Raw genomic sequence first — 56,340 nt, 5'->3', positions numbered from 1 at the left:
GCTTGCCTGTGGAGGGAGGGTGCAGTCAGACCGCCCGTCGAAGCAGGAACCCGCCGAGGTGATTCAGACATCAGTCTGAACGCAGTAGGGACCCACGTCCTTTAGGGCGTGGAGGATGTCAATTATACGTAATTGGCGTTGGCTTAGCTAACATAATTTCTGTCTTAGCCGGCTCGGTTTGTGCAATCACTTTACCGTGACGAATAGAGTAACGTACAGGGACTTGACGACGTAAAGCATCAAAACCATTTTCAGCAGGAAGAATAATAAAGTTAGCACTATTACCGACCTCCACACCATAATCCGTTAATGCCAATGTTTTTGCACTATTATGACTGATAAGTTGTAATCCATTATCAATTTGCCCATAGCCCATTAACTGACAAACATGTAACCCCATATGCAGCACTTGTAGCATATTTGCTGTACCTAATGGATACCATGGATCAAAGACATCGTCATAACCAAAGCAAACATTAATACCACTCGCTAACATCTCTTTGACACGGGTGATCCCCCGACGTTTTGGATAACTATCAAAACGCCCTTGCAAATGGATATTCACTAATGGATTGGCTACAAAATTAATGCCTGACATTTTTAATAAACGAAATAAACGCGAAGTATAAGCGCCATTATAAGAGTGCATAGCGGTTGTATGACTTGCTGTTACCCGTGAGCCGATATTTTCTTTATGTGCTAATGCAGCAACGGTTTCAACAAAACGCGATTGTTCATCATCAATTTCATCACAATGCACATCAATAAGTCGATCGTATTTCAGCGCTAATGCGAAGGTTTTATGTAGTGACTCCACGCCATACTCACGGGTAAATTCAAAGTGCGGGATTGCCCCCACAACATCCGCACCTAATTTCAAGGCCTCTTCTAATAATGCTTCGCCATTAGGGTAAGATAATATCCCTTCTTGGGGAAATGCCACAATTTGTAAATCAACCCAAGGTTTGACTTCTTGTTTGACTTCTAACATGGCTTTTAAAGCCGTTAACGATGCATCAGAAACATCAACATGGGTTCTTACATGCTGAATACCATTGGCGATTTGCCATTGTAATGTTTGCCACGCCCGTTGTTTAACATCATCATGGGTGAGTAATGCTTTTCTTTCTGCCCAACGCTCAATACCTTCAAATAAGGTTCCTGATTGATTCCAGTTTGGCTGTCCTGCTGTCTGCGTGGTGTCTAAATGAATATGAGGTTCAACAAAAGGAGCGTGAACCAATCCACCTTGTGCATCTAACCCTTGGGGATGAAAATCGCTTTGCGGTTGTGGCTCAATGGCTGCAATCTGGTTATTTTTAACTGTAATGCGCCATAAACCTTCTTTTCCAGCTAAACGAGCATGATTAATTTGTTCTATATTTTTACCCAGCATGACTTATCTCCGCTTGTCGAGCTGTACGACGATTTAATATTGGATTTAATACCGCGTAACTGATTGCGCCACCTAATACGGCATTAACAGGTACGATCCCTGGTAACCAGTGACCGGCAGCAATACCGATGGCCACAGCAAGTAAGGCTACCCAGTTCACATTTTGCATTTTGTCAGCATTGAATTGATTATACCGCGCTCTATTCATCAGATAATCTGCAATAATAACGCCACCTACAGGGGGGATCGCCGCGGATAGAAAGGTTAACCAACCAACAAAATTATTATAAAGCCATAGCGCACACAATGTGCCGATAATGCCATTAACCACAGATAATTTTTTACTGGATAACCCTGTGATATTGGCAAAACCTAACCCTGATGCATATAACGCATTATCATTGGTCGTCCAGATATTTAAACCTAATACAATGATCGCCGGCAGTAATAAACCTTGCGCTATCATCACATCGGAAATATCCGCCATGCCTAATGATGCCGCTCCCGCAGCACCAAAGACAAACATCAAAGTATTTCCTAAGAAAAAAGCCACAATAGCGACAATCACGGCAATTTTAGGGTTACGTCCAAAACGAACAAAATCCGCCGTTAATGTACCGGCACTGATAAAAGAGCCTACCACCATGGCAAGGGCTAAATTAAAATCAAGTTGTTCGGCAGGCTTCACAGCCATTAGTGTATTAAGCCCTCCCATATCATGTACCGCAAGATATACCGAGTAACTTCCTAGGATAGCAATAGCAGGAACCGCAATAATGGAGAGAATAGTTAATGCAGAGATACCAAAAAACACGGTGATAGTCATTAAAATTCCTGATATTGCAATCAGGAGATTAATATCAATCCCCGTGGCTTTACCAACGGGAATAGCAAACATCGCAACACCGACACCAAACCAACCGACTTGTGTACCACCGAGTAAAAATGAGGGAAGCCAAGAGCCTTTAATACCAAAAGAGTAACGAGCAAGAAGATGAGTGGTGAGACCTGTTTTAGAACCAATAAAACCAAGAAATGCGGTGTAAATACCAAGGAGAAGATTACCGATAAGAACTGCGAGGAAGAAATCATTAAAGGAGAGACCAGTACCAAGAGCGCCGCCAGTCCACATACTGGCTGAAAAAAACGTTAATCCCAACATCACAAAGGTTAACGCTAATCCACCCTTTCTTGCGGATATGGGCACCGGGCCCTGACTATAATTGTTGTCCTGAGACACTTTAACCCCCTATTCATTTCACCAGGCCAAAAAATCTGACGCATTCTATCGGCATAAAAATTTTATGCAAACGTTTTCGTACTCTGTTTATGATAATTAATGGGATCGGTGATAGAAAAAAAATTGATATATCTCACATCAATCCTGATGTTATGGTTGTTTTACTTGAGTCACTCGACTTATTTAAAATGATTGTAAAAAGGAGATTGCTTTAGAAATATTTATGATAACAATGGAAAGTTCATAATCATTTAATTATGAAAAAATACATAAATAATATTTAATAAAACTTAAAAAAATAAAATAATAACGAAAAAAGAAGCTTTACTTTCAGTCACAAAAAAGAGGAATTTTCATTCCTCTTGACTATTGTTTTGATAAGTTAATTAATTTCTTCTGGCAGGTGAATGTCCAGCAACATAGTAATCTGCTTGGCTTGCTGGCAATGGTTTAATGCCTTTAATTTTGTCTGCCATTTTTTCAGCAATCATAATGGTTGTCGCATTTAAATTGCCAGTAATTATATTGGGCATAATGGAAGCATCAATAACTCTTAAGCTTTCTATACCATGAACGCGTCCGGCACCATCTACGACGGCCATTTCATCATTTCCCATTTTACAACTACCACAAGGGTGAAATGCTGTTTCTGCCCGTTCACGTACAAAAGCATCCAGCTGTTCATCCGTTTGAATATCTTTCCCCGGACTAATTTCTTCACCGCGATAGGGATCTAATGCAGGTTGCGCCATAATTTCTCTCGTGATACGAATAGCAGCCCTAAACTCTTGCCAATCTTGCTCTGTTGACATGTAATTAAACAAGATGCTTGGATGCTGATGTGGATCTCGTGAGGTTATTTTTATACGTCCGCGACTGGGTGAACGCATCGACCCCACATGAGCTTGAAAACCATGCACTTCCACTGCATTACTGCCATTATAATTAATCGCCACTGGTAAAAAGTGAAACTGAATATTTGGCCAAGCAAACTTTTCACTTGAGCGAATAAAACCCCCTGCTTCAAATTGATTGCTCGCCCCAATACCCGTTCCTTTAAATAACCACTCGGCACCAATTTTAGGTTGGTTATACCATTTTAACGCCGGATAAAGTGAAACGGGTTGTTTGCATTCATATTGCAGATACATCTCTAGATGATCTTGCAAATTCTGCCCCACGCCCGGTAAAACATGTACTGGCGAAATATCAAACTCGTTGAGAACATCTTCAGGGCCGACACCTGAGCGTTGTAAGATTTGTGGTGATGCAATCGCCCCGGCACAAAGCAGTATTTCTTTACGTGCTTTCACATGCTGTGGCGTGGTATTCGTTCCTTTAAAATAGCGCACACCACTTGCTTTTTTACCCTCAAATTCAATAATATCGGTTGTAGCATGTGTCTCAATAGTTAAGTTTTTGCGCGATTTAGCTTGGTCAAGATAACCCCGTGCCGTACTGGCTCGACGCCCATGGGGGGGTTACCGTTCTATCCATAGGGCCAAATCCTTCTTGCTGATAACCATTGAGATCATCAGTTCTAGGATATCCAGCTTGTACACCGGCTTCGACCATCGCATGGAATAAAACATTATTCCCCTTTTTCGGTGTAGTCACACTAACAGGCCCACTATCACCATGATAATCATTAGCCCCAATATCTCGGGTTTCTGCTTTACGAAAATAGGGTAAGCAATTTAAATAATTCCAATCTTCAAGGCCGGGTAATTTGGCCCACTCATCAAAATCCATCGCGTTACCACGAATGTAACACATACCATTAATGAGTGATGATCCTCCTAATCCTTTACCTCGACCGCACTCCATGCGGCGGTTATTCATATGTGGCTCAGGCTCTGTTTCATAAGCCCAATTATAGCGTCTACCCTGTAACGGATAAGCTAATGCTGCTGGCATTTGTGTGCGAAAATCGAACCTGTAGTCCGGTCCTCCAGCTTCAAGGAGCAGCACAGTAACATCAGGATCTTCTGTCAAGCGGGTAGCAAGAACGTTACCGGCTGAACCAGCACCGATAATAATGTAGTCATAGACCATTGTTATCTCCTCTGTTTCAGTCATTAAAATTAAAAATAGAATGGATTAAAAAACGGATGAAAACTCCCCAAGTTCAACTTGAATAGATTTGATTTGAGTGTAATTTTGTAGTGTGACAAGCCCATTTTCACGGCCAACACCGGAATGTTTATAACCACCAACAGGCATTTCTGCTGCAGATTCACCCCAAGTATTGATCCAGCAAATTCCGGCTTCTAATTGATGTATAACGCGATGTGCCGTTGTCAGATCTCGAGTCACCAAGCCTGCGGCTAATCCATAGACACTATTATTGGCGCGTAAAATAACTTCATCTTCTGTTTGATAACTTAAAATGCTCATTACAGGGCCGAAGATTTCGTCCTGCGTGATTTTCATATCATCAGTACAATCGGTAAATACCGTTGGCGCCACATAAGCCCCTTTCGCCAATGCACCAGCGAATAAACGTTCACCACCACAAAGTAGTTTTGCACCTTGAGCTTTACCTAACTCGATATAGCTTAAAACTTTTTCAAGATGAGGGAAGCTGACTAATGGTCCAAAGTTGGTATCCATTTCCAGTGGTGAACCAACGCGAATACGAGAGACACGCTCAATGATTTTAGCTTCAAAAGCTTGTTTTAACTTTTCTGGCACAAATACGCGTGTTCCATTGGTACATACTTGTCCTGAACTATAGAAATTAGCCATCATGGCGATATCGGCTGCGGTATCAAGATCGGCATCATCAAAAATAATTAACGGTGACTTACCACCTAGCTCCATAGTGACATCTTTTAAGCTTGATGAAGAAGCGCTCGCCATCACTTTTTTCCCAGTATCGATCCCCCCCGTAAATGAGACCTTAGCGATATCAGGGTGCTGCGTTAGCCATTGCCCTACAGTGGCATCACCCGTGACCACATTAAATACCCCTTGAGGCAAACCCGCTTCAGTATATATTTCAGCCAATTTTAATGCCGTTAATGATGTCATTTCACTCGGTTTAAAAATCATCGCATTACCTGCTGCTAATGCAGGTGCTGATTTCCATAACGCAATTTGAATTGGATAATTCCATGCACCAATGCCGGCAACAACACCTAATGGCTCACGACGGGTGTAAACAAAAGCGCTGTCACGTAGTGGGATCTGCTCCCCTTCTAGGGCAGGAATAAGACCCGCATAGTATTCCAATACATCAGCACCGGTGACAATATCGACATAACGTGTTTCAGACAGGGGTTTACCGGTGTCTAACGTTTCTAAATGCGCTAACTCATCATTACGTTCACGTAAAATATCCACGGCACGTCGAAGAATACGGGAGCGCGCCATCGCAGGCATGGCAGCCCATATTTTTTGTCCTTGCTTTGCACTTTCTACCGCCCAATTAATATCTTCTTCACAGGCTGATTGTAAATGTGCAATCACCTCACCTGTAGCAGGATTAATTGCGGCAAATTGTTCACATTCAGGTTGTGCGCAATCAACATATCCACCATGAATATAAAGCTTGTGTAACGGTGGGTTTTGCATATTTTCTCCTTTATAGTGAGTAAGTTAAGTCTGTTTATCCTGGCAAAGATTAAGTTGCATATCGATATACTCATCAGTAATTTTTTTTGCTTCTGCTAACGAAAATGGCTCCTCGCTAAGGGCACTACGTAGCCATAAACCATCGATTAAAGCGGCCAAGCCTTTGGCGGCTAAGCGTGCTTTATCTTTTGTTAACGCACGTCCAAATTCATAACAGAGATTAGAGTACAAACGTCTATCATTAACCTTTTGTAAACGATGCAAATTAGGCTGATGCATGCTACTTGCCCAAAAAGCCAGCCAAGTTTTCATTGCGGTTTCACTGGTTTGTGACGTATCAAAGTTACCATCGACAATAGCTTGAATACGCAATTTAGGCTCAGCATCGCTTAAAATACGTAATCGCATTGCGACGGCAAAACCTAACTGATATTGGATATGGCGCATTGCCGCTTCCAATAAACCATTTTTATCACGGAAGTAGTGGCTTATAATGCCATTAGATACCCCGGCCTTTCGTGCAATTAATGCAATGCTGGCATCTTGCATTCCGACCTCATTAATCACCGCTAATGTCGCCTGAATTAATTGCTGTTTACGTATCGACTGCATCCCTATCTTCGGCATGTTTTCAAGACCTAAAAAATACATTGAACACTTTTATTAAACGTTTTTTTAATTGAACATTCAATCAATATTAACTATTGTTTATCACAATTAATTCACAAATGACATAAGGAGCAGATCGTGAAAATTTGAATCTTTGCATATAAATCAATTAATTAGCAAAGAATGCAACTTTTAACTTTTAGATGAATAAATTTTTGGAATTTCTGATGACAACTCTTAATAGCTCAAAAAAACCACAGAAAGACAAGCTCAATTCTGTTGTTTTTTTCGCTTCCGCAACGCTGATTTTAGCGTTCTCTTTTTTCACTATTTTAATGACAGATACCGCCAATGCGTGGATCATTAAAACACTAGGTTGGGTATCAAAAACCTTTGGTTGGTACTATTTATTAGCGGCAACTTTGTACATTGTTTTCGTTATTTTCGTTGCCACATCTCGCTTTGGTAATATTAAATTAGGCCCAGAACAGTCAAAGCCTGAATTTAGTGTATTAAGCTGGTCTGCTATGTTGTTTGCCGCGGGGATCGGGATTGACTTAATGTTTTTCTCAGTCGCTGAGCCTATTACCCAATATATGCTACCGCCTACTGGCGAAGGTGAAACAATAGAAGCAGCCCGTCAGTCGATGGTGTGGACATTATTCCACTATGGCCTGACGGGCTGGTCTATGTATGCACTGATTGGTATTGCACTCGGGTATTTTAGTTATCGCTATAATTTACCCTTGACCATCCGCTCTGCACTTTATCCTATCTTTGGTAATCGTATTTATGGCCCCATCGGTCATACGGTCGATATTGCTGCCGTATTGGGTACTATTTTTGGTATTGCCACCACCTTAGGTATTGGCGTAGTACAACTTAATTATGGGTTGAAAGTTCTCTTCGATTTACCGCAAGGGTTAGGTGTACAAGGTGGTTTAATTCTACTTTCCGTAATTATGGCGGTGATCTCAGCCACATCAGGCGTCAATAAAGGCATACGTATTCTTTCAGAATTAAATGTATTACTCGCTTTAGGGTTAATTTTATTTATCCTATTTGCTGGTGATACTGAATTTTTATTAAATGCGTTAGTACTTAATGTCGGTGATTATGTAAATCGATTCTTAGGAATGACACTAAATAGCTTTGCTTTTGATAGACCGACGGATTGGATGAATAGCTGGACACTTTTCTTCTGGGCTTGGTGGGTTGCTTGGTCACCTTTTGTGGGCTTATTTTTAGCACGTATCTCAAGGGGGAGAACTATCCGTCAATTCGTTATAGGCACCTTGATCATCCCTTTTGTATTCACGCTATTATGGTTGTCTATCTTTGGTAATAGTGCACTTTATGAAGTGATCCACGGTAATCAAACCTTTGCTGAAACAGTATTAGCCTCACCAGAAAAAGGCTTTTATTCTCTACTTGAACTCTATCCGGGATTTGGTTTAACCGCTTCCGTAGCGACTATTACAGGATTACTTTTCTATGTAACCTCGGCAGACTCCGGTTCATTAGTTTTAGGTAATTTCACTTCTCAACTGAGTGATATAAATAATGATGCCCCAAATTGGCTGCGCATATTCTGGTCTATCGCTATTGGTCTATTAACATTAGGTATGTTAATGGCAGACGGGGTTTCTGCTTTGCAAAATACCACGGTTATTATGGGATTACCTTTTAGCTTTGTTATTTTCTTTATTATGGCAGGACTATATAAGTCATTAAAAGTAGAAGATTTTAGACGCGTCAGTTCATTAAACACCAATGCGCCAGCACCTCTTTATGGTAACACCACCATGAACTGGAAACAGCGTCTAGGTCGAGTGATGAATTTCCCAGGTACTACCTATACCCAACGGATGTTAGATTTAGTTTGTACCCCAGCGATGCAAGATGTGGCTAATGAGCTGTCATTACGTGGTGCAAATGTCTCGTTTAATCTTTACCCGCAGGAAGAAGAGCCTCGTTTAAACCATTTAGAATTAGTGGTTGATTTAGGCCAAGAGCAGCATTTTATTTATCAAATATGGCCACAAAAATATTCAGTACCTGCATTTACTTATCGTGCTCGTCGAGGAAAATCTCATTATTACCGGCTAGAAACCTATTTATGGGAAGGTTCACAGGGTAACGATTTAATGGACTACACCAAGGAGCAAGTGATCAGTGATATTCTCGACCAATATGAAAAACACTTAAACTTTATTCACTTAAGTCGTGAAGCGCCCGGTGCAACATTAACATTTCCAGAATCAAATTAATTAGCGACTGAGCTATCTTATCTCTCAAGGGAACCCGTTATCGGTTCCCTTTTTTATTAGCCTGCATCACACACCTTATGCAATACATCGCTATTTTCTGACTTTATTTCATGTTGACATGCTTAAGCTAATTCCTAAAAACTGACCCAACAGTGAATAAATAATCAAAATTAAAACATGTTTATTTACTTATTGTGTTTTTTTAGTAATCTACATAAACAATAAAAATGTAGAATAATTTACTTGGGAAACATCACATGAATCGTCGTTCATTTTTAACATCATCAAGCTTAGTGATCGGGGGACTTTCATTAAGTTCGTTTGTTAGCGCTGCCTATGCCGCAGAAACTTCAAACCCTAAACAGCTATTTAATGCAGAAAATCCTTTACTGTTAAACTTTAATGAAAACTCGCTAGGCATGTCATCCAATGCCAAACAGGCGATTATTGATGCACTTCCCCATGCTTTTCGCTATCCAGATGATGCGCGAAGCGCACTGATCAGTGCATTAGGTGAAGAATTTAAGCTATCAGACAAACACATCACTCTAGGTAATGGCTCCTCTGAAACCATACAAGCAGCCGTACAATATGTGGCTAATAAAGCGCAAAAAGCAGGTAAAACAGTACAACTGATTGTGCCTGATCCAACGTTTAATTATGCCGAACTTTATGCTGAACCTTTAGGTGTTAATATCGTAAAAGTGCCGGTTGATAACACATTGGCTTTTGATTTAACCGCCATGCAGAAAAAAGCACAAGCATTTGATGGTATTAGCATGGTATATCTGTGCAATCCTAATAACCCAACCGCAATGCTGACACCAACAGCGGCATTAACAAATTGGATCACCTCAGCAAAAGAAAATGTCTTTTTTATTATTGATGAAGCTTACGCTGAATTTGTGACAACACCTGAATTTACCAGTGCGATAGCATTAGTTGCTCAAGGTTATAAAAACTTGATTGTTACCCGTACATTTTCAAAAATTTATGCATTAGCTGGATTAAGGGTAGGCTATGGTGTGGCAGCCCCTGAGGTAATTAGTGAAGTAGATAGTTTCGTTTCTATTGATAATACCAATACTGCCGGTGCTGTTAGCGCATTAGCCTCGTTAAAAGATCACGCTTTTGTGGCATATAGTCGCAAGTCAATTGATGTATCACGACAAATGGTGGTTGATACTTTAAACGCCTTAAATATCGAGTATGCACCTTCTCACGCCAACTTTATTTTTCATAAAGTCAAAGGTGATGTGAAAACTTATCAAGAGAGAATGAAAGCGGCAAATATTATGGTAGGACGTGAGTTTCCTCCCGCATTAGGTTGGAGCCGTTTGACCTTAGGAACCCCTGAGGAGATGAGTTATTTTGTCGCGACATTAAAAGAATTTAGAACTAAAGGATGGATATAATCCTCTACAACCAATAGTTATAAATGTATTTAAAAGGGAACGACACAGTTCCCTTGTTATTTACAGATATTCTAAAGAAAATAATACTTCACCATTTGCACTTCCCCCAACTACGTCCTTATTAGTTGCGATATATTGCGCATAAAAATCGAGAGAAATATTATTAGTTGTCTCTACAGGGTAAATCATACTACTTTTTCCCGGTAATATTTTATTCTGATTTTTATCTAAAATAGCAATACCTATATTTTGAGCCGCATTTTTTTCTGCCAACTTAAACAAGGTACTATCCTTACTGTCAGTATCACCACTAAACATTACTTTTACACCGCTAGTAACAATACTGCAATCAGTTAAGTTAAGTGTAAACTTTACTGGCTCTGTTGTATTTTTTTGCTGAAAATCTTTTGTTCCCCAAACCCCTAAGTCAACAAATTTATTTAGCGAATCAGGGCTGACTCTACAAGTATTTGCCACAATGTTCGCTTTTATAACAATATTTGTATTAGCTAATTCTGCTGCTGCATCTTTAGTAAAAAATACTGTATATCCGCTAAAAAGTAGCATTCCCCATAATAGAAAGCGCATTATTTTTCTAGTATGTAATAACTCATTCATGATATTAGCCTATTAAAATTAAGGGAAATCAACTCTTAGAAAGCCACTTGATGTGACAGCGCCTTCAGTTGGTGTTTTTCCATCAATACTTACGGGATAAACATTAATCGTGACATTAGCATCAGCATTTTGGTTGAGTCTGAAAGGAATAAAACTTGATAAATCATTAGGTGTTAATTCAGATCCACTTGAATTAGCAACCACAAAGCCAACACTTTTATTATTAGAAACAATAGCATTACCTTGAACTGAATCTGCTTGTAATCGCATTGTTAAATCAGCACTGGCATCTATATTGTCACATTGAATACTTAAGTTTCTAGAAACCGTATTAACTCCTTCGGCTTTTTTCCCTGCTACTTTAAAACTTGATGCAGGAATATTGTCAAAATCAATATTCAACACTTGCCCTGAATTAATAACGCAAGATTGTGGAACTGTCATTGAAAGATTTAAAAATAGCTTTGTAATGATAGTTTGTTTAGTCGCACAATTCTGTGGTTGGCAAAAACCAAATTCGCCTACAAAAATATTTTTTACATAGGTACCAGAAATAATAGCCTTGTCAATTTTTATTCTGGTTTGATACTTTCTTACAGAAACGACGCTTTCTTCGTTTTCAGTATAAGTACGGGCACCACAAGTAGAGCTTAGCGTAGGTACATTATAAGGGACATAAATTGTTCTACAATTATTAGTCATTCTTAACGCAACAGAAATATAGTCATCTATCTTAGAATAAATCCAGTCATTATTGCTGGTATTTGCACTAGGAATATTACCATTGGAATATGTCGCCCATGTTTGCGCTTGCCCCGCATTCCATCTTAATGTAATTCGATTGGACAAAGTAATATCAGAAGCATCTTTAGTAACACCGACTTTATTTTCCGTCTTTGATAGTTGTCCACTAAGCGTGGAATATTCATTCGCATTACAACCACTGACACAGCTCACAGCGACTGCATTATTTGAAATAATGGCTATTATTGTAAACAATACTATTCTAATCATAATAAAATCCGTAAATATGCTTGTTTTTAATATTGGCATGTGGAAGAAATAAAATAGATACCTTTTTCTTTTGATGACTTCTCATTAATTTGGTAATCAAATATACATTGTTGATCAGCCATTTTTCCCCATTTTGCTTTTAGCCTACCAACAGGTGCTAAACCAGAGATAAAAACATTCCCATTATCGCCAACAATACCACTTACGGAACGCTCTTCATCAACAACCATCGCACCGAAAGGTATAATAGCGCCATCTTTTTTGCTTAATGTAACCATTGCTCGATAGCCAATATTCGTTTTAAAATTAGCTTCAACCAATGCCCCTTTAGTAGGAACTACATTAATAATCGTATTTTCTAATTCAATATTTTCTTCTAATGAATTAACATCTAATGAAACTCGATTATTTTTATATGTTGAAGCAAACGGTAAGACAGCATAACCTTTATTATCAGTTAATATACCATTTGCATTTTCTACTTTAACATTATTAGCATCATTTGCTTTAATAAGAATATTGGTATCCCCTAAAGGTTGAGTTAAAGTAATACCTCCTGCATGAGCAACAACACCACCATTTAAACTATAATTAAACTCATGCCAATCATTACTATAATTATATCCGCTACCTATATTAGCATATTTACCTTTATAATTAGCATAAACCATTCCTGAATAACCAGAACCATTATGCGTATATCCTTGTTGAATATTATAATTTAAATTATTGTCTTCAAGGAGAGTTCCTGTTAGTCCCACTTGATTGACCCAAACATTGTCATCGCTTCTATTCATTGAGTAAACAGCATACATACTATTTCTACTTGAATGTAAGTCACTTACAGTTTGTTGGTTAAATACATCATTAAGAGGAATTGATATATTAAAAGCTACATTTTTATTATCACCACGCATACCCGGTGATTTTAATTTCGATAAACTAAGACTATAATTTATCCTATCAATATTAGCATTATAACCCAGTTGCCATAACTGTTCAGTTTCAGTTGTGCGCCAATAGTTTTGGTAAGAGCCTAAAATATACAAAGAACTATTATTGGTAATTTGCTGATTTATATTAAGTTGAAACCTCCCTTTTTTAGAATAATTTAAATTATAGTAGTTAGATAAGTTATCCTCATCTCTTATTATTCCATTATCTGTTACTATTTCACGCCCTGCCATTTTTTTATAACTAACTTCATTTAGGGTATAATAGCCTTGCGTTGAATATCGATACCCCATTATTTGAAAGTTAGTGCCTGTGCTATTAATCGATTTAGCATAAAGTAATCGGAATGACTGCCCTTTTTTATGCTCATCGTTTGGCAATATACTATTCGCCTGTATTACATCTGCTGATATCGCCCCAAAGGTGCCTAGATTACCACCTAAACCAATCGCATAGGCTTGATAATTATTTGAAAATTGGCTTCCTCCATATAACGTCATATTATAAGGTAAGCCATATACTAAACTTAATTGACCAAAATTAGGTTTATCTTGATAATCTGCTCCGCTACGAAATTCCCCTCCAATCAATTCGTATTTTAAGCGTCCTTCACGTTGTAAAATAGGCACATTTGAATAAGGTACAACAAATTGTGTAATTTTACCGTTATTCTCTTTGATTGTGACATCTAAATTACCGCTACTTGATGTGGCATAGAGATCTTTTATTTCAAATGCACCTGGAGGTACAGAAATTTGATAAATAACAAAACCATTCTGCTTGACTGTAACAATAGCATTGCTATTCGCAATACCCTTTATCGTAGGTGCAAATCCTCTCATGCTATCAGGCAACATATTATCATCAGATTCTAGCTTAATCCCTCTAAAACCAAGACTATCAAAAATGGTTCCATTAGAAAAAGAGTCACCAAGGGTTAATTCAGCACGTAATGGAATAATAGGTTTTTGTACATATGTTCTTATATTCCTCCATTTATTTTGCTTACTTTCACCACTGGCATAGTTCCATGAACTTTCATTTCTAAATCGCCATGAACCAAGATTAATACCAGGATTTAAGTTTAAAAAATAATTATTATTATCAACGTTATCCTTAAAGTTCTTACTATTTCTTCCTGTGAAATTATAATTTAGTAAAAACGCATTAATCCCATTATCCCATTTTTCAGGTGGGATAAAGCCACGAACATTATTTTTAAACATTATTTGTGGAATACTTAAAAATAATTTTTGTCCTTCAAAATCGAATTTAACACTTGAGTTTTCTATTTTATCTAAAATATTCTCACAAGCACTATCTTTACTTTCTACCTCTTCTGATTTCTTTTTGCTATTTTCAGTTAAAGTTATTCCAAAATTTGTCAAAGTTTTATTATCTATACAAGGTAATAAACCTGTATCATCGGATGATGCATCGCTTTCATAAAATATTAAATTTTTTGTTTCAACATATTCATCGTTTACATAAATTTCTACTGAATACATTCCTTCAGGTTGGCCTTCACCTTTATCAAATCGAGATAAATCTGCTACTTCATTATCAATATTTGAAATTAAGTTAGGATTAAAAAAACTATCCGCATACACCACACCAGAAAAGCATGTACCTAAAAAGATATATAAATTAAAACATATAGTTTTAGATTTTAGCATAATAAAGCCTTATCATTAATGAATGTTATAGCATTACTTACCAATCTGTTTCGTTACTTTGGGTGTACTAGCACCATAATCATTAATAGTTTGATAAGATATTTGACTATAGTTAGGCTTGCTGACTTTAATCATTACTGTTCCCATAGGAGGAACCATAATACTATTTAGCTGTTCATTATCAGCTTCTAAATTAATTAATGTCGCGTAATAAGGTGAAGGATTATTTACTATTATGTTTCCTTGTGATTTTTTAAACTCAAGACTATTAGGTACATCCTCTATGTTAAAATTTAATCCTTGAGGTCTAATAAAAATTTTTATTCTAGATAATACTGCTAGCTGTAATATATTTTTATCTTTTATTTCTTCTCGCTCAATTTCAGGGATTGCTTTTGTATTTAACCAGAACAAACTTTCTCTATCATTTGGTAATGCCTTACCAGCATAAATTATTCTTAGCTTGTTTTCACTTTCTGGTTTGCTGACAAACAGTGGTGGTGTAACAATAAATTCATTACTTTTTTGATCTTGGCTATCATCAATCCATGATTGCACTAAAAAACGTAATCTTTTATCTGTATTATTAAGAGTAATTGACGTCTGTTTTGCATCCATAGGATAGACTATGCGTGTTGCAGCTAATGCAACACCTCCCGCATATGATAGCGATGAAAAACTGAAGAGAAAAAATAACGCAATAAAGTGTTTAGATATTAAATGCATATTAACCTCAAATGATAGGTTTATTTATTGATAATTGAAAACAAACCAAACTACGCTGTCAGCTTTTCCACCGATAACGTTTTCTTTCGTTGCCAGATAACTTGCTTTAAATTTTAGTTTTAATTCATTCTCTTCAATAAATTTATACTTATTGAATTTATTAGGAATAATTATTTCACCTTCATCATTAAATAATGCAACACCTAATCCTGAAGCTGAATTTTGTTGATCGGTGATGCTAAATAATCGTTTATCATTATTGTTTACATCACCTATAATAATTATACTGACTTTATCCGTAATACTTTTATTACATCCCATTAATTTAATAAAAAATGGAATTTTTATAGAGTGACTTCCTACTCCATGAAATTGGTTACTACTAATAACACCAAGATCAACAATTTGATATTCACTTTCAGAAGATACTGTACAAGCAGGCTCTACAATTCCCCCTTTAAAAGTCACAATACCATCGTCTAAAGAGATATTTTCCCTGTCATTAGAATAGGCTGTAAATGAAAGAGTAAAAAATAGGACAATAGAATATATTAAACTATATTTCATATTTCCCTCGATATAAAAGTATGACCTTTATCAGGTCATACTTTAAGTTAATCCAATTTATTTATTCATATTGCATTTTGAAAGTTACATCAGCATCAGCATGACCAGGGGTAACGGTATCTAATGTAGATTTATAACGTGCAACAAAGTTAAGTGTATTTGATCCATCAATTAACTGTTTTGCTGTAGAAAAAACAGAGCCGTCTGGTGGTAACACTTTTCCTGTATGGTCTGTAATTTCAATACCAACGCCCGTCGCAGCACCCGCACCACCTGTTGTAATATTGCTTACAGCTAATACTGTTTTATCATTTGAATCACTTACACCTGAAAATGAAACTGAGGCATTCTGTGCGACAGTCGTATCACAAGCTTCTAAATTGATATAAAAATCAGTATTACCAACTGTTTTCCCTACACTATCAAATTGTGCGGTACGATATTGTCCAATATTAACAGTTTGATCTATTGATTTTGTACTAACAACACATGCAGCATTAACAATTTCTCCAGTAAAATTAATTTTACCACCATTAACAATAGTCGCTGCAGAAGCAACACCGCTCAGTGATAAAACAGATACTGTAAATAGAGCTTTAACTAACATCTTTTTTTTAAGCATTGACTTTTCCTTTTACATTACAGGTAAATATACACAACAACTTCACTTATAAATTAAAATAGTAAATCTATATTAGATAACAATATTTGAATCCATATACTAATTATATGATAAAGAGTTAACTGCCTTAATAAGGGTGATTTAATAAATATTAAATAAATAGGATTTTAATTTTAAATAAAATCCCTATTAATTAATTCATTGATATACTTAATATACTTGCCACTAATAATATTATTTATCTTACATTTAAATAATATTCTCAAAGAATGGAATATTATTATCAGAATCATATTTTATTTTATATTTTAATGTGATAACTCTTTTGGAAACCTTTTCAAAGAAATCACTTATTGAAATATCAAATATATTTAGTATGTGAAAAAGTATATCAATAGGTATTTTATTTATTCCTCGTTCATAACGAGAAATTTGTTGTTGAGAAATATTCAATAATTTTCCTAACTCAGCCCCCGTCATAGAATTACGTTGCCTTAAAAGAAAAAGTTCATATCCAATCGAATGACAAAATATTTTTCTTTCTGAAATATATTCAAAATTCAATGAGAAATTATTTATTTCCAAAATTCACTTCCTCAACTGTATTTGCATTTAATTTACTTTATGAGATTAATAAAATCAATTATTCAAAAATTTCTAACGAATTAAAAACCTCATAATAAAACACTAAATAAGAGTAGGTAAATATACTCATTTTATTTGTATCAGGGAGTTAATTGATTATCTGATTTGAATAGTCGTTTTAAGGCAGTGATTAATTCTAAAATTACGAGAAAATAGATACAAATAAGACATAATAATCTATTAATAAAAACATATTAAATTTTTATTAATTTTTAATAGAAATATTTTTTATTGTTTTTGCTTACTGTAAAACTAAAACAGATAGGGTTAGTACAAAACTTATACTTTTTTGTTTCAAATGTTATTTTAACAAAGTTACAATAATAAACTTTATTAATGATTATGCCTTTATATCTCATCCTAAAAATTTTTACTTGATATAAATTAATATTTATTTATTTTTTTTGGTACTGATATTTGTAATTAGATAAGTTTTTTTAACCATTATTTTATCTTATTAAAAAATAATATTTTTATAACTATAAAAACTTTTGATATTAAAATCACAAACCGATAAAAACAACATAATTCATTGATAATAAATGATTTTCATCATTATCAATACTTTTCATATTTAAAAAAATGATAATATCAAATAGAAAATAAATTTTTAGAAAAAATCTATTACAAATAAGTTTATTTGAATATTAAATTTTTGAGCCATATGCTTTATATATAAAGAAAAAGGGCCTGAATAAATTCAGGCCCTTTTTCCTATTAATATAATTTTATTATTTATTAAAGCGGATCGACTTTTAAACAAGATACCGCATGGCGGAAACTTCCCTCTAATAAGGGGCGCGTTTTAGCACATTCTTCATCAGCCATCGGACAACGTGTACGGAAAATACAGCCTGATGGTGGATTAATTGGTGAAGGAAGCTCTCCTTCTAACAAATCAATATGCTTGTTACGCTCTTTATCCGGATCAGGAATAGGCACCGCTGACATCAATGCTTTGGTGTAAGGGTGTAATGGGTGATGATAAACTTCATCATAAGTCCCCAACTCCACCGCATGACCTAAATACATCACTAAGACACGATCTGAGATGTGTTTCACTACCGCAAGATCATGCGCAATAAAGATGAGCGATAATCCCATCTCTTTTTGGATATCTTTCAGTAGATTGACTACCTGAGCTTGAATAGAAACATCCAGTGCCGATACAGGTTCGTCACAGATAACCAGTTTTGGCTCTAAGATCAGTGCGCGAGCAATACCAATCCGTTGACACTGTCCACCAGAAAACTCATGAGGATAGCGGTTAATTAAGTTTGGTAATAACCCCACTCGCATCATCATCGCTTTGACTTTTTCAACCACTTCAGCCTGTTTCATTTTCGGATGATAGGTTTTTAGTGGTTCGGCAATAATATCGCCAATCGTCATTCTTGGGTTTAAGGAGGCAAGTGGATCTTGGAATATCATCTGAATATCTTGACGAACATCGCGCCACTGTTTATTGCCCATGCCTAATAAGTCATTGCCTAACCAAGTGACTGTACCACCCGATGCTTTAACTAAGCCGATAATGGCACGCGCAAAAGTTGATTTGCCACAACCTGATTCCCCTACTACACCTAAGGTTTCACCTTCGTATAAACGTAAGGTAACGCCATCAACGGCTTTGAGGCTTTTTTTAGGTTGCCAGAACCACTGTTTATTATCTTGTACATCGAAATAAACTTTTAGATCGTTAACTTCGAGGATCACTTTTCTATCTTGTAAGGTGGCTTGGCTCATACTAACTCCTCCGCCGCTTTAAAACAGGCTCGTAATCTTCCCTGAGCAAATTGTGTTAATTGAGGTTCACTATTCAAACACTGCTCTGTTGCATATTGGCAACGAGGCTGGAATGGGCAACCTTTAGGTAAACGCAATAAGTTAGGAGGATTACCCGGAATGGTCGCCAAACGTTCATCTTCACCATCTAAACGAGGTACTGCTTGTAGCAACCCAATAGAATATGGGTGTGATGGTTGGTAGAAAATATCTCGCGCATTACCATATTCCATGGTTCGCCCAGCATACATTACCAGTACTTTGTCGCAAATACCCGCAACCACACCGAGATCATGGGTGATCATGATAATGGCTGTATTAAGCTCTTTTTTTAGCTCGTTTAGCAGTGTCATGATTTGTGCCTGAACAGTCACATCCAGTGCCGTTGTTGGCTCATCAGCAATTAATAGTTTTGGCTTACATAATAGTGCCATCACTATCATTACCCGTTGGCGCATCCCACCAGAGAACTCATGGGGATACATGCCCATACGTTTATGGGCTTCGGGCATTTTTACTGCATCAAGCATACGAACAGATTCCGCATATGCATCATTTTTACTCATACCCTTATGAAGCATAAGCACTTCTATTAACTGAGTGCCGACTTTCATATAGGGGTTAAGTGAGGTCATTGGATCTTGAAATATCATGGATATTTCTTCAGCACGCATTTTGTTTAATTGACTTTGGCGTAAGTTTAAAATTTCACGACCATTAAAATGAGCACTTCCAGCAGTACGACCGTTTTTAGCTAATAATCCCATTAAGGCGAACGCAGTTTGCGATTTCCCAGAGCCAGATTCACCGACAATTCCTAAGGTTTCCCCTGCAGATAGCTCAAAGTTGAGCTTATTTACTGCGGTTACATCCCCATCTGGAGTACCAAAGGTGACACAGAGATCTTTTACACTTAACAATGGCTTATTTGTTGAATTTGTCATCATGTTCTCCTTAACGATCTTTCGGATCTAACGCGTCACGTAAACCATCACCGATAAAGTTAAAGCAAAACAAGGTGACAACTAAAAATGCAGCAGGGAAAAGTAATAACCAAGGAGAAACTTCCATTGAATTTGCACCATCACTCAGTAGTGCTCCCCAACTACTTAATGGCTCTTGTGTGCCTAATCCTAAGAAACTTAAAAATGATTCAAATAAGATCATGCTAGGAACCAGTAATGAAGCGTATACCACAACAACACCTAATACATTCGGCACGATGTGTTTAAGGACGATATTACGTGATGACACACCACAGACTAACGCCGCTTCAATAAACTCTTTACGTTTTAAACTGAGTGTTTGTCCCCGTACGATACGAGCCATATCGAGCCAAGATACCATGCCGATGGCAACAAAGATCAGTAAGATATTTTGCCCAAAAAAGGTCACCAGTAAGATAACAAAGAACATAAATGGGAAGGAGTTTAATATCTCCAGTAAACGCATCATCACTGAGTCAACGCGCCCACCGATATAACCTGCCATCGCGCCATAGAGGGTGCCAACAATCACAGCGACAAATGCCGCTGCAATACCTACCATCAGTGAAATACGTCCACCAATTGCTACACGAACTAATAAGTCACGTCCTGATGAGTCAGTGCCAAAATAGTGCGCAGAGGCAAAATCAGGTGGCATTGACATCATTTCCCAATCCGTATCGTCATAAACAAAAGGCGATAACATGGGGGCGAAAATGACAAAAAGTAAAATACAAAATAGTAGTACTAGGCTGGTGATCGCCGCTTTATTGTGCATAAAACGACGACGGGCATCTTGCCATAAACTACGACCTTCAACATCTAGCTGCTCCGAGAAATTCCCCAGAGCTTCGCTATTTTCTTTCATCGATAACATAACGTGCTCCAGTCTCTATTAATAACGAATTTTCGGATCGATTACGGCGTATAAAATATCAACAATGGCATTAAATAAAATGGTTAAACCACCCACAATAATGGTTAAACTCAATACCAATGAGTAGTCTCGATTTAATGCACCATTAACGAAAAGTTGACCAATACCCGGTAATCCAAAAATGGTTTCAATGACCATAGAGCCTGTAATAATCCCCACAAATGCCGGCCCCATATAAGAGATCACTGGCAGTAATGCTGGTTTTAACGCATGACGTAGCACTATGCGTTTCATTGGTAAGCCTTTAGCTTTGGCCGTTCTGATAAAGTTTGAGTGTAAAACTTCAATCATAGAACTACGTGTGATACGCGAAATACTTGCAATGTAAGAGAGCGATAATGCAACCATCGGCAGTAACATGTACTGAATTTGCCCACCATTCCAACCTCCCGCCGGTAACCAACGTAAGGTAATCGCAAAGATAAGCACTAATAGTGGTGCCACCACAAAACTCGGTATCACAACCCCCGTCATGGCAAATGTCATGACGGTATAATCCCATTTGGTATTTTGATTCAGTGCGGCTATCACGCCTGCCCCCACACCAAAAATAACCGCTAATACAAAGGCCGATAGCCCTAATTTTGCAGAAACAGGGAATGCTTTACCGACTAAAGTGTTAACACTGTAGTCTTTATATTTAAAAGAAGGCCCTAAATCCCCTTTCGATAATTGAATTAAATAATCGAAGTATTGTTTGTAAATGGGATCGTTTAAATGATATTTCGCTTCGATGTTGGCCATAACTTCAGGGGGTAATTTCCTTTCCCCAGTAAAAGGGCTACCCGGCGCTAAGCGCATCATAAAGAACGAAATCGTTATTAGAATAAAAAGTGTCGGGATCGCTTCCAAAAAGCGACGAAAAATAAATTTGAGCATTGCCCGTTCCTATAACACAAACCTATTCAGGCGTGGTGATAAAAAGACCTCACTTAACTTAAGCAAGGTCTCGCCCGATTATTTAGCAATAATATACAAGTCTTTAGTATGTAAATTATCCAGTGGATCTTTACCAGAATAACCACCGACATAAGGTTTAACCAAACGGGTGTTTACGTAGTAGTAAAGTGGAACAATGGCAGAATCTTTATCTAATACACCTTCTGCTTTTTGATAAATTTCTGCACGTTCATCATCCGATTTCACGCGTAAAGATTCTTTCATATACGCATCAAATTGTTTGTTTTTATAGTGAACGGTATTATTACTGCTGTAAGACAGCATCATGTTAAGGAATGAAGAAGGTTCGTTATAATCTGCACACCATCCTGCACGTGCAACATCATAATTACCTTGGTGACGTGTATCTAAGAACGTTTTCCACTCTTGGTTTTCAAGAGAAACCTCAGCACCTAAGTTTTTCTTCCAAATAGAAGAGGCCGCAATCGCAACTTTTTTATGTAGATCAGAGGTGTTATACAGTAACTTGAATTTTAATGGATTGGCTTTGTTATAACCCGCCTCTTCTAATAATTGGCGCGCCTTTTCATTACGTTGCTCTTGGGTCCAAGAAGCGAACCACTCTGGTTTACTCTCTTTAATGCCATCGGTGAAAGGCGGTGTAAATCCGTAAGCAGGGATATCACCTTGGTTTTTCACTTTATAAGTGATGATATCTCTATTCATAGATAGTTTTAGTGCTTCACGTACTCGTGGATCGTCAAAGGGAGCTTTCTCATTATTAATTTCATAATAATAAGTACATAAGTATGGACTGATACGTAATTCATCTGGGATCTCTTTTTTCAATTTTTGGAAAAATTCAATCGGCAGATTGCTATAAGTCATATCGATTTCACCCGCACGATAGCGGTTTACATCGGTGACTTCTGATGAGATAGGTAAAAAAGTAACTTTATTGATAACCGTATTTTTATTGTCCCAATAGGTTGGACTACGCTCTAATTCAATACGTTCGTTTACCGTCCAATTTTTCAGTACATAAGCACCATTGCCGACAAAGTTCGCAGGTTGCGTCCACTTTTCACCAAATTTTTCAATCACTTTTTGATTCACTGGCGACATCGAGGAGTGAGCTAGCAATTTAGGTAAATAAGGTACGGCCTCTGATAATGTGATTTCTAAGGTATTATTATCAAGCGCTTTAACACCTAGTTCCGTCGGTTTTTTCTTACCGGCGATAATATCGTCAATATTAACAATATGGGCATATTGTAGATAACTTTCATAAGGTGATGCTGTATTCGGATCTGCTAAACGTTGCCAGCTATAAACAAAGTCTTGCGCTGTTACAGGGTCACCATTTGACCATTTCGCGTCTTCACGAATTTTGAACGTCCAAACGGTAAAATCTTTATTTTCCCAGCTAGTCGCAGAGCCCGGTAGAATTTCACCATCAGGCCCTACAATCGTGATCCCTTCAAATAGATCTCGTGCTAATGCTGATTCAGGTACACCCTCAATTTTATGAGGATCAAGTGATTGTGGCTCAGAGCCATTATTACGCACTAACTCTTGTTTATCAGCCAGTTTTACCCCATCAGGCACAACAGCCGCAGTAGCATTGAGCGCCGTAAAACCAAAGATAGTACCAATGGCGATCGCTAGCGCACTTTTTTTAGTTACATTTATCATCTTATCAAATACTCCCAGTTAGTGAGTCTGCCATTGTTCGGCCTTCCTGTGATGCTTCGCTGTGTTTTTGGAACGTTTTACACAACTTATTGTTTTACAAAAAAATAAAATATTGTTGCAGATTGACTATCTATGCTTAATTGCATGATGTCTTTATCATTTTTGTGCCGTTATATTTTGTGTAGTACTTTTTATGCTGTACTTTTTTAAATTGCTTTTGCTAATTAAAATCAGATATAGCTATAGATGCGTTATAACTTACCAGTTTTATTTATCTGCCTTTATAAAATAGCGCTTTAAGTCCGTATAATCAAAGGGGTCTTTACCGGTAAATCCGCCCACTTTAGGACTGACCATTCTGACACTCACACGATAATAGACTGGTACAATAGCGGAGTCCTTGTCTAACAAGGCTTCAGCACGTTGATACAGTTGGTGACGCGCTTCATTATCAGTGGCCAGTAATGCATTCTTTAATGCGGCATCATAATCACTATTTTCATATAAAATAGTATTTAGACTGCTAGTGGAGAGGAAAGAGTTTAAAAATGATGTTGGTTCATTGTAATCGGCACACCATGTTGCCCTTGCTACTTGGTAATTACCTTGGTTACGATTTTCTAACGTCGTTTTCCACTCTTGATTTTGTAAAGTGACATTAGCACCAATATTCTTTTTCCACATAGAAGCGGCAGCAATAGCTTGTTGCTTATTCTGATCGGATGTGTTGTACAACAATGTAAAAGATAATGGGTTTTGGCTGTCATAACCGGCTTCTTTTAATAACTCACGCGCTCTTTCATGACGCTGTTGTTGCGTCCAACCTGCCCATTTAGGGGGTTTAAACTTGCCATTATTAATAAAAGGTGGAGTAAAAGAATAAGCCGGTATTTGCCCTTGCCCCATGATCTTTTCCGCGATAATTTCTCTATCTAAACTTAATTTTACCGCTTCACGCACACGGGGATCATCAAAAGGTGGACGTTTATTATTAAGCTCATAAAAGAAAGTACATAGGTAAGGCGTAATATGTAGAGCCTCCGGTTGCTCTTGTTTCATCTTTCGATAAAGCGTAGGAGGAATAGCGCTATTGGTGATTTGAACTTCACCGCTACGGTAGCGATTAATATCACTGGTTTCTGAACTAATAGGTAAAAAAGTCGCTCGTTCAATAATGGTGTTTTTGTTATCCCAATAAAGCGGATTACGTTTTAAAGTGATTTTTTCATTAACCACCCAATTATCAATTAAATACGCCCCATTACCGACAAAGTTTTCCGGGCGAGTCCAATTGACACCATATTTTTCAACAATCTCTTTTTTAACTGGTTTTAATGAGGTGTGGTTTAGCATATCCACCAGATAGGGAACCGGTTGTGTGAGCGTAACTTGCAAAGTATGTGGATCAATTGCTTTTACCCCTAGACTCTCTGGGGATTTCTTACCTGTCAGAATATCTGCAACATTTTCCACATAGGCATATTCAAGATAACTGGCATAAGGCGAGCCAGTTTGGGGATCTGTTAATCGACGCCAACTATAAACAAAATCATCTGCAGTAACCGGTGTACCATCACTCCATTTCGCATCATCGCGTAAATAGAAAGTCCATGTTTTATTGTCTTCTGAGCTCTCCCATTTAGCGGCAACCCCCGGCATACTTTCACCATTAGGCCCCATATAAGTGAGCCCTTCTAATAAATTTAAAATAATATTACTTTCTGGTACCCCTTCCACTTTATGTGGATCAAGGGAGGAAACTTCAGTGCCATTATTAATAACAATATCTTGTTGTTTCGCAAGAAGAGTACCTTCTGGAGGTATTACCGCATGAGAAAGAAAAGAGGTCAGCGCAAGTGATATAATGCTGACAGGAAACATCATTTTTAACATAACTTTCTTTTTCATGGGTACCTCTCCTAATAAATAATCATCTATAGCGGGGTTACTCAATTTACATATAAATTATTTTTAAATAATATTCAGATATTTCATGCTATTTAATATGTTGAGATAATTGTTAGATAAAATTAATAACAATATTCTTCTTTTTTACACTTATAGTGAATTTTGTCAATTAGTGCGGTGTTATTATCACTTAAACTTTACTAAGCCCAGTAGACTTCTATCTTATGAAAAAAGAAAATTCTCATCACGCTATCTACAATAACAAATAAACATTTAATTAACACCGCGCAACTTTTATAGATAGAAAACCTACATAGCTCACAAAATTAATATAATCAGATGGGTTTTTAGCGAGGATACAGAACTTTATGATGTGTTCGGTGTAAGTTTTTTTTCACACAACTTGATTATAAACAATAACAAATCTGTCTTTAAATGACAGAAACTGGCTAATCTAAAAATAACGGTAGATTAATAAAAAAACATTTTTATTATTTGTTTTTAAAAATTAATATATTTTTTGAAATGCAATTAAAATCAGTACTATTTTCATTTATATCCCGATGAATTAGCAAAAAAAATATCCTTTATCGTTGTTATGAACCATAAAGGATATTCTGAGCGTTAGCCTACTTCTTCAAAATTTTTGCTTTAATTGGCTAAAGTCGTACCAAACCATTGTAGCTTTTGATTTAAACTGACGACTTCACCAACAATAATTAATGCAGGACTTTGCATTGAGTTTGCCATTTCAGCCAGTTGCTGTAATTGGCCAACAACCACTTTTTGTGTCGCCAGTGTACCTTTTTCTACTATTGCCACTGGCATAGTGGCACGCATATGCTGATTAAGTAACATTTGCTGAATGTAATCGGCTTTACTTAGCCCCATATAAAAAACCAAAGTTTGGTTATCTTGTGCGATACATTGCCATTGTGCGTCGTTCAGCCCTTTTCCATGCCCAGTAATAAAACGCACACTTTGTGCATAATCCCGATGTGTTAACGGAATACCGGCATAAGTGGTACAGCCTGATGCCGCAGTAATGCCGGGCACCACAGAAAAAGGTATTTGATGCTCAATTAAAGCTTCTAACTCTTCACTTCCTCGACCAAATATAAAAGGATCACCCCCTTTTAACCTCACTACCCTTTTCCCTGCCTTAGCGTGATTAATAAGAATTTGGTTAATCTCCTCTTGAGGAACACAATGAAAACCAGCTCGTTTACCAACATAAATACGCTCCGCATCTCTGCGCACTAAATGCATAACCTCATCAGAGACTAATCTATCATAAACCACAACATCGGCTTGCTGACATTGTTGCAGCCCTTTAATAGTCATTAATCCTGCATCTCCAGGGCCTGCCCCCACCAACACCACACTCCCTTGGGGCTGGTTATTTTCCGCTAGCAATGTGCTGATACGTTGTTGAATGCCGTTATCTCTACCTGCATCAATTTCTGCTTGTAGCGCTTTATCTGCAAAAAAACGCTCCCAAAAATAGCGTCTAGCACTCATGGTGGCAAAACGTTGTTTAACTTGCTCACGTAATTTCCCTGCTAACTGCGCTAAAGCGCCTAGCGAGTTGGGCAACCACCGTTCCATTTTTTCACGTAAGATGCGTGCAAGTACAGGGGCTTTTCCTCCCGAAGAAATCGCAACCATAATAGGGGAACGGTCAATCACTGAGGGCATAATAAAGCTAGCTTGCTTGGGCGAGTCAACCACGTTACAAAAAATGCGTTGTTCTGTGGCCTGCTGATAGACAAGTTGATTCACTTGCTCATTATCTGTGGCCGCAATGACTAGCCATTTGTCAGCTAAATCAGCGACACTAAATTCAGCCATGAAACACTGTAATCGTTGCTCGTTTTGCCACTGCATAAATTGTGGTGTGAATGTCGGTGCAACGACGGATATAACCGCTCCCGCTTCCATCAGTAAACGTGCCTTACGCTCTGCCACTTCACCGCCACCTACTAATAAACAAGGTTTATTGTTGAGCTGACAGAATATTGGAAAATAATCCATCTGGGTCCCCTATTTATTGGTTTTATCAATGACGCGAACGCACACTGACGGTATTGCCTTCGACTTTGACTTCATAATGAGTAATTGAATAGTGCTCATCTTCAAGGCAATAACCATCTGTTAAGCGAAAATGCTGCTTTTTCAGTGGACTGACGATATATAACTCATTGTTATGCTCTGCAATTAATCCCCGTGATAAAACACTCGCTTGCGCGAAGGGATCAATATTACTTAATGCGTAGAGCCGTTCATCTTGGTATGGACGGAAAATAGCCACCTGATCTTGCTCCACCAGCGCACAAACGCCAGTTCCCACAGTGATGTCATCTAATTGGCAAACCGCTATCCATTGACTCATGATTGCGTCTCCTCTGTTACCATTTTGATATCAATACGTTCATGCACGCGGGCAGGACGATGCTGAGCACGCTCTTTTACCATCTGTATATTAGGATCGGGCATCGGATTGTTAATAAAGTGCGCAAAACGTTTCAATGCTTGTGGTGAATCAAGGGTTTCTTGCCACTCACAGGCTACGCGCTCTTGTAAAACTTTAAGCTCTTTTTCTAACTGTGCATTTAAGCCTAACTTGTCGTGAATAATGACCTCACGTAAATATTCAACGCCCCCTTCTAGGCTTTCTAACCAAACGGAGGTTCGTTGTAATTTGTCTGCAGTACGGATATAGAACATCATAAAGCGGTCAATATAATGGATCAGCGTTTCTTCATCTAAATCCGCCGCGAATAGATCGCCATGACGTGGTTTCATGCCCCCATTACCACCAAAATAGAGATTCCAGCCTTTTTCTGTGGCAATAATCCCTACATCTTTCCCCTGAGCTTCGGAGCATTCACGGGTACAACCAGATACCCCAAATTTCATTTTATGCGGCGTGCGGATCCCTTTATAACGATGTTCTAAAAAGACACCTAATCCAACACTATCGCCAACCCCAAAACGACACCAACTGTTTCCTACACAAGTTTTTACCATACGGATCGCTTTGGCATAGGCATGGCCTGTTTCAAAACCCGCGGCAATTAATTTCTGCCAAATCGCCGGTAAATCTTGCTTCTGTGCACCAAACATCGCCATACGTTGAGAGCCTGTGATTTTGGTGTATAAATTGTATTCTTGCGCAATTTGTCCAATCGCAATAATACCCGCTGGCGTAATTTCACCGCCGGGGGAGCGTGGAATAATAGAGTAAGTGCCATCTTTTTGCAGATTGGCGAGGAAGTTATCATTCGTATCTTGTAGCGCAACTAAGTCATCACGCAAGATATAGTCGTTCCAACACGAAGCCAGCAGAGAGCCGACGGTCGGTTTACAAATTTCACAGCCATAGCCTTGACCATGTTTTTTCAATAGTTCATCAAAGCTTTTCAGCCCTTCAACACGAATAAGATGATAAAGCTCTTGGCGAGAATAGTGAAAATGTTCACAAAGGTGATGGTTAACTTCAATGCCTTGTTTTGTGAGTTCCGCATTTAATACTTGAGTGATAAGCGGAATACATCCCCCACACCCCGTTCCCGCTTTTGTTTCTGCTTTAATCGCCGCAACAGTATGACAACCACGCTCAATAGCTTGAATAATGTCGCCTTTGCTTACATCAAAACAGGAGCAAATTTGTGCTGTTTCAGGTAATGAATCAACCCCGATTGCCGGTTTACTTCCAGCATGAGCAGGTAAGATTAATGTGTCAGGATGTTCTGGTAATTCAATTGTATTTAATGCTAACTGTAACAGATTGCCATAATCTTCCGTGTCCCCAACCAATACCGCACCTAATAGGTATTTATTGTCTTCACTCACTATCAGACGTTTATAAATCTCTTTACCTTCATCAAGATAAATATAGCTACGACAACCTGCTTGGCGACCATGGGCATCACCAATTCCCCCTACATCAACCCCGAGTAGTTTTAATTTTGCACTTAAATCCGCCCCTTGGAATGCAGTCTGTTGACCTAATAGATGATCAACGGCTACCTGAGCCATTTTATAACCCGGGGCAACTAACCCAAATGTTTGGTTATGCCATGAAGCACACTCCCCAATGGCATAAATATCCGCATCTGAGGTTTGGCAATAGTCATTAATCACAATCCCCCCTCGTGGTGCTATATCGAGAGAACATTGGCGTGCTAATTTATCTTTCGGACGTATACCGGTTGAAAATACGACAAAATCAACCTCAAGTGAGGAGCCATCAGCAAACTGTAATGTTTTTCGCGCATTTTCCCCTGTCGATAAGATCGCTTGGGTGTTTTTCGCTGTGTGTACTTTAACCCCCATGCGCTCTATTTTACGTTTAAGTTGCTCTCCTCCCATGCTATCAAGCTGTTCTGCCATTAGCGTTGGCGCAAATTCAATCACATGGGTTTCAATACCTAAACTTTTTAGCGCACCAGCGGCTTCTAAACCTAACAGCCCGCCGCCAATAACCGCCCCTTTACGGCTTAAACGAGCACAAGCTTCAATCGCATTTAAATCTTCGATAGTTCGGTAAACAAAACAATCTGGTGAGTTGTTTCCATTAATAGGAGGAACCCATGGGTAGGAGCCTGTTGCCATGATCAATTTGTCGTAGCTAACACAACGCCCAGTATTGGTGTGCACCACTTTTTCTTCACGATTAATGGTGATCACACGCTCACCCACTAATACTTCAATATGATGTTTCTCGTAATAGCCGGGTTTAACTAACGAGAGCTCTTCAGCGGTGTGATGAGAAAAATAGGAAGAGAGATGGACTCTATCATATGCAATACGAGGTTCTTCACAAAAGACGATAATATTGAACGTTTCATTGCCGCCCTTATCAATCAATTCTTCTATATAACGGTGTCCAACCATGCCGTTACCGATGATTGCGAGTGTTTTCTTGCTCATTTTTGCCTCAGATCTAAAGGTATCTAAGGTTAAAATACGAGGCTACTCATAAGAGATATTGATGAATATCAAATACAGCTTAATCAATTCAGCCAATACAACTTAATAGTCAACATATTACTACCAAAGTAGTATTTTATTCGTCGTTTGTTGCGATTAATTATTCCTCAACCATAATTAATTCAAAAGGCTTATAACGAGGTGTTATATATAAGTGTAATAAAAACTTTGCGAAATGCGCTTATTTTGCCTAAGTTAATTTCCAAAAGTAATAACTAATAAGTTATTGACATAATAACGAAAGCGAGACTATTTCAGGGAGCGTCCAATGAAAGTGAAAACCAAATTATTATCATTACTTGTGATGGGTGCTCTCAGTGCCCCTGTATTGGCAGCAACACCCGCCAATACATTGATTGTAGTACAAGGCCTTGATGATATTGTTAGCCTTGATCCTGCCGAAAGTAACGAATTATCAAGTATTCAGACCGTACCAAGTTTATATCAACGTATTGTTCAGCCTAACCGTGACAATCCAGAAATTAACGAGCCAATTTTAGTCGAGAGTTGGCAGGCTCACCCTGAACAAAAATCTATCGTCTTTAAAATTAAACAGGATGCAAAATTTGCCTCCGGTAATAGCGTACGCCCAGAAGATATTATCTTCTCTTACCAGCGTGCAGTGACGATGAATAAATCCCCTGCTTTTATTTTAAATGTGCTAGGTTGGAAAGCAGATAATATTAATACCCTATTGAAAAAAGTCAGTGATAAAGAGATTGAAGTACGTTGGACAGCAGATGTTAGCCCTGATGTGGTACTTAACATCCTTTCTACACCAATCGCTTCTATTGTTGATGAGAAATTGATTGCCGCACATATTAAAAATAATGACTTTGGTAATAATTGGCTAAAAATGAATTCGGCTGGTAGTGGTGCTTATAAAATGCGTGCCTACAAACCTCGCCAAGCCATTGTGTTAGAAGCTAACCCTCTTTCACCGACCGGTGCTCCTAAGATAGCCAATATTATTATCAAAAATGTGCCCGATCCCGCTTCACGTCGTCTGTTAATTGAAAAAGGCGATGCGGATATTGCCCGTGACTTAGGTACAGACCAAACTGCAGCATTAGCAGGTAAACCGGGCATTCAAATTTTAAATATCCCTTCTGCTGAGCAAGTCTATATGGCGTTTAATACCGGTAGCGGAAATCCGCTTCTTAGCAATCCGGCATTTTGGCAAGCAGCGCGCTATTTGGTCGATTATAAAGGGATCACCAATGACTTAATGCGTGGGCAATATTTTATTCACCAAAGTTTCTTACCGGTGGGATTACCGGGGGCATTAGAAGATAATCCATTTAGTTTTGATCCGCAAAAAGCGAAAGATATCTTAGCAAAAGCAGGAATTACTCATGCACGTTTTACTCTCGATGTAGAAAACAAAGTTCCTTACATCACCGTTGCACAATCTATTCAAGCAAGCTTTGCACAAGCGGGTGTACAGGTTGATCTGTTACCTGCTGCCGGTAGTCAAGTTTATAGCCGAGTGAGAGCAAGGCAGCACCAAGCGGCGATCCGTTTTTGGATCCCCGACTATTTTGATGCTCACTCCAATGCTAGCGCTTTTGCCTATAATGACGGGCAATCAAATACCGTGGCTTGGTTAAATAATTGGAATATTCCTGAGTTAAGTAAACAAACACTCGTCGCCCTTAATGAAGCGGATAAGGCTAAACGTCAGTCCCTTTATACTGAAATGCAAAAAGAGCTACAACGCAGTTCACCTTACGTGTTTATCGACCAAGGCAAAAATCAGATTGTATTACGGGATAACGTGAAAGGTTATGCTCAAGGTCTAAATGCCGATATGGTCTATTACGACAAAGTCACTAAGTGATCATTTTCCTGCCGCCACTCACAATCATGTTATTGTGAGTGGTCTATTTTTTGCGATTTCAAGGCTGTTGCCGTATGAATACACTCACGATATCCACTCGCCTAAAAAGCCAGTTGTTTACCTTGGTTCAAGGTATATTGACATTGGCGCTAACACTTTTAGGGTTACTGGTTATTACTTTTACGCTTTCTGCGTTTTCCCCTGTGGATCCTGTTTTACAAATTGTTGGTGATCACGCCAGTATTGAAACTTATAATCAAGTAAAACATGAGTTAGGGTTAGATTTACCCATCTACATGCAATTTTTCCACTATGTAGAAGCACTATTGCAAGGAAATTTAGGTACGGCGACGTCAACGGGTCAACCGGTATTTGATGATTTAATCGCCACCTTTCCAGCCACTTTAGAATTAGCCACTGTCGCCTTAGTCATTGGCGCTAGTTTGGGGGTTTTATTTGGTGTGTTATGTGCGCGTTTTGTTGGCACCCCCTTTGATTTTATCTTACGCTTTTTAACGCTATTAGGTAGCTCAGTCCCTATTTTCTGGTTAGGTTTAATACTACTCCTTATTTTTTATGCCACATTGCAATGGACAGCAGGCCCAGGACGTTTGGATGATATTTATCAATTTACCATTGAGCCTGTAACCGGCTTTGCCTTGATTGACACTCTACTGGCAGGTGATAAAGATGCCTTTCTAAACGCTCTATCACATCTCATATTACCGGTTTCTCTGCTAGCCTATTTTGCGCTGGCATCTATTACCCGTTTAACACGCTCTGCCTGTTTAAATGAGATGAATAAAGAGTATGTCACTCTCGCCAGAGCAAAAGGGATTGGCGAATTACGTCTCTTATTTACCCATGTATTACCTAATATTCGCGGTGTGTTGATGACCATTATCGCCTTGTCTTATACAGGGATGTTAGAAGGTGCCGTATTAACAGAAACAGTATTTTCTTGGCCGGGGATTGGTCGTTATCTCACAACGGCTCTCTTTGCGGGTGATACCACCGCAATTATGGGGGGCACACTTGTTATTGGTCTATGTTTTGTGCTGATTAATAATATGACAGATATCGTTATTCGTTTGACTGATCCGAGGTTACGCTAATGTCACTCTCCTTTTTAACAAAAATAGCGCGTTCACCTTCAGCGTTTATCGGTCTGTCATTGCTGCTCCTTCTGCTACTAATTGCCATTTTTGCCCCTTGGTTAGCGCCTTATGATCCGAATTGGCAACACGCTGCACAACGCTTATTAGCCCCTAATGCCGCACACTGGTTAGGTACTGATAGTTATGGTCGCGATATTCTTTCACGCTTAATTTATGGTACACGCCCAATGTTAGGTTTGGTGGGCCTTGTTGCCTTGATAACACTACCATTAGGGCTATTTATTGGCATTTTATCCGGTTATTACGGCGGTTGGACAGAGCGGATTTTAATGCGTTTTACCGACATCATTATGTCTATGCCCTCCTTAATTTTAGCCTTTGCCTTTGTCGCCATGTTAGGGCCGGGATTACTTAACGGTGCATTAGCCCTTGCACTTACAGCATGGCCGGCTTATGCCCGCCAAGCCCGTAGTGAAATTCAACACTTACGTAATAGTGATTACCTTGCAGCCGCTGAAATGATGGGAATTAACGGTATTAGACTATTATGGGGGCACATTCTTCCTTTATGTTTACCGTCTGCCATTGTACGTTTAGCCCTTAATTTAGCGGTGATCATTCTTGCTGCAGCAGGTTTAGGTTTCCTTGGGCTAGGTGCTCGCCCTCCCATGGCGGAATGGGGAGCAATGATTGCCGAAGGGATGCCCGTTATTTTTGATCAGTGGTGGGTGGCAGCTATTCCGGGTACGGCAATTTTAATCAGTAGCCTTGCTTTTAACTTATTGGGTGATGGATTACGCGATGTATTAGGAGAAAGCCATGAATAAAGCCCCTTTAATCGAAGTCGATAATCTGTGTATTGATTTTCCACGTGCTAGAGTGGTGAATAATGTCTCTTTTCAGCTAGGACAAGAGCGGTTAGCGCTGGTGGGTGAATCTGGTTCAGGAAAATCGATGACGGCACGCTCATTAATGGGCTTAGTGCGTAAGCCGGGCAAAGTTTCTGCTGATAAATTGCATTTTATGGGGGACGATCTCCTCGCTTATTCTCCTAAGCAATGGAACCAGTTACGAGGAAAAACAATATCAATGGTATTACAAGATCCTCGTTATGCATTAAACCCAGTGAAAACCATTTATCAGCAAGTAGAAGAAACGGTAAAACTCCATCAAAAATTATCCCATAAAGATCGACATGCATTAATTACTGAAACTTTGCTTTCCGTGGGATTACCGGAACAGAGTATTTCTCGCTACCCCGGTGAATTATCGGGCGGTATGGGACAACGCGCGATGATCGCTATTGCGCTGATTAATAACCCAACGGTATTGATTGCAGATGAGCCAACTTCCGCACTAGATGCACAGCTACGACATCAAATATTAGAACTTATCATTACCCAATGCGCACAACGAGATATGGCTTTGTTGTTAATTAGCCATGATCTACCTTTAGTGGCTGAATATTGTGATCGTGTTATGGTCATGTATCAAGGAGAGCAAGTGGATGAGCTTGAGGCAAAAGCATTATCTCAAGCCACACATCCATACACCCGCACCTTATGGACCTGTCGCCCTAATGCGAGTACCTATGGCACACAATTACCGGTATTAGATAGAACACTGAATTTTAAAGGTACACCTTATGCTAATTGATATTCATCATTTACGCGTTCAATTTGAACAAAATAGACAGATTAAGCAGGTGGTAAAAGGTGTCAATCTACAAGTTAAACAAGGCGAAACCTTTAGTTTAATTGGTCGTTCTGGTTGCGGTAAATCAACTGTATTACGGGTTATAGCCGGATTATTACATCATTGGCAAGGGGATATTAAGTTGTTAGGGCAAGCAATCAAGCCACAGCAACGCTTTCAAGGTAAGTTACGCCGTAACATACAGATGGTGTTTCAAGATCCCTATGCTTCATTACACCCTCAACATCGGATAGAACGAGCATTTATTGAGCCGTTAAAAATTCATCATATTGCTTATGATAAAACAACAATAACCTCAGCGTTAGAGCAAGTCGGTTTAGAAGGCGATATTGCTTATCGTTATCCACATCAACTATCAGGTGGACAACGTCAACGTGTGGCTATAGCCAGAGCATTACTGTTGCAACCACAGTTGTTATTGTTAGATGAGCCAACCTCTGCACTGGATATGTCGGTACAAGCAGAAATTTTAAATCTGCTTAATACCTTAAAAAAACAACATAACATGACTTACCTTTTGGTCAGCCATGATGCAGATGTTATTGCACATATGTCGGATAGCGCAGCGCTAATGGAAGAGGGTCAATTGACTTGCTATTATGATAGAAAAGCGCTTTCTCAAGGGCTTCATCGTCTTGATTAATTAAAAATAGCCACAAAAAAGATAACAAAGAGAGAAATGATAAGAGCAGTATTAAATATCAATACTGCTCTATTGGTAATATTACACTGTGCTTATACTAATAATCCCGGAAAAATAGAACGTAACCCGGTGACAATAAATTCAATACCTAACGACATCAACAATAACCCCATAATACGCGTAACAACGTTGATACCGGTTTGACCTAAGTATTTAACTAATAAAGTGGCACTACGAAACAGTAACCAGCAACAAAAAGCAAAAAAGATACTGGTCGCAGCAAGACCTAAGAAATTAGTCACCCCTTCCCAGCGTGAACTCCAAACAATACAGGAGCTAATTGCGCCAGGACCTGCCATCAATGGCAATGCTAAAGGCACCACCGCAACACTGCTACGTACTGCTGATTCATTTTTTTCTTGGTTATTTTGTTTATCTTCTCCTAAGCGCCCATTTATCATGGTCATTGCGATTGTCACTATCAGCATCCCCCCAGCGATACGAAATGAGTCAATAGAGATGCCAAAAATACTCAGTATCGAATCACCTATTAATAGGGAAATAACCAAAATAATCGCAACGGAGCCATTGGCAATTAAGTTTGTTTTATTACGTCCTGCATCCGTTTGATAACTCGTCATACTGATAAATACAGGCAAGATCCCTATCGGGTTTACAATAGCAAAAAGACCGACAAAAAATTTAATATAACCGGATAAATCCAGCAGTGCCCCCATGAAAAGCCCCTTCTTGGCTAATAAACATGCGAATTATGCTCTAAAAGATAGAGTAACTCCAAAAAATGCGCGTTACTTTAAATCAATAAACCAGTTAATTCTATTACTTAACATTATTTTGGCTAAATTTTTCGCTAGTAAACAACCATAACTCTAGTGATTTAATTTTATATCCTAGAGAGTCTTACAACAAAAAAATAGTCCATTTATTTTTGTAATTAATTATCATTACCATTTAAACACTTGCTGAAAGGTGTCAGCTTGCTATTATTGTGATGTAGATCACTTTAATTAATTAGAAAAATGATAAGCTGTCATCATTCAGAAAAAGGAGATCTTTTTAAAATATATTTGTATTTGTTATTGTTTTTTCTTAGCTTTTTAAGCAAATTAGAGCTTCTAATAATAATGACTTAAATAAGTATAGAAATTTTGATTTGAGCTATTCTTATTTAGTGATGATTTTACCGGCTAATTTGCTTAAAAAGTTTAACATTTTATCAGGAGTCTCTTTATGTCTGTAACTAACGTTACTGAACTCAATGATCTGGTTGCTCGTGTAAAAAAAGCTCAGCTTGAATTTGCTAACTTTTCTCAAGAAAAAGTTGATGCAATTTTTCGTGCTGCTGCATTAGCTGCCGCTGACGCCCGTATTCCTCTTGCAAAATTAGCTGTTGAAGAGTCTGGCATGGGTATCGTTGAAGATAAAGTGATCAAAAACCACTTTGCTTCAGAATATATCTACAATGCGTATAAGGACGAAAAAACCTGCGGTATTTTGTCTGAAGATTTAACCTACGGTACTATCACTATTGCTGAACCTATCGGTATTATCTGTGGTATCGTGCCAACCACTAACCCTACTTCTACCGCTATTTTTAAAGCATTAATCAGCTTAAAAACACGCAACGGTATTATTTTCTCTCCACATCCACGGGCGAAATTAGCCACAAACCGTGCGGCTGAAATTGTGTTAAACGCTGCAATCGCCGCGGGTGCACCAAAAGATATTATCGACTGGATCGATGAACCTTCAGTGGCATTATCCAATGCATTAATGCACCATGATGATATTAACCTGATCTTAGCAACAGGTGGCCCAGGAATGGTAAAAGCCGCTTACAGTTCAGGTAAACCTGCTATCGGTGTTGGTGCGGGTAATACTCCTGTTGTTATTGATGACTCAGCAGACATTAAACGTGCAGTTGCTTCTATTTTGATGTCAAAAACCTTTGATAATGGGGTTATTTGTGCTTCAGAGCAATCTGTTATCGTCGTAGACAGTATCTATAAACAAGTTCGTGAACGTTTCGCCACTCACGGCGGCTACATGTTAACCGGTAAAGAGTTAAAAGCTGTTCAAGATATTATCTTAAAAGATGGTAACTTGAATGCGGCCATCGTTGGTCAACCGGCAGTGAAAATCGCAGAAATGGCCGGTATTGAAGTGCCTGTTAACACTAAGATTTTAATTGGTGAAGTTAAAGAAACTACTGATGCAGAACCTTTTGCTCACGAAAAACTATCTCCTCTGTTAGCAATGTACCATGCACAAAACTTTGAAGATGCGGTACATAAAGCAGAAAAATTAGTTGAAATGGGCGGTATTGGTCATACTTCTTGTTTATATACCGATCAAGACAACTGTCCTGAACATGTTGCCTACTTTGGCGACAAAATGAAAACTTCCCGTATTTTAATCAATACACCGGCATCACAAGGGGGTATTGGTGACTTATACAACTTTAAACTCGCTCCTTCTCTCACTTTAGGCTGTGGCTCATGGGGTGGTAACTCCATTTCTGAGAACGTAGGGCCAAAACACCTTATCAACACTAAAACCGTGGCGAAAAGAGCAGAAAATATGTTGTGGCACAAACTTCCTAAATCAATTTATTTCCGCCGTGGTTGCTTACCTATTGCACTGGAAGAGATTGCAACTGATGGTAAAAAACGCGCATTTATCGTTACAGACAGTTTCTTATTCAACAACGGTTACGTTGATGAAGTGACCAATGTACTGAAAAAATTTGGTGTTGAAACGGAAGTTTTCTTTGAAGTTGAAGCAGATCCAACATTAAGTGTCGTACGCAAAGGTGCAGAGCAGATGAACAGCTTTAAACCTGATGTGATCATCGCATTAGGTGGCGGTTCACCAATGGATGCGGCTAAGATTATGTGGGTAATGTATGAACACCCAGAAACACACTTCGAAGAATTAGCATTACGCTTTATGGATATCCGTAAACGTATTTATAAATTCCCGAAAATGGGTGTGAAGGCTCAAATGGTAGCAATTACCACAACATCAGGTACAGGCTCTGAAGTTACACCATTTGCTGTTGTGACTGATGATGAAACAGGCCAAAAATATCCATTAGCAGACTACGCATTAACGCCAGATATGGCGATTGTAGATGCCAATCTGGTGATGAATATGCCTAAATCACTCTGTGCTTTTGGTGGTTTAGATGCGGTGACTCACGCATTAGAAGCTTATGTTTCTGTATTAGCCAATGAGTATTCTGATGGTCAGGCACTGCAAGCTCTGAAATTGCTGAAAGAATATCTGCCAGCAAGCTATCATGAAGGTGCTAAAAATCCGGTTGCTCGTGAGCGTGTCCACAATGCAGCCACCATCGCAGGTATTGCATTTGCTAACGCCTTCTTAGGGGTTTGTCACTCAATGGCGCATAAATTAGGCTCTGAATTCCATATTCCTCATGGTCTTGCCAATGCGTTATTAATTTCTAACGTTATTCGTTATAACGCGAATGATAACCCAACAAAACAGACTGCATTTAGCCAATATGACCGTCCACAAGCACGTCGTCGTTATGCTGAAATTGCTGATCACTTAGAACTGTCTGCTCCTGGTGATCGCACAGCCGCTAAGATTGAAAAACTGTTAGCTTGGTTAGAAGAGATGAAATCTTCATTAGGTATCCCTGCTTCTATCCGTGAGGCGGGCGTACAAGAAAGTGATTTCTTAGCGAAAGTGGATAAATTATCAGAAGATGCGTTTGATGATCAGTGTACTGGTGCTAACCCACGTTATCCGCTGATCTCTGAGTTAAAACAACTGTTATTAGATTCTTACTACGGCCGCGAATTTAACGAGCACCCTGTTGCTGAGGTAAAAGAAGCGAAGCCTGCGAAAAAAAGCAGTAAGAAATAATAGCGCTATCTCTGTATTAACAGATTAGCCTTCAATCTTCGATGATTGCTTTACTATAAAACCAGCCACAAGGCTGGTTTTATTTTGTCTATCAATGGATAACAATAATGTTCTAATCCCCTTATCTCTCAATTTATTTTTCTTCCTTGTATTTAATATGACGTCCAGCAAGATAGATGAGATAGCCGCCTTGTGATTATCACTTTTAGATATCCATTACTAAAACAGCACCAATCGCCCTCTCCCTCATTTTTATCAACATCCATCTCTTTATTCAACTTAACCGTGATTAAGCGCTTAACGTGCTTTACAGCGCCTTGATATCTGATTACCTAGAAATGAAAACGCTAAAATTTCTCATTGAGTTAAACCACACGACACAATTATTCTTATGATAAGGCTTATCGCACAAAAATGAGAGTTGAGCAAAAGTAGGCACTATTAATGTAATAAAATGAGGTGCTTATTTTTTAATAAGCACTTTTTACCGCAACACCATAAAAAAGAGAAATATCAAAAGATTTTGATCTATCGAAGAAAGGAATAAACTTATAAAAATAAAATTTCAATAAAATATTATCGAACTCACTTTTGCTTATTAAGCAGTATATAACATTCAAAGTAGGGGCTATTTGTATATTTTTTATCTAATAAATACTACTTTAGTGGTAATTCGCATGTTTATATTTGGTCTATTAAGCACAGTTTCCTCTTTTTTACTCATAACCAATATGAATATTTAGATATAAACATTTCACCTGAGCCATTAAATGGTTGAAATATTTTTTCACTCACAAGCATTTTTTCTCTTCTTTATTCAGTTTTATTAAACTATAAATAATGGCGAAGTATCAAATGTCATCATCTTAGAACATTTGTAAAAATCAATATCTACATCACAAAACAAAGAACCTACGTATATCTGATTACCTTTTTATTGATTAAAGATAATGAAACAGAGAAAACGAATAAATGTTTCTAGAAAAAAACTAACATTTTTTTACATTATTGATGCTATTTTCAGTTATGAATTATAAAATACAGTAAATATAAAACGTAACTTCTAAAAATAGATAACCTTTTTTTAGTATAACAAGAGATAACATTTATTTAGACGATTATATTTCCTCCCCTCTATTCCCGCACCAATTAACAATAGAGAAGAGGAATTTTGCATTATAACTGTTCAATTCGTCCTTTTAACGTAGCCTCTGTATAATGTTTGCGGCACACTGAAACATATTTTTCATTACCACCTATTTCCACTTGTGCGCCGTCTGAAAGTACTTTCCCATTTGCCGCTAAGCGTAATACTTTATTTGCTTTACGCCCGCAGTAACAAACTGTTTTAAGCTCAACGAGCTTGTCAGCCCATGCAAGCAAATAAGCACTACCGGTAAATAATTCACCTCTAAAATCCGTTCTTAAGCCATAGGTTAAAACGGGTATATCATAACTATCGGTAATTTCACAAAGTTGCTCTACATGTGCTTTAGTCAAAAATTGGCATTCATCAATCAAAACACAATGAATAGGCTCTTTATTATTTTCAGCTAAAATAGCATCACGAATATTCATATCATCACTGAAAAGCAATGCATCAGCACTTAACCCTATCCTTGAGGTTACTTTTCCCTTGGCAAAACGTGTGTCTATCGCTGCCGTAAAAATCAAAGTTCGCATTCCTCGCTCATTATAGTTATAAGAAGACTGCAATAAAGATGTTGATTTTCCGGCATTCATAGCTGAATAATAAAAGTAAAGCTGAGCCATCAGCTCTCTCCTTAAATAGTGTGTATTATCGCGGGAAGCAGTTTAACATAAACAAACGAGAAGTTATCAACGACAACTATTTATAGCCTTTATTTCTATAAAAGATATAGCGAAAAAAGCGCAGGATCACTGATGAGGCAAATTTTTTGTTTAAAAAATAAATAGCCTTAATAGGTACTTAACATATTAACCCCGCCTTTGATATACAGTTATTAAACTATGAAAGTTACTCTAAGCGCATTTTTAGAAAAAAATCCGTTATTATAAAAAAGTAGACAACGTTTTCTATTCTTTTACATTAGCGCTATCACCAGTTAAAAGATGTATATCATTACTAATATTTCCTTTATTGGCGAAAGATGCCCCAACTTTTAATATTTTTTTGTAAAGATATTCGTTTTAAAAAAAGAAAATTTACGTTTGGTTTGTATTTAGCTATTGCAGAATTTTAAATAGCAATCTATTATTAGTATTACATCAGCCAACAACATTTATTTGAGACCAGGAAAATGAGCGAATCTTTAAAAATATTAAATAACATCCGTACTCTTCGTGCACAGGCAAGAGAAACTTCTTTAGAAACTTTAGAAGAAATGCTTGAGAAACTTGAAGTCGTTGTTAATGAACGCCGCGAAGAAGAACAAGCAATGCAAGCTGAAATTGAAGAACGTCAGCAAAAATTACAAAAATACCGTGAGCTATTAATTGCCGATGGTATTGATCCAACTGACCTGCTTGAAGCTGCTGGCGCAAGCAAAACTGGTCGTGCTAAACGTGCAGCACGTCCTGCTAAATATTCATACGTTGATGATAATGGTGAAACTAAAACTTGGACAGGCCAAGGCCGTACACCAGCTGTAATCAAACGTGCAATTGAAGAAGAAGGCAAATCTTTAGAAGATTTCCTCATCTAATTTAATGCATACTCTATTTAAAATACCCTTTTAAAAATTAAAAGGGTATTTTTCTTGTTTAGTCATTTTTATTAAACGAGCGTTTAACTTTAATAGGCTGATGAAGCTTTTAAATAAAAAGGGCTTTACAAATATAGTGAATGTATTGATAAAATTAATTAGTTAATTTTATAATAAAAAAGGAGCTTTAAGGCTCCTTTTTGTCTTGTGCATTATATCTATGCTCTGATTATTGCTGGTAATAATCTACATACCAATCCACAAACTGCTTCACACCATACTCTACTGCAGTGTTGGGTGAAAAACCTGTTGTCTGAGCTAAATCGCTACAATCAGCACAGGTTGAAAGTACATCACCATCTTGCATCGGCATTAAGTTCAATTTAGCTTTAATATTGAGTGATTTTTCTATTGCTGTAATAAAATCCATTAACTTTGTAGGTTGCCCATTACCCACATTATATATTTTATAAGGTGCAGAACTTGATGAAGTTTCCCCCTGCTCTACGGTCCAATTTGGGTTGGGTTGAGGAATAATATTAATTAAACGTACCACAGAACTGACAATATCATCGACATAAGTGAAATCACGGGTCATATTTCCGCCATTATAAACATCGATAGGCTCACCCGCTAACATAGCTTTAGTAAATTTAAATAGTGCCATATCAGGACGCCCCCAAGGACCATATACGGTAAAAAATCGCAGTCCTGTTGTGGGTAGCTGATATAAATGAGAATAGCTATGAGACATTAATTCGTTGGCTTTTTTCGTCGCAGCATAAAGTGATACCGGATGATCAACACTATCTTCTGTAGAGAAAGGTTGCTTTTGATTTAAACCATATACCGAGCTTGATGACGAATAAATCAAATGCCCAACGTTATGATGGCGACAACCTTCTAATATATTAATATGGCCTACAATATTAGCATCGATATATGCCATTGGGTTTTCAATTGAATAACGAACGCCAGGCTGAGCCGCCAAGTGAATAACTCGATCAAAACGGTGATCAGCAAATAATTGCGTAATACTCACTGAATCTGTAATATCAATTTTCTCAAATTGGAAGTTATCCAACTGATTAAGTTTAGCTAATCGTGCTTCTTTTAAGCGCACATCATAATAATCATTGAGATTATCTATCCCGATAACATGATAACCCATTTCTATCAAACGCTGGCTTAAATGATAGCCAATAAATCCTGCTGCACCTGTTACTAATATTTTCATATTATACTCAAATAACCCAATTAATTGATTTCTGCGCTAAACGCTATCATGCTTAATATCACCTCAATTAACATCATAACGCTTAACCTTGTCAATGCCGATATATATATCAATATTAGCACTGTAATTTATCATCTTTTATAGCAGTACTTTTAAGCTTTAAGCCATAAATAAATGCCGCACCACATTATAAAATTAAAATGACAGTGCGACACTATTAACAAGATAAATCGTTAAATTTTGTTACTCAACACATTAAGCTTGCAGTGATTTTATCCATTTCGTGAACTCTTCGCCAAACTCTTCGTGCTGTAAACCATATTCAACAAAAGCTTTCATATAGCCTAATTTATTACCACAATCGTGGCTTTTCCCTTGTAGGTGATAAGCTTCTACAGGCTCTTTTTCAATTAACATTGCAATCGCGTCAGTTAATTGAATTTCATCCCCTGCTCCTGGTGCGGTTTTGGCTAATAAAGGCCAAATGTTTTCAGACAACACATAACGACCAACAATAGATAAATTTGAAGGTGCTTCTTCTTTCTTCGGTTTTTCTACCACACGAGTAATGGGTTTACTGTCGCCAGGCTGTAAATGTTCTCCCATGCAGTCAACAATCCCGTAGTTAGATACTTCCTCTTCAGGAACAGGCTCTACTAAAATTTGACTTGCGCCAGATTGTTCAAAATGAGAAAGCATCTCTTTTAAATTAACCTTAGTCAGATCAGCACTATATCGGTCTAAAATAACATCCGGCAAGATAACAGCGAAAGGCTCATCACCCACCAAAGGTTTTGCACATAAAATGGCATGGCCTAACCCTTTTGCTATTCCTTGGCGAGTTTGCATAATAGTAACGTGACTTGGACAAATACCTTGTACTTCTTCCAACAACTGACGTTTAACTCGTTTTTCTAAAATAGCTTCTAATTCAAAACTGGTATCAAAATGGTTTTCAATAGAATTTTTTGAAGAGTGTGTAACTAGCACAATTTCATTGATGCCAGCTGCAATACATTCATTAACAACATATTGAATTAAAGGTTTATCAACAACAGGTAGCATCTCTTTTGGGATAGCCTTGGTGGCAGGCAACATTCTTGTTCCTAGCCCTGCAACAGGGATCACCGCTTTTCTTACTTTACGCACCACTGATGACATTACTCTTCTCCTACAAATTAAGTACCATGATATTCCTATGATGTTATGGTACATATAAAAAAATAATCGCCAGAGTATACCAGCTAATATCTACGGATAAACAGAGCATCATCGCTTAATTGAGATTGTTCTTCATTTATGTTTAATATATGTGCAATAACAGATTTTATTTAATCTAAATTTAACGTTTATGTATAGGTGAGAACATTAAATTAATTTTATGGTGCTGATTCCAAATTTTACATTGCCAATCTATTCCCACACACTTTATTTGGTTAATATATAAAGAGTGTAGTGTTCCTAAAGGTATACCACTATTTAAAACATATTTTTTATTCTCTGTTTTTATTTCAGCTCGTAGTCCTGCTGACGCTAATAATATATTTTTTTCCTTGGTGTGGTAATAACCTAAAATCAGCGGGAATGATCCTCTCACCCCCATATCCTCAAGCATTTTATTGATTTTATTCAATATGTTATACATACTAGGTAAGAAGCGTCTTTTCTCAGTAGCTTTTAGGAAACGATTAAAAACCACCCTTAAAAGCAGCGCAACGAGTAACCCATTTTCTTCATCATTAGAGACGTCAACACAGTAAAAAATGATTTGATCTTTTGATAAAGTCGCTATATCAAATAACAACCCCATTTGGGATGCATCATTTAATTGACGATAATTAACATTATATCCTGCGACAATTTGTTTAACTTGCGGTTGCATCTGTTTAACAAAGGATTGAATATAATGAGGCTGTTCTCGTAAGTTATTCCAAAGAGGTCCAAGTTGTCCCCTTGCAATTAATTCAGACTCAAAAAAACCTGGACATAATACTTCAATGACCTTCTGTTTTAACTTAGCTAAATTAGTTACGGGCTTAAGAAAAACGTCCTGAGCGCCAAAGCGCAACATATCATCAATTTCAGCCATGTTGTCAGTACATGAAATAGCAATAACAGGGAAAGACCAATGACGCTGCTCTAGATGACATAAAAAAGTCGGCCCATTCATAACAGGCATTCTGATATCACATAAAATAAGATCAGGTCTTAGTCCCTCTTCAAGTAACAACAATGCTTGGCTACCATTGTCAGTCGCATAAACGCAAGCCTTTTCGTGTGAAAAATACTCAGTGAGCATGGTGCGAAATACAACCTCATCATCAATAATGAGAATTTTTTTACCGACTAAGGCTTTATTCATTAGTAATACCCATAACTATCATTTCACTTGCAGTTTATTTAGCGTTACATTATTAGTTTAGTTCAACATTGACGTTTATTATTCCTAATCGCTATTTTTCTGATGGGGATCGTCGTATAAAAATGGATCAGGACATTACCTTGTCAAATTTATGCCCCTGCAATAGCCAATTGCCTTATAGTGAGTGCTGTGAGCCTTACTTATTAGGGACAAAAAATGCCCCTACAGCTCAAGCGTTAATGCGCTCTCGCTATAGTGCTTTTGTGACTCATAATGCAGATCACCTAATCAAAACATGGCACCCTTCGTGTCGTACACCTTCTTTACGGGATGAGTTAATCGCCACGTTTCCCAATACACAATGGCTAGGGTTACATATTATATCGGCACAAGAAAACCCTCGTGATAACGAAGCCTTTGTTGAATTCTCAGCTTGCTTTATTGAAATAAATGCTGATGATAAGCAGTATCTACATGAACGCTCTCGTTTTCTAAAAATAGACGACTGCTGGTTTTATATTGATGGTGTACAGCCTAAAGTAGGACGAAACGATCCCTGTCCTTGTGGCTCAGGCCGTAAATACAAAAAATGTTGTGAACACAATAGAAAATAATTGCAAACACAGAAGTAAATTAAAGGATTTATCCATACATGCAACACCAAAATACTCAAAAGAAAATACTACGTACTATTTGTCCAGATGCGAAAGGACTTATCGCAAAAATTACTAATATTTGTTATAAACATCAGCTCAATATTGTTCAAAATAATGAGTTTGTTGATCATCGCACTGGCCGCTTTTTTATGCGTACTGAGCTAGAAGGCATTTTTAATGATGAAACCTTTTTAGCCGATTTAGATGATGCACTTCCACAAGGCTCACAGCGAGAGCTTAATACTGCCGGTCGCCGCCGTATCGTCATTATGGTCACTAAAGAAGCCCATTGTATTGGTGACCTCTTAATGAAAAGCGCTTTTGGTGATCTGGATGTTGAAATTGCAGCAGTTATTGGTAATCACGACACGCTAAAACACCTTGTTGAGCAATTTGGGATCCCTTTCCATCTCATTAGTCATGAAGGGTTAACCCGTGATCAGCATGATGAAAAACTGATAGCACAAATTGACCAATACAAACCTGATTATGTGGTATTAGCTAAATATATGCGTGTATTAACCCCCGCATTTGTACAACATTACCCAAATCAAATTATTAATATTCATCATTCTTTCTTACCGGCATTTATTGGCGCCCGCCCATATCATCAAGCCTATGAACGTGGTGTAAAAATTATTGGCGCCACAGCTCACTATGTAAATGATAATTTAGATGAAGGCCCTATTATTACTCAAAATGTAATAAACGTAGACCACACTTTTTCAGCAGAAGATATGATGCGCGCAGGACGGGATGTAGAGAAAAACGTACTAAGCCACGCCCTCTATTGGGTGCTCTCGCAACGTGTTTTTGTTTATGGCAACAGAACAATTATTTTGTAGGCTTACCCGTTTTAAATTAGTGTAACTACGACACAAGCCTAAAGTAACAAGAGCCTGAGATAGTTATTTTATCACAGGCTCTTTTTATTTTTTGTTACACATCCAAGTCAATCACTATAGCTTTCTATCTAAAATCAATACGATATAGCACAACAGTTAAGCAAAGCGGATATTTTTACAGCAGTTGATCGCTTTTTCTTAAAATAGCACTTTACACATCTCAGGTATTTGGTATTATTGCGCCCGCTGTCACGGACAGCAAGACAATTTAATGTTGGTGGGATACCCAAGCGGCCAAAGGGAGCAGACTGTAAATCTGCCGTCACAGACTTCGAAGGTTCGAATCCTTCTCCCACCACCATCTTCAATACTCTTCACTATTTTTTCATTCCAATTCTTTTATTAAATCAACAAACCTGTTCAATATACTCGAGTGATATTTAGATTTATAGATATAACAATTATAAATCAGTTCCGTTTGTGTTAAAGGTATAAAGCACAGTTGCTTTTCATCCTCACTTTTAATCGGGTTTTCATCAGTAAATAATAGCGAATGGTGAGTTTGAATAAAGTTTAAACAACAGTTTAAATCATCCATCAATCTAATACTGATAGGTTTACCCTGATCCGCTATTTCATTTTCTAATTTCTTTATTTTTGCTGTTTTATATAAAGCGGGATCACATAACCAAATATTTTCTTTTAGCAATGTATTGATATTCTCTTGTGCTTTTTGTGCTAAGATTTGTTGGCAACATATTCCTAGATATTTATTTTTAACTTGATGTATTAAGCTAAACTTTTCACTAATAATTTTATCTGAGCTTAAGATTAACGTGTTTCCATCATAATCTGGTATCTCTTCAAAATTATCTTTCGAAAATCTCATCATATTTATATGTGAACAATTCTTATTGGCTGCTTGATAGAGTGCTGTTAAATATTGACTTTTACCCCAATCATAATAAACATGAATGCTATTATTAATAATGCCCGATGTGTGTTTTTTTGTTATCTCTTTTTCTTGCAGATAAAGTGATTTTAAATCATTATAGAGTTCTAACCCTTCTTGCGTTAAACTCATACCAAACTTTTCCCGCTTAAACAAGCGCTTCCCTAGCACGGCTTCAAAATCTTTGATTGATTTCGCTACAGGTGGTGTCGTTCGGTTCATCACACGAGCAGCTTTACTTAAGGATCCATTTTCAACGACGGCCATAAAGGCCTCTAATTTACGAGAAAAAAACATAATCCACCATTCCTTTGCTGTGTTAAACAAAACAATTAAATTAATTTTATTAATATAAATAAAACACATATTAACTGAAAGAAATCCATGCGAAATAAATATTATTTTTAATTATCTTCACCTCCTATAAATATAATTTATAATTCAATTGATATTTTTATTCTGTCATTTTGCTTTACATATAAAAAATGATAATACTTATATTCTTCTATCAAAGAATAGTTTATGTTTCTACTTTATTTAATTAATATTTTTTGTTAGGCATAAACTTATTAATATTATTAGTTGCCATCCATTTTGCTATTTGGCTACGATTTATCTATATCACGCGATTATATCTCGATGACAGGTATTAACATTGGTATGTAACTGACTTACATTTATTTCATTATCCTGTTAGTATAAGTTATCCTATTATTCAATCTATAAATGGTTATAGTCACATGAAATTTGTCTCATTCAATATTAATGGATTACGTGCTCGCCCTCATCAGCTCGAAGCCATTGTAGAAAAACACCAACCCGATGTTATTGGACTGCAAGAAACAAAAGTTCATGATGATATGTTTCCATTAGAAACTGTCAGTGCCTTGGGCTACCACGTTTTTTATCATGGACAGAAAGGCCATTATGGTGTGGCTTTGTTAACTAAGGCGAAACCTGTCGCGGTACGTAAAGGATTCCCTGGTGATGGTGAAGAAGCTCAGCGTCGTATGATCATGGCGGACATTGAAACCCCCGCTGGATTATTAACGGTAATGAATGGTTATTTTCCTCAAGGTGAAAGTCGTGATCATGAGACAAAATTCCCTGCTAAAGCAAAATTCTATGCTGATCTACAGCAGTATCTGACCACCAGCTTAACGCCTTCCTCTCCCGTACTGATTATGGGGGATTTAAATATTAGTCCAACCGATAAAGATATCGGTATCGGCGAAAATAATATGAAACGTTGGCTAAAAATGGGTAAATGTTCATTTTTACCGGAAGAGCGAGAGTGGTTAGCAACGCTTATGGGTTGGGGATTAACCGATACTTACCGCGCCCAACATCCTGAAGTCGAAGACCAATTTTCTTGGTTTGATTATCGCTCAAAAGGCTTTGATGATAACCGAGGCTTACGTATCGATTTACTGCTAGCAAGTCGTTGCTTAGCAGATAATTGTATTTCAACCGGCATTGACTACGATATTCGTGCGATGGAAAAACCTTCCGATCACGCACCTGTTTGGGCCGAGTTTAAGCTTTAATTCCCTCTCTCCCCTTATTGATAAACCCCACTTCAAATAGATTAAAAGTGGGGTTTATTTATATATTAGTTAGCGTCTTACACAATCAACTAAGCATCACTCTTTATATTGCGATTCGTAGATTGAGACTGCGCTGAACGACTTTTCCCTTGTGCACTTTTTTTCGTCGCACCTTTACGTTTTTTATTCTGCGCAGGCGCAGGCAGGTTTCTAAACGCTTGAATATTAGGACGACGTTTAGCTTGAGTAATTAATTCAAATAGTGTGTTACTTAATGGCATCATAAAATCTTGATACTTAAATTGCTTCTCACTAATTTGCGTTAATATTGATTCCCAATGAGCGGTCATATCGGGTAATGTCGCCATATCTGGCAAAACATGAATTAATGCTCTTCCTGCTGGTGTCGAGTTGATAGCTCGCCCTTTCTTTTGCAGAAAGCCGCGTTTAAACAGTAATTCAATAATACCAGCCCTAGTCGCTTCAGTACCTAGCCCATCCGTCGCTCTTAGGATTTTCTTTAGCTCTTTGTCTTGCACAAAACGTGCAATACCGGTCATAGCCGAAAGTAGCGTAGCATCTGTAAAAGGTCTTGGTGGTTGGGTCTGCTTGGCAACAATTTCGCCTTTTTCACAAAGTAACTCATCACCTTTAGCCACAATAGGTAAGGCGCTACCATCATTTTCCGCATCTTGCTCTTTACTACCTAATAAGGTACGCCAGCCGGCTTGTGCTAAAAATCGTGCCTTAGCAATAAACTTTCCATTCTCAATATCGAGTTCAATCACACATTTGCGGTACACCGCATCTGGCATAAATTGCATTAGATATTGTCGGGCAATCAAATAGTAAATATTCTTTTCATTTTCACTTAATGAAATATTACCTGTTTTCGCAGTAGGAATAATGGCATGGTGCGCATCTACTTTCTTGTCATCCCAGCAACGGTTCTTTTTATCAATATCTAATGTTTCTTGTGGTAAAAGACTATTATCATGCACACTAATGGCATTCATCACCGCATGACGCCCAGCAAAGTGTTCATCAGGCAGATAGCGACTATCGGAGCGTGGATAAGTAATAAGTTTATGCGTTTCATATAAGCGTTGACATGTGTCTAACACTTGTTGAGCACTTAAACCAAAGCGTTTCGCCGCTTCAATTTGTAAAGCAGATAATGAAAAAGGCAAAGGTGCTATTTCAGACTCTTGTTTATCTTGATAATCGGTAACATTAGCAGGCTTGCCAGCTATTCTATCAACAACATGCTCTGCTAATTTGCGATGTAATAAACGCCCTTCTTCATCTTGCCAAGGCTCGCAGTGTTCACTCGGCTGCCAAATAGCGGTAAATCGCTCATCTGCAGGAGTAACGATATGCGCTTTGACTTCAAAAAAATCTTTCGGTACAAAGTTTTCAATTTCTTCATCACGGCGTACGACTAAACCTAGCACCGGGGTTTGTACTCGCCCAACAGAAAGTACGCCTTGGTAACCATTGCGCTGTCCTAATAACGTGTAAGCGCGTGTCATGTTAATGCCATATAGCCAATCCGCCCTCGCTCTTGCTAAGGCAGAAACACATAATGGAATAAATTCATGATTGTAGCGGAGCTTATCAATTGCTCGAGATACCGCGGCGGGGTTTAAATCGTTAATCAGGCAGCGACGTGCCTGTTTTCTTTGAGCATCACTAATATTAAGGTAATTAAGTACTTCATCTACTAACAGTTGCCCTTCGCGATCGGGGTCTCCTGCGTGGATCACTTCATCGGCTTGTTTTAGTAATGTGTTGATCGTATCTAGCTGTTTTTTCACATCAGCGCGCGGTTTGAGTTGCCATTTATTCGGAATAATGGGCAAATCATCTAACGACCAACGCGCATAGCGCGGATCATATGCATCCGGCTCAGCCTGCTCAAGTAAATGACCAACACACCACGTCACATACTGGTTATCACCACAAACAATAAAACCATCACCACGTTTATGCGGTTTTGGTAATACATCAGCAATAGCTCGAGCAAGGCTGGGTTTTTCTGCAATAAATAATCTCATTACGTTAGTTTGTCACTTCAATTAACGCTCTTCCTGCTTTCGGCTCTGTTAATTCACCGATCGAGGTCAAATCAATATTAAAGCGTTTAGCAACTTCTTTTACTTGCTCAACGGCTTCTGGCTGTACTGCCAGTAATAAGCCACCTGAAGTTTGCGGATCACATAATAATTTACGTTGCATTTCGCTGATATTACCAATCAAATGGCCATAACTTTCAAAATTACGTCCAGTACCGCCCGGTACACATCCTTGCTCTATATACGCTTCTACTTCAGGTAATCGTGGTACTTGTGAAAAGTGAATAGTGGCTTGTAATCCAGAGCCTTCACAAATCTCGCTAAGGTGACCTAATAGACCAAAACCTGTCACATCGGTCATTGCCGTAACCCCTTCAATATCAGAAAAATCAGTACCCGCTTTATTCATACGGCACATAATTTCAGTAGCTAGGCCCTGATGCTCAGGTTTTAATAAGCCTTTTTTCTCTGCGGTAGTTAATACCCCAATACCTAAAGGTTTAGTTAAAAAAAGTTGGCATCCTGCTTTAGCAGCACTGTTTTTCTTAATTTTACTCACCGGTACAACGCCCGTTACCGCTAAACCAAAAATAGGCTCAGGGGCATCAATCGAATGCCCACCAGCAAGGGAAATCCCCGCTTCTTGACAGGCGGCTCGCCCACCTTCGATAACTTCACGAGCAATTTCAGGCGCAAGTTTATCAATTGGCCAACCTAAAATTGCTATTGCCATAATAGGTTTACCCCCCATAGCGAAAATATCACTAATCGCATTAGTCGCCGCAATACGCCCAAAGTCATAGGGGTTATCAACAATTGGCATAAAAAAATCAGTGGTACTGATAATTCCAGTGCCATTACCTAAATCATAAACAGCGGCATCATCTTTCGTTTCATTACCAACCAATAAATGGGGATCGTGAAACTTAGCCTGTTCACTATGTAAAATCGTTTCCAAAACTTTTGGTGAAATTTTGCAGCCACATCCGGCACCATGACTGTATTGTGTTAAACGAATTGCTTCAGACATAACATGTCATCCTTTTAAAAATAAGTCACAAAATCAGTTAAATCAGCAGGAGAAACCGTTGTAGGTGCTTTCAATGCGGGAGTACCAAGATATAAGAAACCAACAATATGGTCGTGCTCTCCACAACCTAATCCCGCTCTTACCACTGGATCATGAGTCCAAGAGCCTGAACGCCAAATACCACTATAACCTTGTGCCACTGCAGCCATTTGCATCGCCTGAACACAACAGCCTGCCGCAACAATTTGCTCCCATTCAGGAACTTTAGGATGCGCTTTAACTTTGGCAATCACGGTAATAATTAAAGGTGCACGAAAAGGTGCGTTTTTTGCTTTTTCTTCTACCTCAGCACCTAGTTGACTCACCACCGCCGCTTTATGTAATAATTGACTAAAACGCTCAATACCATCCTCTTTCATCACGACAAAGTGCCAAGGTTTAAGGGCGCCATGATCGGGGGCTCTCATACCTGCTTGTAAAATAGCTTCAAGCTGTTGGTTATTTGGGGCTGGAGTAGTCAGTCGAGACGCTGAACGTCGATTTAAAAGCAGTGTTAATGCATCCATTTTTGTATTCTCCTGTCAGTATTATTGTAGCAAAATCCCTTAAGAGCAGGGATAGACAGTTGTTATCAATTCGCAGTATAACAAAATGTTATATTACCACCACCGAGAAATTTAAGCGGATATTTTTAGCTAAAATAGGATTGTACTTAAGCCAATATTGAGCGTTTGTTCAAAATATGAATGTGTTAGCTTTTAGGTGTAATACACTGCCCAAGCGCAATAAAATACGTGACAGACTTTCGCTAGTCGCTATATTAGAATGGTGTTTAAATATTTGCAGTCTAAGTAGTCAATCGAGTTTTGTTATTAAAGGATCGAAGTGAGATGTAGGGAATATTAGCGTTTTTTATTCTAAAAATAGCCGTGACCTTTGCTGTCTATTGCTCACCTGCAAGGCATACTCTCATGTAAATAAGGTATGTTGTGGCTATACAGCTAATTTCTTGAGTCGCTCAATATTGAAATAAATACTTTAATAATAGAAACTTAAACCTTTACCATCAATTCTAGCATAACTGTTTAGGATTAATTTTTAGCTTTACATGATGTGGAGATAATATGAGTAAAATTATGGAGTTAATCGGCACTATTTTTCGATTTAGTTGGCAGGCGATTAACTTTATCAGGAAACTAATCTTAAACGTTATTTTCTTCTTTCTACTTTTTATGGGTGTAGGACTCTATTTCATCGTCCAAGAAACGCAAAAACCTACAGATTATCAAGGTGCATTACTGGTTGATTTAAAAGGCGTTATTGTTGACCAAACAGCTAACCAAAATCCTTTAGGGCAAATGAGCCGAGAGCTTTTGGGTGTTTCGGGTAGCCAGTTACAAGAAAATTCGTTATTCGAAGTCGTTGATACCTTACGCAAAGCAGCGACTGACCCCAAAATTAAAGGAATGGTACTAAAACTTGACGAATTTGCTGGGGCAGACCAACCTTCACTCAATTATGTTGGTAAAGCGCTGACTGAATTTAAAAAAACAGGTAAACCTATCTATGCGATTAGTGGTTATTATAGCCAACCGCAATATTACTTAGCCTCTTATGCAGATAAAATTTATTTAGCATCACAAGGTGCTGTGGGTATTTATGGTTTAGGTTTTAGTAATCTCTATTACAAATCGCTATTAGAAAAACTTAAAGTTAATACCCATATATTCCGTGTAGGAACCTATAAATCAGCTGTTGAACCGCTGATGCGCGATAATATGTCTGATGAAGCCCGAGCCGCATCGAGTCGATTAGTTTCCGTACTCTGGTCTAATTATTTAACGCAAGTTGCAGAAAATCGTAGTATTACCAAGGAAGATGTTTTCCCTGGTGCAAAAGAGATGATAGTTGAGCTGCGTAAAGCCGATGGCGATAATGCTACTTATGCACTTAATCGCAAATTGGTCGATACTGTTAGCTCTTATGCCCAATTTGAAGCGGATATGAAAGAGACCTTTCAATGGGATCATGAAGCTAAGCAGTTTAACAATATTAGTATTTATGATTATGCTGATAACCTCACCGCATTCGCCCCAGAAAACGAAGACGGCAATATTGCGGTTGTGGTCGTTCAAGGCGCAATTATTGATGGTGAAAGCATTCCTGGCTCCGCAGGTGGTTCAACCATTGCTAATCAAATCCGTCAAGCGCGTTTAAATCCTAATATTAGAGCATTAGTATTACGAGTTAATAGCCCCGGTGGTAGTGTGTCTGCATCTGAGCAGATCCGCAGTGAAATAGCCGCCTTTAAACAAGAGAAAAAACATGTCGTGGTTTCAATGGGCGGAATGGCTGCATCAGGGGGATATTGGATCTCTACACCTGCGAGTAAAATTATCGCTAGCCCTTCAACATTAACAGGCTCTATTGGTATATTTGGTGTCATCAATACCTTTGAAAATAGCTTAGAATCAATAGGTGTGCATAGTGATGGCGTGAGTACATCACCTCTTGCAGGGCTTTCGGTAACCAATAAATTACCAGAAGATTTTTCAGAGCTATTCCAACTTAATATTGAAAGTGGCTATAAAACATTCCTGAAATTAGTAGCTGAATCACGTAATAAAACACCGGCACAAGTTGATCGTATTGCGCAAGGTCGTGTTTGGGTTGGCGTTGATGCTAAACAAGTAGGATTAGTTGATGAATTTGGTGATTTCGATGATGCTATTAATGCAGCAGCAACCATGGCAAAAATCAAACAACCAGTCATTGATTGGATGAAACCGGAATTAAGCTTATCAGAGCAAATATTAATGAGCTTATCGGCCAATGCAAAAGCCATTATTCCTGATCCATTACAAGCCTATTTACCTGCACCGGTATTTAAAGAAGTTAAAACACAAACTGAGTTTTATCGTAATATGAACGATCCGCAAAACCGCTATGCGTATTGTTTATCTTGTGGTGATATTCAATAAATAAGTGTGCTCCCGCTCAATATGAGCGGGATTATCTTAGCCTTTGATTATTTTTTAGTTATTTTGCTAAATGGTGTAAATAATGATTTAAAACATCAATTACTGTATTTCAATTGTGCTTTTTGTCTCCCCTTTCTTTTTTTATTCTGCAAACCCCCTATAATCAACTCTTTCTTATCGCTTAATTCATAAGAGTGTTAGG

Annotated in this window: 42 protein-coding genes, 1 tRNA gene and 1 pseudogene; 14 read left to right on the top strand and 30 right to left on the bottom strand. The window is 38.0% G+C overall.

Annotated features, from left to right (window positions below; all coding sequences use genetic code 11):
• Positions 1 to 118 precede the first annotated feature (118 nt).
• From ACYUCW_RS05630 to betI, 5 genes and pseudogenes are all read right to left on the bottom strand, one after another.
• Positions 119 to 1,396, bottom strand: coding sequence for a cytosine deaminase (locus tag ACYUCW_RS05630; protein ID WP_460408262.1), 1,278 nt, complete (start codon positions 1,394 to 1,396; stop codon positions 119 to 121).
• A complete protein-coding gene (gene codB, locus ACYUCW_RS05625; RefSeq protein WP_004248204.1) occupies positions 1,386 to 2,636 on the bottom strand; it encodes a cytosine permease in 1,251 nt (416 codons plus the stop codon). Before codB ends, ACYUCW_RS05630 begins: the two co-directional genes overlap by 11 nt.
• 386 nt (positions 2,637 to 3,022) lie before the next feature.
• Positions 3,023 to 4,691: pseudogene (betA, locus tag ACYUCW_RS05620) on the bottom strand (choline dehydrogenase).
• 45 nt (positions 4,692 to 4,736) lie between these two features.
• A complete protein-coding gene (gene betB, locus ACYUCW_RS05615; protein ID WP_004243216.1) occupies positions 4,737 to 6,212 on the bottom strand; it encodes a betaine-aldehyde dehydrogenase in 1,476 nt (491 codons plus the stop codon).
• Positions 6,213 to 6,236: 24 nt separating this feature from the next.
• The gene (betI, locus tag ACYUCW_RS05610; protein WP_004248206.1) at positions 6,237 to 6,839 is read right to left on the bottom strand and encodes a transcriptional regulator BetI; all 603 of its coding nucleotides are present in this window, start codon (positions 6,837 to 6,839) and stop codon (positions 6,237 to 6,239) included.
• A gap of 209 nt (positions 6,840 to 7,048) precedes the next feature.
• Between betI and ACYUCW_RS05605 the strand changes: the two genes are divergently transcribed.
• Together ACYUCW_RS05605 and ACYUCW_RS05600 are read left to right on the top strand one after the other, a co-directional pair.
• Positions 7,049 to 9,091: a choline transporter gene (locus tag ACYUCW_RS05605; protein WP_087726513.1), complete on the top strand. Its 2,043-nt coding sequence runs from the start codon at positions 7,049 to 7,051 to the stop codon at positions 9,089 to 9,091.
• 257 nt (positions 9,092 to 9,348) lie between these two features.
• On the top strand, positions 9,349 to 10,506 hold the full coding sequence (locus tag ACYUCW_RS05600) for a pyridoxal phosphate-dependent aminotransferase (protein WP_046334744.1): 1,158 nt from the start codon (positions 9,349 to 9,351) through the stop codon (positions 10,504 to 10,506).
• Between the two features lie 60 nt (positions 10,507 to 10,566).
• Here the strand turns inward: ACYUCW_RS05600 and ACYUCW_RS05595 are convergent, their stop codons facing one another.
• The 16 genes from ACYUCW_RS05595 to nirB all read right to left on the bottom strand — a co-directional run bounded on the left by ACYUCW_RS05595 (position 10,567) and on the right by nirB (position 30,474).
• A complete protein-coding gene (locus tag ACYUCW_RS05595; protein ID WP_460408261.1) occupies positions 10,567 to 11,124 on the bottom strand; it encodes a fimbrial protein in 558 nt (185 codons plus the stop codon).
• Positions 11,125 to 11,142: 18 nt separating this feature from the next.
• Entirely contained in the window at positions 11,143 to 12,081 is a 939-nt protein-coding gene (locus tag ACYUCW_RS05590; protein ID WP_020945751.1) for a fimbrial protein, read from the bottom strand.
• A gap of 83 nt (positions 12,082 to 12,164) precedes the next feature.
• Entirely contained in the window at positions 12,165 to 14,768 is a 2,604-nt protein-coding gene (locus ACYUCW_RS05585; RefSeq protein ID WP_071233842.1) for a fimbrial biogenesis usher protein, read from the bottom strand.
• 33 nt (positions 14,769 to 14,801) lie between these two features.
• The gene (locus ACYUCW_RS05580; RefSeq protein ID WP_004243223.1) at positions 14,802 to 15,494 is read right to left on the bottom strand and encodes a fimbria/pilus periplasmic chaperone; all 693 of its coding nucleotides are present in this window, start codon (positions 15,492 to 15,494) and stop codon (positions 14,802 to 14,804) included.
• Between the two features lie 24 nt (positions 15,495 to 15,518).
• The gene (locus ACYUCW_RS05575) at positions 15,519 to 16,061 is read right to left on the bottom strand and encodes a fimbrial protein (protein WP_004243224.1); all 543 of its coding nucleotides are present in this window, start codon (positions 16,059 to 16,061) and stop codon (positions 15,519 to 15,521) included.
• 61 nt (positions 16,062 to 16,122) lie between these two features.
• Complete coding sequence (gene fimA / locus ACYUCW_RS05570) at positions 16,123 to 16,683, bottom strand: type 1 fimbrial major subunit FimA (protein WP_004243225.1); 561 nt, start codon at positions 16,681 to 16,683, stop codon at positions 16,123 to 16,125.
• 249 nt (positions 16,684 to 16,932) lie between these two features.
• Entirely contained in the window at positions 16,933 to 17,268 is a 336-nt protein-coding gene (locus ACYUCW_RS05565; RefSeq protein ID WP_012368005.1) for a helix-turn-helix domain-containing protein, read from the bottom strand.
• 798 nt (positions 17,269 to 18,066) lie between these two features.
• Positions 18,067 to 19,074 (bottom strand): murein tripeptide/oligopeptide ABC transporter ATP binding protein OppF, encoded by a 1,008-nt coding sequence (gene oppF, locus ACYUCW_RS05560; RefSeq protein WP_004243227.1) that lies wholly within the window; start codon positions 19,072 to 19,074, stop codon positions 18,067 to 18,069.
• On the bottom strand, positions 19,071 to 20,060 hold the full coding sequence (oppD, locus tag ACYUCW_RS05555; RefSeq protein ID WP_460408260.1) for an oligopeptide ABC transporter ATP-binding protein OppD: 990 nt from the start codon (positions 20,058 to 20,060) through the stop codon (positions 19,071 to 19,073). Before oppD ends, oppF begins: the two co-directional genes overlap by 4 nt.
• Positions 20,061 to 20,067: 7 nt before the next feature.
• Positions 20,068 to 20,976 carry an oligopeptide ABC transporter permease OppC gene (gene oppC / locus ACYUCW_RS05550; protein WP_004243229.1) on the bottom strand — a complete coding sequence of 303 codons (909 nt, stop codon included), beginning with the start codon at positions 20,974 to 20,976 and terminating at the stop codon, positions 20,068 to 20,070.
• Between the two features lie 18 nt (positions 20,977 to 20,994).
• Complete coding sequence (gene oppB / locus ACYUCW_RS05545; RefSeq protein WP_004243230.1) at positions 20,995 to 21,915, bottom strand: oligopeptide ABC transporter permease OppB; 921 nt, start codon at positions 21,913 to 21,915, stop codon at positions 20,995 to 20,997.
• A 78-nt stretch (positions 21,916 to 21,993) separates the two neighbouring features.
• The gene (oppA, locus tag ACYUCW_RS05540; protein ID WP_460408259.1) at positions 21,994 to 23,631 is read right to left on the bottom strand and encodes an oligopeptide ABC transporter substrate-binding protein OppA; all 1,638 of its coding nucleotides are present in this window, start codon (positions 23,629 to 23,631) and stop codon (positions 21,994 to 21,996) included.
• A 267-nt stretch (positions 23,632 to 23,898) separates the two neighbouring features.
• Entirely contained in the window at positions 23,899 to 25,539 is a 1,641-nt protein-coding gene (locus tag ACYUCW_RS05535; RefSeq protein ID WP_004243232.1) for an ABC transporter substrate-binding protein, read from the bottom strand.
• 651 nt (positions 25,540 to 26,190) lie between these two features.
• Complete coding sequence (cysG, locus tag ACYUCW_RS05530) at positions 26,191 to 27,573, bottom strand: siroheme synthase CysG (RefSeq protein ID WP_049209927.1); 1,383 nt, start codon at positions 27,571 to 27,573, stop codon at positions 26,191 to 26,193.
• Between the two features lie 25 nt (positions 27,574 to 27,598).
• Complete coding sequence (gene nirD / locus ACYUCW_RS05525) at positions 27,599 to 27,931, bottom strand: nitrite reductase small subunit NirD (RefSeq protein WP_036907917.1); 333 nt, start codon at positions 27,929 to 27,931, stop codon at positions 27,599 to 27,601.
• Positions 27,928 to 30,474 (bottom strand): nitrite reductase large subunit NirB, encoded by a 2,547-nt coding sequence (gene nirB, locus ACYUCW_RS05520; protein ID WP_017628064.1) that lies wholly within the window; start codon positions 30,472 to 30,474, stop codon positions 27,928 to 27,930. Before nirB ends, nirD begins: the two co-directional genes overlap by 4 nt.
• Before the next feature lie 334 nt (positions 30,475 to 30,808).
• Between nirB and ACYUCW_RS05515 the strand changes: the two genes are divergently transcribed.
• The 5 genes from ACYUCW_RS05515 to ACYUCW_RS05495 all read left to right on the top strand — a co-directional run bounded on the left by ACYUCW_RS05515 (position 30,809) and on the right by ACYUCW_RS05495 (position 35,851).
• The gene (locus ACYUCW_RS05515; RefSeq protein WP_170827679.1) at positions 30,809 to 32,374 is read left to right on the top strand and encodes an ABC transporter substrate-binding protein; all 1,566 of its coding nucleotides are present in this window, start codon (positions 30,809 to 30,811) and stop codon (positions 32,372 to 32,374) included.
• Between the two features lie 74 nt (positions 32,375 to 32,448).
• Positions 32,449 to 33,489 carry an ABC transporter permease gene (locus tag ACYUCW_RS05510; protein ID WP_004248219.1) on the top strand — a complete coding sequence of 347 codons (1,041 nt, stop codon included), beginning with the start codon at positions 32,449 to 32,451 and terminating at the stop codon, positions 33,487 to 33,489.
• On the top strand, positions 33,489 to 34,319 hold the full coding sequence (locus ACYUCW_RS05505) for an ABC transporter permease (protein WP_004243239.1): 831 nt from the start codon (positions 33,489 to 33,491) through the stop codon (positions 34,317 to 34,319). The genes ACYUCW_RS05510 and ACYUCW_RS05505 overlap by 1 nt, the downstream gene beginning before the upstream one ends.
• Complete coding sequence (locus ACYUCW_RS05500) at positions 34,312 to 35,148, top strand: ABC transporter ATP-binding protein (RefSeq protein ID WP_063108364.1); 837 nt, start codon at positions 34,312 to 34,314, stop codon at positions 35,146 to 35,148. Before ACYUCW_RS05505 ends, ACYUCW_RS05500 begins: the two co-directional genes overlap by 8 nt.
• Entirely contained in the window at positions 35,138 to 35,851 is a 714-nt protein-coding gene (locus tag ACYUCW_RS05495; RefSeq protein ID WP_004243243.1) for an ABC transporter ATP-binding protein, read from the top strand. The genes ACYUCW_RS05500 and ACYUCW_RS05495 overlap by 11 nt, the downstream gene beginning before the upstream one ends.
• A gap of 92 nt (positions 35,852 to 35,943) precedes the next feature.
• Here ACYUCW_RS05495 and ACYUCW_RS05490 read toward each other — a convergent pair whose 3' ends face one another.
• Entirely contained in the window at positions 35,944 to 36,588 is a 645-nt protein-coding gene (locus ACYUCW_RS05490) for a YchE family NAAT transporter (RefSeq protein ID WP_004243244.1), read from the bottom strand.
• A gap of 514 nt (positions 36,589 to 37,102) precedes the next feature.
• Between ACYUCW_RS05490 and adhE the strand changes: the two genes are divergently transcribed.
• Positions 37,103 to 39,766 (top strand): bifunctional acetaldehyde-CoA/alcohol dehydrogenase, encoded by a 2,664-nt coding sequence (gene adhE, locus ACYUCW_RS05485; RefSeq protein WP_460408258.1) that lies wholly within the window; start codon positions 37,103 to 37,105, stop codon positions 39,764 to 39,766.
• Positions 39,767 to 40,942: 1,176 nt separating this feature from the next.
• Here the strand turns inward: adhE and ACYUCW_RS05480 are convergent.
• The gene (locus ACYUCW_RS05480) at positions 40,943 to 41,539 is read right to left on the bottom strand and encodes a thymidine kinase (protein WP_004243248.1); all 597 of its coding nucleotides are present in this window, start codon (positions 41,537 to 41,539) and stop codon (positions 40,943 to 40,945) included.
• A gap of 509 nt (positions 41,540 to 42,048) precedes the next feature.
• Between ACYUCW_RS05480 and hns the strand changes: the two genes are divergently transcribed.
• Entirely contained in the window at positions 42,049 to 42,453 is a 405-nt protein-coding gene (gene hns / locus ACYUCW_RS05475; protein ID WP_004243249.1) for a histone-like nucleoid-structuring protein H-NS, read from the top strand.
• Positions 42,454 to 42,682: 229 nt separating this feature from the next.
• On the opposite strand, the gene ACYUCW_RS05470 is transcribed toward hns, so the two are convergent.
• The 3 genes from ACYUCW_RS05470 to rssB form a co-directional block, all read right to left on the bottom strand.
• On the bottom strand, positions 42,683 to 43,690 hold the full coding sequence (locus ACYUCW_RS05470) for an NAD-dependent epimerase (RefSeq protein WP_017827788.1): 1,008 nt from the start codon (positions 43,688 to 43,690) through the stop codon (positions 42,683 to 42,685).
• Positions 43,691 to 43,945: 255 nt separating this feature from the next.
• The gene (gene galU, locus ACYUCW_RS05465; RefSeq protein WP_004243251.1) at positions 43,946 to 44,851 is read right to left on the bottom strand and encodes a UTP--glucose-1-phosphate uridylyltransferase GalU; all 906 of its coding nucleotides are present in this window, start codon (positions 44,849 to 44,851) and stop codon (positions 43,946 to 43,948) included.
• A gap of 181 nt (positions 44,852 to 45,032) precedes the next feature.
• On the bottom strand, positions 45,033 to 46,052 hold the full coding sequence (rssB, locus tag ACYUCW_RS05460; RefSeq protein WP_012368013.1) for a two-component system response regulator RssB: 1,020 nt from the start codon (positions 46,050 to 46,052) through the stop codon (positions 45,033 to 45,035).
• A gap of 122 nt (positions 46,053 to 46,174) precedes the next feature.
• Between rssB and ACYUCW_RS05455 the strand changes: the two genes are divergently transcribed.
• From ACYUCW_RS05455 to ACYUCW_RS05445, 3 genes are all read left to right on the top strand, one after another.
• Positions 46,175 to 46,666 carry a YchJ family protein gene (locus ACYUCW_RS05455; RefSeq protein ID WP_004243253.1) on the top strand — a complete coding sequence of 164 codons (492 nt, stop codon included), beginning with the start codon at positions 46,175 to 46,177 and terminating at the stop codon, positions 46,664 to 46,666.
• Positions 46,667 to 46,704: 38 nt separating this feature from the next.
• Positions 46,705 to 47,553: a formyltetrahydrofolate deformylase gene (gene purU / locus ACYUCW_RS05450; protein WP_004243254.1), complete on the top strand. Its 849-nt coding sequence runs from the start codon at positions 46,705 to 46,707 to the stop codon at positions 47,551 to 47,553.
• A 276-nt stretch (positions 47,554 to 47,829) separates the two neighbouring features.
• Positions 47,830 to 47,914: transfer RNA gene (locus ACYUCW_RS05445), tRNA-Tyr, on the top strand.
• Between the two features lie 24 nt (positions 47,915 to 47,938).
• Here ACYUCW_RS05445 and ACYUCW_RS05440 read toward each other — a convergent pair.
• A complete protein-coding gene (locus ACYUCW_RS05440) occupies positions 47,939 to 48,802 on the bottom strand; it encodes a helix-turn-helix domain-containing protein (protein WP_036896126.1) in 864 nt (287 codons plus the stop codon).
• 443 nt (positions 48,803 to 49,245) lie between these two features.
• Here ACYUCW_RS05440 and xthA point away from each other — a divergent pair, with 443 nt between their 5' ends.
• Positions 49,246 to 50,052, top strand: a complete 807-nt coding sequence (gene xthA / locus ACYUCW_RS05435) for an exodeoxyribonuclease III (RefSeq protein WP_004248228.1) — start codon at positions 49,246 to 49,248, stop codon at positions 50,050 to 50,052.
• A gap of 89 nt (positions 50,053 to 50,141) precedes the next feature.
• On the opposite strand, the gene ACYUCW_RS05430 is transcribed toward xthA, so the two are convergent.
• Genes ACYUCW_RS05430 through ACYUCW_RS05420 form a run of 3 tightly spaced genes read right to left on the bottom strand, consistent with a single transcriptional unit; the run spans position 50,142 to position 53,723 of the window.
• A complete protein-coding gene (locus ACYUCW_RS05430; protein ID WP_004250914.1) occupies positions 50,142 to 52,109 on the bottom strand; it encodes a DNA topoisomerase III in 1,968 nt (655 codons plus the stop codon).
• A gap of 4 nt (positions 52,110 to 52,113) precedes the next feature.
• Positions 52,114 to 53,157 carry a selenide, water dikinase SelD gene (selD, locus tag ACYUCW_RS05425; protein WP_004243259.1) on the bottom strand — a complete coding sequence of 348 codons (1,044 nt, stop codon included), beginning with the start codon at positions 53,155 to 53,157 and terminating at the stop codon, positions 52,114 to 52,116.
• 14 nt (positions 53,158 to 53,171) lie between these two features.
• The gene (locus tag ACYUCW_RS05420; RefSeq protein ID WP_004243260.1) at positions 53,172 to 53,723 is read right to left on the bottom strand and encodes an NAD(P)H nitroreductase; all 552 of its coding nucleotides are present in this window, start codon (positions 53,721 to 53,723) and stop codon (positions 53,172 to 53,174) included.
• Between the two features lie 558 nt (positions 53,724 to 54,281).
• Between ACYUCW_RS05420 and sppA the strand changes: the two genes are divergently transcribed.
• The gene (sppA, locus tag ACYUCW_RS05415; RefSeq protein WP_004248232.1) at positions 54,282 to 56,138 is read left to right on the top strand and encodes a signal peptide peptidase SppA; all 1,857 of its coding nucleotides are present in this window, start codon (positions 54,282 to 54,284) and stop codon (positions 56,136 to 56,138) included.
• The last annotated feature ends 202 nt before the right edge of the window (positions 56,139 to 56,340 follow it).

The organism is Proteus sp. MB838 (assembly GCF_054767435.1).
This window is presented reverse-complemented; position numbering and strand designations above follow the sequence as displayed.

What these genes read in the sequence shown, in the direction of transcription:
- ACYUCW_RS05630 (WP_460408262.1), bottom strand. Translation starts at nt 1,396, where the DNA reads ATGCTGGGTAAAAATATAGAACAAATTAATCATGCTCGTTTAGCTGGA.
- betB (WP_004243216.1), bottom strand. Translation starts at nt 6,212, where the DNA reads ATGCAAAACCCACCGTTACACAAGCTTTATATTCATGGTGGATATGTT.
- betI (WP_004248206.1), bottom strand. Translation starts at nt 6,839, where the DNA reads ATGCCGAAGATAGGGATGCAGTCGATACGTAAACAGCAATTAATTCAG.
- ACYUCW_RS05605 (WP_087726513.1), top strand. Translation starts at nt 7,049, where the DNA reads ATGACAACTCTTAATAGCTCAAAAAAACCACAGAAAGACAAGCTCAAT.
- ACYUCW_RS05600 (WP_046334744.1), top strand. Translation starts at nt 9,349, where the DNA reads ATGAATCGTCGTTCATTTTTAACATCATCAAGCTTAGTGATCGGGGGA.
- ACYUCW_RS05595 (WP_460408261.1), bottom strand. Translation starts at nt 11,124, where the DNA reads ATGAATGAGTTATTACATACTAGAAAAATAATGCGCTTTCTATTATGG.
- ACYUCW_RS05585 (WP_071233842.1), bottom strand. Translation starts at nt 14,768, where the DNA reads ATGCTAAAATCTAAAACTATATGTTTTAATTTATATATCTTTTTAGGT.
- ACYUCW_RS05580 (WP_004243223.1), bottom strand. Translation starts at nt 15,494, where the DNA reads ATGCATTTAATATCTAAACACTTTATTGCGTTATTTTTTCTCTTCAGT.
- ACYUCW_RS05575 (WP_004243224.1), bottom strand. Translation starts at nt 16,061, where the DNA reads ATGAAATATAGTTTAATATATTCTATTGTCCTATTTTTTACTCTTTCA.
- fimA (WP_004243225.1), bottom strand. Translation starts at nt 16,683, where the DNA reads ATGCTTAAAAAAAAGATGTTAGTTAAAGCTCTATTTACAGTATCTGTT.
- oppF (WP_004243227.1), bottom strand. Translation starts at nt 19,074, where the DNA reads ATGAGCCAAGCCACCTTACAAGATAGAAAAGTGATCCTCGAAGTTAAC.
- oppD (WP_460408260.1), bottom strand. Translation starts at nt 20,060, where the DNA reads ATGATGACAAATTCAACAAATAAGCCATTGTTAAGTGTAAAAGATCTC.
- oppC (WP_004243229.1), bottom strand. Translation starts at nt 20,976, where the DNA reads ATGTTATCGATGAAAGAAAATAGCGAAGCTCTGGGGAATTTCTCGGAG.
- oppB (WP_004243230.1), bottom strand. Translation starts at nt 21,915, where the DNA reads ATGCTCAAATTTATTTTTCGTCGCTTTTTGGAAGCGATCCCGACACTT.
- oppA (WP_460408259.1), bottom strand. Translation starts at nt 23,631, where the DNA reads ATGATAAATGTAACTAAAAAAAGTGCGCTAGCGATCGCCATTGGTACT.
- ACYUCW_RS05535 (WP_004243232.1), bottom strand. Translation starts at nt 25,539, where the DNA reads ATGAAAAAGAAAGTTATGTTAAAAATGATGTTTCCTGTCAGCATTATA.
- cysG (WP_049209927.1), bottom strand. Translation starts at nt 27,573, where the DNA reads ATGGATTATTTTCCAATATTCTGTCAGCTCAACAATAAACCTTGTTTA.
- nirD (WP_036907917.1), bottom strand. Translation starts at nt 27,931, where the DNA reads ATGAGTCAATGGATAGCGGTTTGCCAATTAGATGACATCACTGTGGGA.
- nirB (WP_017628064.1), bottom strand. Translation starts at nt 30,474, where the DNA reads ATGAGCAAGAAAACACTCGCAATCATCGGTAACGGCATGGTTGGACAC.
- ACYUCW_RS05510 (WP_004248219.1), top strand. Translation starts at nt 32,449, where the DNA reads ATGAATACACTCACGATATCCACTCGCCTAAAAAGCCAGTTGTTTACC.
- ACYUCW_RS05505 (WP_004243239.1), top strand. Translation starts at nt 33,489, where the DNA reads ATGTCACTCTCCTTTTTAACAAAAATAGCGCGTTCACCTTCAGCGTTT.
- ACYUCW_RS05500 (WP_063108364.1), top strand. Translation starts at nt 34,312, where the DNA reads ATGAATAAAGCCCCTTTAATCGAAGTCGATAATCTGTGTATTGATTTT.
- ACYUCW_RS05495 (WP_004243243.1), top strand. Translation starts at nt 35,138, where the DNA reads ATGCTAATTGATATTCATCATTTACGCGTTCAATTTGAACAAAATAGA.
- ACYUCW_RS05490 (WP_004243244.1), bottom strand. Translation starts at nt 36,588, where the DNA reads ATGGGGGCACTGCTGGATTTATCCGGTTATATTAAATTTTTTGTCGGT.
- adhE (WP_460408258.1), top strand. Translation starts at nt 37,103, where the DNA reads ATGTCTGTAACTAACGTTACTGAACTCAATGATCTGGTTGCTCGTGTA.
- ACYUCW_RS05480 (WP_004243248.1), bottom strand. Translation starts at nt 41,539, where the DNA reads ATGGCTCAGCTTTACTTTTATTATTCAGCTATGAATGCCGGAAAATCA.
- hns (WP_004243249.1), top strand. Translation starts at nt 42,049, where the DNA reads ATGAGCGAATCTTTAAAAATATTAAATAACATCCGTACTCTTCGTGCA.
- ACYUCW_RS05470 (WP_017827788.1), bottom strand. Translation starts at nt 43,690, where the DNA reads ATGAAAATATTAGTAACAGGTGCAGCAGGATTTATTGGCTATCATTTA.
- galU (WP_004243251.1), bottom strand. Translation starts at nt 44,851, where the DNA reads ATGTCATCAGTGGTGCGTAAAGTAAGAAAAGCGGTGATCCCTGTTGCA.
- rssB (WP_012368013.1), bottom strand. Translation starts at nt 46,052, where the DNA reads ATGAATAAAGCCTTAGTCGGTAAAAAAATTCTCATTATTGATGATGAG.
- ACYUCW_RS05455 (WP_004243253.1), top strand. Translation starts at nt 46,175, where the DNA reads ATGGATCAGGACATTACCTTGTCAAATTTATGCCCCTGCAATAGCCAA.
- purU (WP_004243254.1), top strand. Translation starts at nt 46,705, where the DNA reads ATGCAACACCAAAATACTCAAAAGAAAATACTACGTACTATTTGTCCA.
- ACYUCW_RS05440 (WP_036896126.1), bottom strand. Translation starts at nt 48,802, where the DNA reads ATGTTTTTTTCTCGTAAATTAGAGGCCTTTATGGCCGTCGTTGAAAAT.
- xthA (WP_004248228.1), top strand. Translation starts at nt 49,246, where the DNA reads ATGAAATTTGTCTCATTCAATATTAATGGATTACGTGCTCGCCCTCAT.
- ACYUCW_RS05430 (WP_004250914.1), bottom strand. Translation starts at nt 52,109, where the DNA reads ATGAGATTATTTATTGCAGAAAAACCCAGCCTTGCTCGAGCTATTGCT.
- selD (WP_004243259.1), bottom strand. Translation starts at nt 53,157, where the DNA reads ATGTCTGAAGCAATTCGTTTAACACAATACAGTCATGGTGCCGGATGT.
- ACYUCW_RS05420 (WP_004243260.1), bottom strand. Translation starts at nt 53,723, where the DNA reads ATGGATGCATTAACACTGCTTTTAAATCGACGTTCAGCGTCTCGACTG.
- sppA (WP_004248232.1), top strand. Translation starts at nt 54,282, where the DNA reads ATGAGTAAAATTATGGAGTTAATCGGCACTATTTTTCGATTTAGTTGG.